General features: G+C 45.0%; 58 protein-coding genes and 1 rRNA gene (1 of these 59 running past the window's edge). 28 read left to right on the forward strand and 31 right to left on the reverse strand.

All coding sequences use genetic code 11. The annotated features are described in order from the left end of the window. Positions 1-103, forward strand: a 5S ribosomal RNA gene (rrf, locus tag FTV29_RS00005); the annotation flags it as partial. 248 nt (positions 104-351) lie between these two features. After that, complete coding sequence (locus tag FTV29_RS00010) at positions 352-1,551, forward strand: PQQ-dependent sugar dehydrogenase (protein WP_180072350.1); 1,200 nt, start codon at positions 352-354, stop codon at positions 1,549-1,551. Positions 1,552-2,215: 664 nt separating this feature from the next. Here the strand turns inward: FTV29_RS00010 and FTV29_RS00015 are convergent. The 5 genes from FTV29_RS00015 to ribF form a co-directional block, all read right to left on the reverse strand. After that, positions 2,216-2,758, reverse strand: a complete 543-nt coding sequence (locus FTV29_RS00015) for an NADPH-dependent FMN reductase (RefSeq protein ID WP_074383805.1) — start codon at positions 2,756-2,758, stop codon at positions 2,216-2,218. Positions 2,759-2,894: 136 nt separating this feature from the next. After that, positions 2,895-3,377: a peptidylprolyl isomerase gene (locus FTV29_RS00020; RefSeq protein ID WP_074383806.1), complete on the reverse strand. Its 483-nt coding sequence runs from the start codon at positions 3,375-3,377 to the stop codon at positions 2,895-2,897. Continuing rightward, complete coding sequence (lspA, locus tag FTV29_RS00025) at positions 3,370-3,909, reverse strand: signal peptidase II (protein ID WP_005173413.1); 540 nt, start codon at positions 3,907-3,909, stop codon at positions 3,370-3,372. The genes FTV29_RS00020 and lspA overlap by 8 nt, the downstream gene beginning before the upstream one ends. Further along, complete coding sequence (gene ileS, locus FTV29_RS00030; RefSeq protein WP_180072352.1) at positions 3,902-6,748, reverse strand: isoleucine--tRNA ligase; 2,847 nt, start codon at positions 6,746-6,748, stop codon at positions 3,902-3,904. The genes lspA and ileS overlap by 8 nt, the downstream gene beginning before the upstream one ends. A gap of 64 nt (positions 6,749-6,812) precedes the next feature. Beyond that, positions 6,813-7,814 (reverse strand): bifunctional riboflavin kinase/FAD synthetase, encoded by a 1,002-nt coding sequence (ribF, locus tag FTV29_RS00035; protein WP_180072354.1) that lies wholly within the window; start codon positions 7,812-7,814, stop codon positions 6,813-6,815. 243 nt (positions 7,815-8,057) lie between these two features. On the opposite strand from ribF, the gene FTV29_RS00040 reads away from it, so the two are divergent. After that, positions 8,058-8,621 (forward strand): 5'-methylthioadenosine/S-adenosylhomocysteine nucleosidase, encoded by a 564-nt coding sequence (locus FTV29_RS00040; protein ID WP_074383810.1) that lies wholly within the window; start codon positions 8,058-8,060, stop codon positions 8,619-8,621. Between the two features lie 66 nt (positions 8,622-8,687). Here FTV29_RS00040 and FTV29_RS00045 read toward each other — a convergent pair whose 3' ends face one another. The 9 genes from FTV29_RS00045 to FTV29_RS00085 all read right to left on the reverse strand — a co-directional run bounded on the left by FTV29_RS00045 (position 8,688) and on the right by FTV29_RS00085 (position 17,297). Then, positions 8,688-9,308 (reverse strand): TetR family transcriptional regulator C-terminal domain-containing protein, encoded by a 621-nt coding sequence (locus FTV29_RS00045; protein WP_005173402.1) that lies wholly within the window; start codon positions 9,306-9,308, stop codon positions 8,688-8,690. A 325-nt stretch (positions 9,309-9,633) separates the two neighbouring features. Further along, a complete protein-coding gene (locus FTV29_RS00050) occupies positions 9,634-10,440 on the reverse strand; it encodes an ABC transporter ATP-binding protein (protein ID WP_100329557.1) in 807 nt (268 codons plus the stop codon). Between the two features lie 21 nt (positions 10,441-10,461). Continuing rightward, positions 10,462-11,277, reverse strand: a complete 816-nt coding sequence (gene ssuC, locus FTV29_RS00055) for an aliphatic sulfonate ABC transporter permease SsuC (protein WP_180074918.1) — start codon at positions 11,275-11,277, stop codon at positions 10,462-10,464. Beyond that, the gene (ssuD, locus tag FTV29_RS00060; RefSeq protein ID WP_180074919.1) at positions 11,277-12,452 is read right to left on the reverse strand and encodes an FMNH2-dependent alkanesulfonate monooxygenase; all 1,176 of its coding nucleotides are present in this window, start codon (positions 12,450-12,452) and stop codon (positions 11,277-11,279) included. The genes ssuC and ssuD overlap by 1 nt, the downstream gene beginning before the upstream one ends. 36 nt (positions 12,453-12,488) lie before the next feature. Next, the gene (locus tag FTV29_RS00065) at positions 12,489-13,484 is read right to left on the reverse strand and encodes an aliphatic sulfonate ABC transporter substrate-binding protein (protein ID WP_004647162.1); all 996 of its coding nucleotides are present in this window, start codon (positions 13,482-13,484) and stop codon (positions 12,489-12,491) included. 24 nt (positions 13,485-13,508) lie between these two features. Continuing rightward, positions 13,509-14,465, reverse strand: a complete 957-nt coding sequence (locus FTV29_RS00070) for a sulfonate ABC transporter substrate-binding protein (RefSeq protein ID WP_180074920.1) — start codon at positions 14,463-14,465, stop codon at positions 13,509-13,511. Between the two features lie 333 nt (positions 14,466-14,798). After that, positions 14,799-16,142 (reverse strand): amino-acid N-acetyltransferase, encoded by a 1,344-nt coding sequence (gene argA / locus FTV29_RS00075; protein WP_180001720.1) that lies wholly within the window; start codon positions 16,140-16,142, stop codon positions 14,799-14,801. A 133-nt stretch (positions 16,143-16,275) separates the two neighbouring features. Continuing rightward, the gene (locus FTV29_RS00080) at positions 16,276-16,662 is read right to left on the reverse strand and encodes an RcnB family protein (protein WP_005173379.1); all 387 of its coding nucleotides are present in this window, start codon (positions 16,660-16,662) and stop codon (positions 16,276-16,278) included. A gap of 245 nt (positions 16,663-16,907) precedes the next feature. Then, entirely contained in the window at positions 16,908-17,297 is a 390-nt protein-coding gene (locus tag FTV29_RS00085) for an RcnB family protein (RefSeq protein WP_005173376.1), read from the reverse strand. Positions 17,298-17,416: 119 nt separating this feature from the next. On the opposite strand from FTV29_RS00085, the gene FTV29_RS00090 reads away from it, so the two are divergent. Beyond that, entirely contained in the window at positions 17,417-17,596 is a 180-nt protein-coding gene (locus FTV29_RS00090) for a hypothetical protein (RefSeq protein ID WP_225553372.1), read from the forward strand. Positions 17,597-17,610: 14 nt separating this feature from the next. Here FTV29_RS00090 and FTV29_RS00095 read toward each other — a convergent pair whose 3' ends face one another. The 5 genes from FTV29_RS00095 to ubiG all read right to left on the reverse strand — a co-directional run bounded on the left by FTV29_RS00095 (position 17,611) and on the right by ubiG (position 20,929). Further along, the gene (locus tag FTV29_RS00095) at positions 17,611-17,766 is read right to left on the reverse strand and encodes a hypothetical protein (RefSeq protein ID WP_005173373.1); all 156 of its coding nucleotides are present in this window, start codon (positions 17,764-17,766) and stop codon (positions 17,611-17,613) included. Between the two features lie 181 nt (positions 17,767-17,947). Beyond that, entirely contained in the window at positions 17,948-18,367 is a 420-nt protein-coding gene (locus FTV29_RS00100; RefSeq protein WP_180074921.1) for a hypothetical protein, read from the reverse strand. Positions 18,368-18,728: 361 nt separating this feature from the next. Further along, positions 18,729-19,475, reverse strand: a complete 747-nt coding sequence (locus tag FTV29_RS00105) for a YciK family oxidoreductase (RefSeq protein WP_180001721.1) — start codon at positions 19,473-19,475, stop codon at positions 18,729-18,731. A 39-nt stretch (positions 19,476-19,514) separates the two neighbouring features. After that, a complete protein-coding gene (locus tag FTV29_RS00110) occupies positions 19,515-20,204 on the reverse strand; it encodes an HAD family hydrolase (RefSeq protein WP_159516510.1) in 690 nt (229 codons plus the stop codon). Beyond that, a complete protein-coding gene (gene ubiG / locus FTV29_RS00115) occupies positions 20,201-20,929 on the reverse strand; it encodes a bifunctional 2-polyprenyl-6-hydroxyphenol methylase/3-demethylubiquinol 3-O-methyltransferase UbiG (RefSeq protein ID WP_180001722.1) in 729 nt (242 codons plus the stop codon). The genes FTV29_RS00110 and ubiG overlap by 4 nt, the downstream gene beginning before the upstream one ends. A gap of 227 nt (positions 20,930-21,156) precedes the next feature. On the opposite strand from ubiG, the gene FTV29_RS00120 reads away from it, so the two are divergent. The 4 genes from FTV29_RS00120 to FTV29_RS00135 all read left to right on the forward strand — a co-directional run bounded on the left by FTV29_RS00120 (position 21,157) and on the right by FTV29_RS00135 (position 24,544). Next, the gene (locus FTV29_RS00120; protein WP_005173368.1) at positions 21,157-21,771 is read left to right on the forward strand and encodes a thiol:disulfide interchange protein DsbA/DsbL; all 615 of its coding nucleotides are present in this window, start codon (positions 21,157-21,159) and stop codon (positions 21,769-21,771) included. A gap of 145 nt (positions 21,772-21,916) precedes the next feature. Then, the gene (locus FTV29_RS00125; RefSeq protein ID WP_180074922.1) at positions 21,917-22,558 is read left to right on the forward strand and encodes a hypothetical protein; all 642 of its coding nucleotides are present in this window, start codon (positions 21,917-21,919) and stop codon (positions 22,556-22,558) included. Continuing rightward, positions 22,558-23,157 carry an IS607 family transposase gene (locus FTV29_RS00130; protein ID WP_004280831.1) on the forward strand — a complete coding sequence of 200 codons (600 nt, stop codon included), beginning with the start codon at positions 22,558-22,560 and terminating at the stop codon, positions 23,155-23,157. The genes FTV29_RS00125 and FTV29_RS00130 overlap by 1 nt, the downstream gene beginning before the upstream one ends. Before the next feature lie 4 nt (positions 23,158-23,161). Continuing rightward, entirely contained in the window at positions 23,162-24,544 is a 1,383-nt protein-coding gene (locus FTV29_RS00135) for an IS200/IS605 family element transposase accessory protein TnpB (RefSeq protein WP_039902357.1), read from the forward strand. Between the two features lie 7 nt (positions 24,545-24,551). Here the strand turns inward: FTV29_RS00135 and FTV29_RS00140 are convergent, their stop codons facing one another. Continuing rightward, entirely contained in the window at positions 24,552-25,244 is a 693-nt protein-coding gene (locus tag FTV29_RS00140; RefSeq protein ID WP_180001048.1) for a TetR family transcriptional regulator, read from the reverse strand. 195 nt (positions 25,245-25,439) lie between these two features. Here FTV29_RS00140 and rph point away from each other — a divergent pair, with 195 nt between their 5' ends. Together rph and FTV29_RS00150 are read left to right on the forward strand one after the other, a co-directional pair. Beyond that, positions 25,440-26,156, forward strand: coding sequence for a ribonuclease PH (rph, locus tag FTV29_RS00145; RefSeq protein ID WP_005173362.1), 717 nt, complete (start codon positions 25,440-25,442; stop codon positions 26,154-26,156). Positions 26,157-26,334: 178 nt separating this feature from the next. Further along, on the forward strand, positions 26,335-26,532 hold the full coding sequence (locus FTV29_RS00150) for a hypothetical protein (RefSeq protein WP_074383821.1): 198 nt from the start codon (positions 26,335-26,337) through the stop codon (positions 26,530-26,532). A gap of 93 nt (positions 26,533-26,625) precedes the next feature. Here the strand turns inward: FTV29_RS00150 and nadC are convergent, their stop codons facing one another. After that, entirely contained in the window at positions 26,626-27,477 is an 852-nt protein-coding gene (gene nadC / locus FTV29_RS00155; protein WP_180001046.1) for a carboxylating nicotinate-nucleotide diphosphorylase, read from the reverse strand. 180 nt (positions 27,478-27,657) lie between these two features. On the opposite strand from nadC, the gene ampD reads away from it, so the two are divergent. Both ampD and murJ read left to right on the forward strand, forming a co-directional pair. Further along, positions 27,658-28,254 carry a 1,6-anhydro-N-acetylmuramyl-L-alanine amidase AmpD gene (gene ampD / locus FTV29_RS00160; RefSeq protein WP_005173355.1) on the forward strand — a complete coding sequence of 199 codons (597 nt, stop codon included), beginning with the start codon at positions 27,658-27,660 and terminating at the stop codon, positions 28,252-28,254. A gap of 54 nt (positions 28,255-28,308) precedes the next feature. Then, positions 28,309-29,859, forward strand: coding sequence for a murein biosynthesis integral membrane protein MurJ (gene murJ, locus FTV29_RS00165; protein ID WP_180074923.1), 1,551 nt, complete (start codon positions 28,309-28,311; stop codon positions 29,857-29,859). 110 nt (positions 29,860-29,969) lie between these two features. On the opposite strand, the gene FTV29_RS00170 is transcribed toward murJ, so the two are convergent. After that, positions 29,970-30,128, reverse strand: a complete 159-nt coding sequence (locus FTV29_RS00170) for a DUF1328 domain-containing protein (RefSeq protein ID WP_004647174.1) — start codon at positions 30,126-30,128, stop codon at positions 29,970-29,972. 188 nt (positions 30,129-30,316) lie between these two features. On the opposite strand from FTV29_RS00170, the gene FTV29_RS00175 reads away from it, so the two are divergent. Then, on the forward strand, positions 30,317-30,772 hold the full coding sequence (locus FTV29_RS00175) for a YcgN family cysteine cluster protein (RefSeq protein ID WP_171063370.1): 456 nt from the start codon (positions 30,317-30,319) through the stop codon (positions 30,770-30,772). Positions 30,773-30,789: 17 nt separating this feature from the next. On the opposite strand, the gene FTV29_RS00180 is transcribed toward FTV29_RS00175, so the two are convergent. Continuing rightward, positions 30,790-32,928, reverse strand: a complete 2,139-nt coding sequence (locus FTV29_RS00180) for a bifunctional diguanylate cyclase/phosphodiesterase (RefSeq protein ID WP_180001044.1) — start codon at positions 32,926-32,928, stop codon at positions 30,790-30,792. A gap of 265 nt (positions 32,929-33,193) precedes the next feature. Between FTV29_RS00180 and FTV29_RS00185 the strand changes: the two genes are divergently transcribed. Then, a complete protein-coding gene (locus FTV29_RS00185) occupies positions 33,194-34,468 on the forward strand; it encodes a replication-associated recombination protein A (protein WP_005173345.1) in 1,275 nt (424 codons plus the stop codon). Positions 34,469-34,805: 337 nt separating this feature from the next. Here FTV29_RS00185 and purC read toward each other — a convergent pair whose 3' ends face one another. From purC to dapA, 3 genes are read right to left on the reverse strand one after another with little or no spacing between them, the layout of a single operon-like run. Next, positions 34,806-35,525 (reverse strand): phosphoribosylaminoimidazolesuccinocarboxamide synthase, encoded by a 720-nt coding sequence (purC, locus tag FTV29_RS00190; RefSeq protein ID WP_005173343.1) that lies wholly within the window; start codon positions 35,523-35,525, stop codon positions 34,806-34,808. A 37-nt stretch (positions 35,526-35,562) separates the two neighbouring features. Further along, positions 35,563-36,171, reverse strand: coding sequence for a lipoprotein-34 precursor (NlpB) (locus FTV29_RS00195; protein ID WP_180074924.1), 609 nt, complete (start codon positions 36,169-36,171; stop codon positions 35,563-35,565). Between the two features lie 14 nt (positions 36,172-36,185). Continuing rightward, a complete protein-coding gene (gene dapA, locus FTV29_RS00200) occupies positions 36,186-37,085 on the reverse strand; it encodes a 4-hydroxy-tetrahydrodipicolinate synthase (RefSeq protein WP_180074925.1) in 900 nt (299 codons plus the stop codon). Between the two features lie 597 nt (positions 37,086-37,682). Between dapA and FTV29_RS15050 the strand changes: the two genes are divergently transcribed. The 5 genes from FTV29_RS15050 to ppk1 all read left to right on the forward strand — a co-directional run bounded on the left by FTV29_RS15050 (position 37,683) and on the right by ppk1 (position 43,155). Then, a complete protein-coding gene (locus FTV29_RS15050; RefSeq protein WP_257224392.1) occupies positions 37,683-37,805 on the forward strand; it encodes a hypothetical protein in 123 nt (40 codons plus the stop codon). A 4-nt stretch (positions 37,806-37,809) separates the two neighbouring features. Then, positions 37,810-39,015, forward strand: a complete 1,206-nt coding sequence (gene mhpT / locus FTV29_RS00205) for a 3-(3-hydroxy-phenyl)propionate transporter MhpT (RefSeq protein WP_005173339.1) — start codon at positions 37,810-37,812, stop codon at positions 39,013-39,015. 195 nt (positions 39,016-39,210) lie between these two features. After that, positions 39,211-39,840, forward strand: a complete 630-nt coding sequence (gene pncA, locus FTV29_RS00210) for a bifunctional nicotinamidase/pyrazinamidase (RefSeq protein WP_180074926.1) — start codon at positions 39,211-39,213, stop codon at positions 39,838-39,840. A 125-nt stretch (positions 39,841-39,965) separates the two neighbouring features. Beyond that, on the forward strand, positions 39,966-40,913 hold the full coding sequence (locus FTV29_RS00215) for a bile acid:sodium symporter family protein (RefSeq protein WP_180040729.1): 948 nt from the start codon (positions 39,966-39,968) through the stop codon (positions 40,911-40,913). A 178-nt stretch (positions 40,914-41,091) separates the two neighbouring features. Continuing rightward, entirely contained in the window at positions 41,092-43,155 is a 2,064-nt protein-coding gene (ppk1, locus tag FTV29_RS00220) for a polyphosphate kinase 1 (RefSeq protein WP_180074927.1), read from the forward strand. Positions 43,156-43,249: 94 nt separating this feature from the next. Here the strand turns inward: ppk1 and FTV29_RS00225 are convergent, their stop codons facing one another. Next, positions 43,250-44,503, reverse strand: a complete 1,254-nt coding sequence (locus FTV29_RS00225; RefSeq protein ID WP_180040741.1) for a hypothetical protein — start codon at positions 44,501-44,503, stop codon at positions 43,250-43,252. 77 nt (positions 44,504-44,580) lie between these two features. Between FTV29_RS00225 and serB the strand changes: the two genes are divergently transcribed. The 3 genes from serB to FTV29_RS00240 all read left to right on the forward strand — a co-directional run bounded on the left by serB (position 44,581) and on the right by FTV29_RS00240 (position 47,172). Then, positions 44,581-45,801, forward strand: a complete 1,221-nt coding sequence (gene serB, locus FTV29_RS00230) for a phosphoserine phosphatase SerB (RefSeq protein ID WP_074383828.1) — start codon at positions 44,581-44,583, stop codon at positions 45,799-45,801. A gap of 415 nt (positions 45,802-46,216) precedes the next feature. After that, entirely contained in the window at positions 46,217-46,552 is a 336-nt protein-coding gene (gene aciT, locus FTV29_RS00235) for a ciprofloxacin tolerance protein AciT (protein WP_074383829.1), read from the forward strand. A gap of 140 nt (positions 46,553-46,692) precedes the next feature. Next, the gene (locus FTV29_RS00240; protein ID WP_005173328.1) at positions 46,693-47,172 is read left to right on the forward strand and encodes an SCP2 sterol-binding domain-containing protein; all 480 of its coding nucleotides are present in this window, start codon (positions 46,693-46,695) and stop codon (positions 47,170-47,172) included. 304 nt (positions 47,173-47,476) lie between these two features. Here the strand turns inward: FTV29_RS00240 and dtd are convergent, their stop codons facing one another. After that, positions 47,477-47,917, reverse strand: coding sequence for a D-aminoacyl-tRNA deacylase (gene dtd / locus FTV29_RS00245; protein WP_180074928.1), 441 nt, complete (start codon positions 47,915-47,917; stop codon positions 47,477-47,479). A gap of 228 nt (positions 47,918-48,145) precedes the next feature. Here dtd and FTV29_RS00250 point away from each other — a divergent pair, with 228 nt between their 5' ends. From FTV29_RS00250 to asd, 5 genes are all read left to right on the forward strand, one after another. After that, positions 48,146-49,660, forward strand: coding sequence for a catalase (locus FTV29_RS00250; protein ID WP_179999544.1), 1,515 nt, complete (start codon positions 48,146-48,148; stop codon positions 49,658-49,660). 187 nt (positions 49,661-49,847) lie between these two features. Then, positions 49,848-50,378 (forward strand): ankyrin repeat domain-containing protein, encoded by a 531-nt coding sequence (locus FTV29_RS00255; RefSeq protein WP_180074929.1) that lies wholly within the window; start codon positions 49,848-49,850, stop codon positions 50,376-50,378. Between the two features lie 118 nt (positions 50,379-50,496). Then, positions 50,497-51,702, forward strand: coding sequence for a nicotinate phosphoribosyltransferase (gene pncB / locus FTV29_RS00260; protein WP_074383833.1), 1,206 nt, complete (start codon positions 50,497-50,499; stop codon positions 51,700-51,702). Between the two features lie 184 nt (positions 51,703-51,886). Then, the gene (locus tag FTV29_RS00265) at positions 51,887-52,735 is read left to right on the forward strand and encodes a sulfurtransferase (RefSeq protein ID WP_180074930.1); all 849 of its coding nucleotides are present in this window, start codon (positions 51,887-51,889) and stop codon (positions 52,733-52,735) included. Further along, positions 52,732-53,583, forward strand: a complete 852-nt coding sequence (gene asd, locus FTV29_RS00270) for an archaetidylserine decarboxylase (protein WP_005173321.1) — start codon at positions 52,732-52,734, stop codon at positions 53,581-53,583. Before FTV29_RS00265 ends, asd begins: the two co-directional genes overlap by 4 nt. 163 nt (positions 53,584-53,746) lie before the next feature. On the opposite strand, the gene FTV29_RS00275 is transcribed toward asd, so the two are convergent. Both FTV29_RS00275 and argS read right to left on the reverse strand, forming a co-directional pair. Further along, positions 53,747-54,361 (reverse strand): SPOR domain-containing protein, encoded by a 615-nt coding sequence (locus FTV29_RS00275; RefSeq protein WP_074383835.1) that lies wholly within the window; start codon positions 54,359-54,361, stop codon positions 53,747-53,749. 307 nt (positions 54,362-54,668) lie between these two features. Continuing rightward, positions 54,669-56,459: an arginine--tRNA ligase gene (gene argS, locus FTV29_RS00280; protein ID WP_005173319.1), complete on the reverse strand. Its 1,791-nt coding sequence runs from the start codon at positions 56,457-56,459 to the stop codon at positions 54,669-54,671. 259 nt (positions 56,460-56,718) lie between these two features. Here argS and FTV29_RS00285 point away from each other — a divergent pair, with 259 nt between their 5' ends. Next, entirely contained in the window at positions 56,719-57,006 is a 288-nt protein-coding gene (locus tag FTV29_RS00285) for a DUF2798 domain-containing protein (protein ID WP_044108798.1), read from the forward strand. Positions 57,007-57,087: 81 nt separating this feature from the next. Here the strand turns inward: FTV29_RS00285 and FTV29_RS00290 are convergent, their stop codons facing one another. Continuing rightward, positions 57,088-57,671 carry the final stretch of a DUF445 domain-containing protein gene (locus tag FTV29_RS00290; RefSeq protein ID WP_180074931.1) on the reverse strand. The gene runs 718 nt beyond the window's last position, so 584 of the gene's 1,302 nt are visible here — the last part of the coding sequence; the start codon falls outside the window, past its right edge; its stop codon occupies positions 57,088-57,090.

Below are 57,671 nucleotides of genomic sequence, written 5' to 3' on the forward strand. Positions count from 1 at the left end.
AGCAAGAGTGAACCACCTGATCCCTTCCCGAACTCAGAAGTGAAACCTCTTTGCGCTGATGGTAGTGTGGGGTTACCCATGTGAGAGTAAGTCATCGCCAGCTCATTATTCGAAACACCCCCTGCATGAGCAGGGGGTGTTTTTTTGTGTGTGGGATAATATTATAAGTAGATGAAATTGGGGCAGGTATTTAAATTCTAGATCCAAAAGTAAAATCAAAGTCATTTAAATACTATAAAACGAGTCTCTGCTGTTGCTCAAATATATCTGTTTACTTTTCTATGCTGAATTTCTGTGAAGACTTCTATATTGTAATATTAATTTAGAGAAGAAAGAAGCGTGGAGAAAATGATGGTAGCGCAATTTAAAATAAAAATTTTACTCAGTTTTTGTGCTTTGGCATTGACTGCTTGTCATGCCGATAACTCACCTTCTGGCAGTATTCAAGAGGCTTCCGCCTCTGGCAGTATTCAAGAGGCTTCCGCCTCATCTTCTAAATCTGAAGCTATAGCCTCAAATTTACAAAAATATAAGATCGCACAGGTGGCACAATTTAATGAGCCGTGGGCAATTGTATCACTCAAAGATGGCCGTTTACTGATTACCGAACGTAAAGGAAAATTACAACTTTTTGATCCACGTACCAAGCAGAAAGTCGAAGTTAAAGGTATTCCTCAAGTTGCCTATGGTGGCCAAGGAGGCTTGGGTGAAGTCGCTTTACATCCGGATTTTGCAAACAATCAGTGGGTCTATCTCAGCTATGCTGAACAAGGTCAGGGTGGCTATGGCGCAGTGGTGATCCGTGGCAAACTGGATTTAAACCAGACTGCCCCTCAATTGACTCAAATTGAACGGATCTGGACTCAAGTCCCTAAATTTTCAGGGCAGGGACATTATGCACACCGGATTGTATTTGGACCGTATGGTAAGCTCTGGATCGGTTCAGGGGAACGGCAGCAATTTACTCCAGCACAGGATATGCAGTCCAATGCCGGTAAAATTATTCGTTTAAATGATGACGGTTCAATTCCTGCTGATAATCCTTTTATGAATCAGGGTAAAATTGCCCAGCAGATCTGGAGTCTTGGACACCGCAATCCTTTAGGCATGGCTTTTGATCCACAGGGGCAGTTCTGGGTGATTGAAATGGGCCCGAAGGGTGGGGATGAGCTGAATAAGATCATCAAAGCTAAAAATTATGGCTATCCAGTGGTGTCAAATGGTGATCATTATGATGGCAAGCCCATTCCCGACCATGCTACCCGCCCGGAATTTGAAGCGCCAGCACTGGATTGGACGCCGGTCATTTCTCCTTCAGATCTGTTGTTTTATACAGGAAATGTATTTCCACAATGGAAAAATAAAGCGATCACGACTGGTTTGTCTTCCAAGGCGCTTGTGATTGTGGATACGACACAGAATCCGGTCAAAGAAGTCCAGCGTGTGGATATGAAGGAGCGGATTCGTGGCGCGATTCAGGCCAGTGATGGTACGCTTTGGATAATTCAGGATGGCCCACAAGCCAAGTTATTAAAAATGACCGCACCTTAATCCTTTGTTTGAAAAGCTGCATTTGAACATGAAATATCGAGCGAGGCAGAATGCTCATGATCTGCTGACGATCTGAATAAATTTTTTTTAAGATGATCCTGATATGAAAGAACAAGGCCTCGACATCCTGTGAAGGCCTTTTCATATTCTGGCAAAGGTATAATGTCTGTTATACCGATCAGCATCCTGCTTGGTGAATATTTTTATTTTTCTGATAAGACTGCCTGTCTTGGTATGACTCGAATATAGCCCGAAGTAGTGTAGCCCAATAGGGCATTTAACTGCATCGATTGTAGGTCAAAGCTGACAGGTGAATTTCAAAAATAGCAGTGAAAGAATGACTATTTAACCAAAGCAGCAGTCCATCGTTTTTATTAAATCAATCATTAAACCCAACCTGAATATTTTAGTTTGAGCAGGATCTAAGCTTTAAAACAAAAAAGCCTCAACATCCTGTTGAGGCTTTTCTGGATTTGCTTCTCAGATCTGACTCCTGTCTAATCTGTCAACGTCCTGTTGATTTGCGCTTGTTATTGTTGTCGTATCGCTTTGCAGACGTCCTGTCTGTCTATGTAGTGACTATAGTCCTAACTAAGCGTAGTACATAGCCGCTAAATGCAGCGGTCGCTGTAGGCGAAAACCTACGATGCTGTCGGCTAAAGTCTCAAGCACTGACATATTGAATCAGTCTATCCACCACAGTTTTTAAATTTTTATTATCAAATTCATTACCCTGGAAAGAATAATCTTGGTTACGTGCAAAAATGTCCCGAATTTCAATCACGGCATTGGTATCTACTAATCCAAGTTGAGTCCCCACTTGACGAATCTGGTCAATCGAACGTGAACCGTTGGTTGCACCATAGCCAATATAAGCTGCCGGTTTGCCTTGCCATTCTTTGCCCAAATAATCCAGGGCATTTTTCAGGGCAGGGCTGTAGCCATGATTATATTCAGGGGTAATAAAAATAAAGGCATCGCCCAGCGCAATCTTGTCTGCCCAGTCTTGCTGTTTGGGCTGATCATAAATCCCGGTTAATGGCGGATGAGCACCGCTAAAAAGTGGCAGATCCCACTCTTTTAAATCAACAATTTCAATTTCGAGTGTACTAAAAGCATAGCTTTTAATTTCCTGCAGAACCCAGTGGGCCACTTTAAGCGCGGTACGCCCCTCACGTATACTGCCCACCACAATATAAATTTTCATGTTTTATCCTTTGTTCAGGTCTTATCATCAAATTAAATTAATCAGATTTCAGAGAGGTGACTAGACATGATTTGTATCCGGAATATAAAAAAGCTCCCGAAGGAGCTTTTTTAAAATCAGGCAATTAGCGGATGCTTTACATCAGTTTAATGCCTTGCTGACCGGCAGGGGTGACTTTAAAGATTTCTACTTCAAAAGTAATATTCTTGCCTGCCAATGGATGGTTAAAGTCCACTTCGGTAATGTCATCATTGACTGAACGAACCACACCATACAAGGTCGCTTTGGCTTTATCTTCAAACTCGATCATGTGGCCTTCGATCGGACGTTCTCCGAACTTTACCGTGTCAAATTTCTGGATATTTTCCGGATTCCACGGACCAAAAGCATCTTCAGGAGGCAGGCTCACGGTACGGCGGTCACCGGCACGCAGGCCAAACAGGGCTTTTTCAAAGCCCGGTAATAAATTACCATCGCCAATCGTGAGGCTGACCGGGGCTTCACGGCTACGGGTATTGTCAATTTCTACGCCATTTTCGATCGCGACAGAAAAATGCAGCTCGACCTTAGAGCCGTCTGCAACCCGGGTTTCTTCATTAGGATGAATAAAATCAGTCATGTTGTGCTTGCGCCCGTTGAATTCGATATTTTTCTAAGAAAAAGGTATCAATTAGCATCAGAATAGTGCCAAGCGTGATGGCACTGTCTGCGATATTGAAAGCAGGGAAGTGGCTGTTCTGGTAATACACATGAATAAAATCGACCACATAGCCGAGACTGACCCGGTCGATTAAATTACCGATTGCACCACCCAAAATCAGGGCAATTGCTAGCGGTAAAACCTTCATGTTTTTTGGCATACGCATTAGCCAAAAAACAAAGATCACAGACACAATCCCTGCCAGTGAAGTAAAGAAATAACGTTGCCAACCACCCGCATCGGACAGAAAACTAAAGGCAGCGCCATAGTTATGCAATAGTGTCCAATTTAAAAAGGGCAGCACAGGGATAGGATCTGCATAGTTCAGATTCGTCACTGCAATCCATTTGGTCCATTGATCCAGAATGATCGCCACAATGGCCAGCCCAATCCACCATAAATTATGTGGATAGAACTGGAATAAGCCCTTTTTAGTCTGGGTATTAGGCATATTTTCTCTCTTCGCCTTGGCCTGTAGGAAGGTTAATAATACAACGGCCACAGAGTCCTGGATGTGAGCTATGTGTATTTACATCCGGAAGCACGTGCCAGCAGCGTACACATTTTTCGCCATCAGCCGCTGAAACTTTCACATTTAAGCCTTCAAGATCAGATGCTTCACCTTGTGCTGCATCAAACTCATTGACGATCACTTGTGATGTGATCAGTACGAAACGAAGCTCATCACTTAACTTATCTAGCACTGCTTTTAATTCAGCATTTGCCCAAAGTTCAACTTTGGCAGACAAGTTAGAACCGACAGTTTTTGCTGTACGTGCAGTTTCAATGAATTTGTTTACTGCAGATTTCACGGCAATGAGCGTTTGCCATTCAGCTTCAGATACTACATTTGCAGTTGAAGCCACAGGAATATCATACCATTCAGCCGTGAATACGTATTTCTCTGATTGCTCAGGAATTAACGGCCAAGCTTCTTGTGCAGTGAAGCTCAGGATTGGTGACATCCAACGCACGAATGCTTGTACCAAGTGATACAACGCAGTTTGTGCAGAATGACGTGCTTGCGAATCCGCTTTCGTGGTGTATTGACGGTCTTTGATGATGTCTAAGTAGAAACCACCCAAGTCATTGATACAGAAATTAGTCAGAGCAGTCGTTACGATATGGAAGTTCATATCTTCGTATGCTTTCTTAATGGTTTCTTGCACTTCAGATGCACGTTGCAGAATGTATTGATCCAGCGCGATCAATTGATCTACAGGAAGCGCATCTGTTGATGGTTTGAAGCCATTCAGGTTAGCAAGCAAGAAACGAAGCGTGTTACGGATACGACGATAACCATCGGATGCACGGCTGAAGATTTCTTTACCCGCGGTCATTTCATAACGGTAATCCGCAGAGGCGATCCAGAAACGCAAGCCGTCTGCCCCCATATCTTTAATGATGTCTTGCGGTGTGATTACATTACCAATCGACTTCGACATCTTACGGCCTTTCTCATCCACCACGAAACCGTGTGTGAGCAAGCCTTTATATGGCGCACGTTCATTGATTGCAATCGAGGTCAATAATGAAGATTGGAACCAGCCACGGTGTTGGTCTGAACCTTCCAGATATAAATCAGCAGGATCAGTCAATTCTTCACGTTCACGCAGTACCGCATAGTGTGTTGTACCTGAGTCGAACCACACGTCTAAGGTGTCACGAACTGCATTATATTGCTCAGCATCGGCACCGATAAACTCAGATGCATCACGGTTGTACCAGCCATCAATGCCTTCCTGCTCAATCAGTTTAGCAACTTCTTCAATCAGTTCAGGGGTACGTGGATGCAGTTCATTGGTGTCTTTGTGCACGAAGAATGGGATTGGCACACCCCAGGTACGTTGACGCGAGATACACCAGTCCGGACGGCCTTCAATCATCGCCTGAATACGGTTTTTACCCCAATCCGGCACGAAGCTAATGTCATTTTCAATCGCGTTCAAAGCGCCTTGACGTAAGCCTTTGGCATCCATGCTGATGAACCATTGTGGTGTGGCACGGAAGATAATCGGGGTTTTATGACGCCAGCAATGTGGGTAGCTATGCTTGATTGGCTTATGTGCCCACAGCTTATTGGCTTCACCCAGCGCCGCAATAATTTGTGGATTGGCTTTATAAATGTGCTCACCCGCAAACAGTGGCGAAGTCGGTAAATATACCCCATTTCCGCCGACTGGATTGTCAACCTTCAAGTTGTACAATAAGCCCACTTTATAGTCGTCCACACCATGACCCGGAGCCGTATGTACTGCACCGGTACCACTGGTGGCAATCACGTGCTCGCCCAAAATGACCGGTACCTGACGATCGCTAATTAAAGGATGTTGCAGAACAAGGTGTTCAAGTTTGCTACCGCTAAAGCCTGCAATTACTTCGAATGAAGTAAAACCATAACGCTCAGTTGCAGATTCCACCAGATCTTTGGCCAGGATAAAGTTTTGTGCTGCTTTTTCGTCACCACGTGCTTTAACCAGTTGATACTCAATTTCGGCATGTACGGCAACGGCCTGGTTGGCAGGTAGTGTCCAAGGCGTGGTGGTCCAGATGACGATGTCTGTTGAATCACTAACAGTTACACCCAAACGTGCAGATAAATCCGCTAAATCAACCACCGTAAAACCGACATCAATGGCATCTGATTTTTTATCTTCATATTCAACTTCAGCTTCAGCCAAAGATGAACCACAGTCCAGACACCAGTTCACCGGTTTCAGACCCGGCTCGATATGACCGGCTTTGGCAATCGCACCCAATGAACGTACGATGTCCGCTTCCTGTTTGAAGTTCATGGTCAGGTAAGGGTTGTTCCAATCACCGAATACACCCATACGCACGAAGTCTTTCTTTTGCAGTTCAACTTGGGTGTAGGCATATTCACGGCAGGCTTTACGGAAGGTAGAGGCATCTACCTTGACGCCGACTTTACCGACTTTTTCTTCAACTTTGAGTTCGATTGGCAGACCATGACAGTCCCAGCCCGGTACATAAGGTGCATCAAAACCATCCATCACGCGGCTTTTGATGATGATGTCTTTTAATACTTTATTGACTGCATGACCCAAATGGATTTGACCATTTGCATAGGGAGGGCCGTCATGAAGTACATATTTTTTCTTGCCAATACGCGACGCACGAATCTGCTGATAAATGTTGTCGGCATACCACTCTTCTAACCATTTCGCTTCACGTACTGCCAAATTTGCTTTCATCGCAAATTCAGTACCTGGGAGGTTTAGCGTGGCTTTATAGTCCACTGCATTTTCAGGAGTTTGCTTATCGCTCATGCAAGTCGTCTTCCAATCTAATCAGTTATGTTACTGACACGTTTTACAATAAAAATATGGGATATTAAAAGGGAAATGTAGGATGATTTCGACGAAACTCCAGCAGTTTCTCGACATCATCATCAATTCCGGCTTTTAGCGCTTCAAGCGAAGGATAGTCCTTTTCGCCATGTAAATAGTTTAAGAACGTCACCCGCATTAACAGGCCATACAGATTAGCAGAAACATCTGGAAAATGTACTTCTAATCGCCATTCTGGATGGGCTTGTTTGATGGCTGGGCGTGTTCCCACATGACCCGCACCAAACAGGGCAGTGGGGTCATAACCCGCAATGCCTGTTTTAGTAGCATGATCATGTTTTACTTTATCCCTGAGGGATTCAGTTTCACAGATGACTTCAACCCCATAAATGCCATTCAGACAGGGCTTATGCCGGTTTAGTCGTACATTAATGGTTGGGAAATCAATGGTTCGGCCAATCTGATCGCCGTATTGCACCCGTCCGGTAATACTATAAGGCCGGCCGAGTAATTTGGCAGCAAGGGCTAAATCGCCTGCTTGTAAAGTTTGACGAATCCGGGTTGAACTGACCCGTTCACCCTCTAAAGCAATGGTGCTTAAATTGGTGACTTGGAAACCATAATTGCGCAGGAATTCGCTATTGCCCTGACGGTTTTTACCGAAGTGAAAGTCATCACCGAGTACCAGATGCTGTGCATTGAGTTTGTCTTTTAAAATATCGGCAAAGGCTTCTGCAGTCAGGCTGCGAAATGTATGATCGAATTTCGCCACCGCAATATAGTCCACACCGAGTTCAGTCAGATATTCGACTTTTTCACGTAAGGATGAAATCCGCGGTGGGGCTTCATAACCCTTAAAATATTCAAGCGGTTGCGGCTCAAACATCATTACAACAGATTTTAAGCCCTGTGCTTCAGCCACCTGTTGCAGCTGACGGATCATCGCCTGATGACCTAAATGCACGCCGTCAAAATTGCCGATCGTCACGGCCGTTTTGGGTAGTTCAGAATGAGATGCTAAAGCATTTAGACGGAGCAGCTGCATGGGCAAATCAAGTGCTTGGAAATATCGAGAGGCTATATATTGCCATAATCTCGCCGTTTCGTCTTGTTGTTGTGTTTTTATGCAATATTTTTCTTGAAAATTCATTTTCCTGAATATCAAATCAGATTGTTTTTCGACGCTTTAAATGGATCCGATCAGCGCATTCCTGCTTTTCATTCAGCGAATTTTGCTTTCTAATGTCAGCGCTTTTCTTTGTATTTTTCTTTGTATCAGGTATTTCAAATGTCCAATCTGGCACTCATCATGGCGCTACCCAATGAATCAAAAGGCTTGTTTGAAGCTCAAGGCATAAATGTGCATTACAGCGGGATTGGTAAAGTGAACGCAGCCTTTAAAGCCTTCGAGGTGATTCAAAAAACGGGCTGCACAACCTTGCTGAATTTGGGTACAGCTGGCAGCTCGCATTTTAATGCTCATGACCTGATTGAAGTCAGTCAGTTTGTACAGCGTGATATGGATGTTTCACCACTCGGTTTTGAAGTCGGCGTAACACCCATGGATCAGGATTATCCTGCCGCGATTGAACTGGAGGCTTTCTTTGAACATTTACCCAAAGGAATTTGCGGGACAGGCGACAGTTTTGAAACCGGTAGTGCGAAAGTGCCATGTCATCTGGTCGATATGGAAGGTTATGCCCTGGCAAAAGTGTGTAAGAAGCTCGGTGTTCGCCTGATTTCAGTCAAGTATATTACGGATGGGGCCAATGAGACTGCGCATCTGGACTGGGAGGAAAACCTGTTACTGGGTGCGAAAAAGTTATTAGATTTATATCGAATGGTAAAATAAGAGAGAAGGGTAAGTTTGCTCGGCGACCATAGCAGCTATGGTCGTATGCCAATCAGAAGCGCTTGCTTATTTATCCGTACGTGGAATCACGCCGTATAACATCATATTGACCGTATGCTGGATAATGCGTTGCTGCATACTGCGGTTACGCAAGGTTTTCCCTGTCACCATTTCCATCTGGGTCGAAAAATCTGCATAGTTCTGGGTAAGGGCCCAAATATTCAGAATCAGCAATTCAGGATCGATATCTGCTGAAATCTTGCCCTGTTCCTGCCAGTTAGAAATGACTTTGGCTTTACGCTTCACCAGTTTCTTTAGCGGGCCTTTTAAAATTTCCAGTATATGCGGTGCGCCTTGGATCACCTCTAAAGCAAACAAACGAGATGCTTTAGGCTGGGTACGCGATACTTCAATTTTTTGCATTAAATAGTTGGTAATCGCTTCTTCAGGCTCAAGTTCGGCCTCAAGGGTTTGTAAAGGTGCCAGCCATTTTTGTAGAACGGTGGTCAATACCTCTACATAGAGGGCTTCTTTATTTTCATAATAATAGAAAATATTCGACTTATGCATTTCTGCAATCTGTGCAATTTCATCTAGACTTGCCCCATTAAAACCGTACAGGGAAAATACATCTAGTGCAGCATTCAGCAGCTGGTTGCGTTTTTGAGTACTCTTTTTTTGTTCCATTAGCAAATATAAAAAACAATGAAAAAATGGGAATCCTCAATTGTACGGCAAATCATCAGATTTGTGCACACAGTCCATGGCTAATTTTTTGAATAATGATGATTTATTCTCTAGATCAATATTTAAAATGGCTTAAATGCATCAAGCCAGAGCAAAAAATGCAAGTTTATGAAAATACTTAAATTATTGAAATATTTTTATTTTGAAATAGAGTCAAAAAATGAATGCTTTTATGACCCAGATTAGCCTGCAGTTTTAAATTCAGCTCAGGACTTGGCTTGAAGATGAAACCCAAAACTCCCCTATTCTGGGCTTCATCGGATATTTAGGTGGCCAAAACTGCCTGTAAGACTTGCTGTTCCAGTTCTGCAAATTTCAGACTTTTTTGCCGTGGACGTGGCAAGCCAACCCGAAACTCTTTGGCAATATGACCCTTATCCAGCAGGATAATCCGGTCTGCCAGTTGCACTGCCTCACTGACATCATGAGTCACCAGAATCGCGGTAAAGCCTTGCTCGGTCCATAAGCGTTCGATCAGGTTTTGCATCTCCAGACGTGTCAGGGCATCCAGGGCGCCGAGTGGTTCATCCAGCAGCAGAATACGGGGCTGATGCGATAATGCACGTGCTAGGGCCGTCCGTTGACGTTGACCGCCAGACAACTGTGATGGCCACAGCCCGGCTTTTTCTTTTAAGCCCACTTTTTCCAGCATGTGTGAAGCTTTGGCATGTTGCTCTTTGCCGAGGCCTAATTGTACATTCTGTTCGATGCTACGCCATGGCAGCAGGCGCGGGTCTTGAAACATCACCCGAATATCATCTGCAGTAATTCCTTCACGGATATGCCGTGCGGATTTAAACTTGATTTCGCCATAACTCTGTTTTTCCAGATCAGCAATCAGGCGCAAAAGGGTACTTTTACCACAACCACTACGACCGACAATCGCTAGAAATTCGCCCGGTTGAATATGCAGATCCAGATCTTCCAGAACTTTGACTGAACCATAAAATTTGTGCAATTGTTCAATAATGATTTCGGCACCAAGGGCTGCATTCGGATTGATATCTTTCGCAGGTTGCTCGGGTGGTGCAATCGGGTCATTGACATGACGCCCTAAACTCAGATCAGTCATCACATGCTCCTCATTTATTCTTTATTTTTGATAGCCGGCATGCCAGCGCAACAGGAATCGCTCTAAGGCCACGGCCAGAACATCGGCCAGTTTGCCAAGCAGGGCATACAGTAAAATACCCACCAAGACCACGTCAGTTTGCAAAAATTCACGTGCATTCATGGTCATATAACCAATACCAGACTGAGCAGAAATAGTTTCGGCAACGATTAACAGTACCCAGACCAGACCTAGAGAAAAACGCAGTCCGACCATAATTGACGGCATCGCACCCGGCAGAATAATTTCTTTATACAGTTGCCAGCGAGTTAAGCCGTAGCTTTTGCCCATCTCGATCAATTGCGGATCGACGGAACGAATCCCATGATAGGTATTGATATAAATCGGGAAAAATACCCCAATCGCTACCAGAAACAATTTGGCAGATTCATCAATCCCGAACCATAAAATCACGAGGGGAATAAGTGCCAGTGCAGGAATATTGCGGATCATCTGCAAGGTGGTATCGAGCAGGGTAGAGGCAGTTCTGGATGAGCCATTTAACAGGCCCAGTAATAGGCCCAAACCACCACCCACCAGTAAGCCACTGATGGCACGCCCCGCACTGACTTGCACATTCGTCCATAGCTCACCGCTGAGCAATAAATTCCAGAAGGCTAAAACCACTGCACTCGGTGCAGGCAGAATCCGGCTTTCCAGCAGGCCTGTACTAGAGGCAATCTGCCAAATCGCAATCAAAAAAATTGGAACCAGCCAGGGCAGCAGATGCTGCCCCAGAATTGTTCCACGTGAAACCTGCTTTTGGGCCAGGGTTTCAACGGAAACGACTTTTGACATTAAGCAGACTCCTTAATTTTCTCAGCCTGCTTGTTCTCGTCCGGTGTATAGTTGTTCGCCACGATTTCACCAAATGGACCGGTCAAGTTTGGTTGAGTGAGTTTTTGCTGGGTTTCCAGTGGAAGTAAAGGGAATACCAGTTCGGCAAAACGGATTGATTCTTCCAGATGTGGATAGCCTGAGAAAATAAAGGTGCTAATTCCCAGAGCTGCATATTCCTGGATACGTGCAGCGACAGTTTCCGGATCGCCGACCAGTGCCGTACCTGCACCACCACGAACCAGACCTACGCCTGCCCATAGGTTCGGAGAAACTTCGAGTTTACTGCGATCGCCATTGTGCAGTTCTGCCATACGGCGCTGACCGACCGAGTCCATGGATTTGAATTTGGCTTGGGCTGCAGCGATAGTGGCATCATCCACATACTGAATCAGTTCTTCAGCCGCCGCCCAGGCCTGCTCATTGGTTTCGCGTACGATCACGTGTAAACGGATCCCGTAATTCAATTCACGACCTTTAGCTGCGGCCTTGGCTTTTACCACTGCAATTTTTTCTTTGACTGCGGCCGGTGGCTCGCCCCAGGTCAGGTAAGTGTCGACCTGATCCGTAGCCAGTTCAATGGCATCATCTGATGAACCGCCAAACCATAAAGGCGGATGTGGTTGCTGGATTGGTGGATACAGCAATTTTGCCTCGTCGACACTTAAGCGTTCGCCATGGAAGCTAAAGCTTTCACCGGTATGTGAGCGTTTTAAAATTTCACGCCAGATGGTGGTGTATTCGGTCGCCGTTTTATAACGGGTTGTGTGATCTTCATAGACGCCATCACCTTTTAGCTCCTGCTCGTCACCGCCAGTCACCAGATTCAGCAGTACTCGGCCATTAGACAAGCGGTCAAAGGTCGCGGCCATACGTGCAGCCAGTGCCGGCGTGGTCACGCCTGGACGCAATGCCACCAGGAATTTTAATTTTTTGGTCGCATCAATCAGGCTGGCTGCAGTTAACCATGGATCTTCACAAGAACGGCCAGTCGGAATCAGGACACCTTCATAACCTAAGTTATCTACCGCAACGGCAATCTGCTTCATGTAGGCATGATCTACAACACGTGCGCCCTTGCTGGTGCCTAAGTAACGACTGTCGCCATGAGTGGGGATAAACCAGAAAATTTTCATGTAATATTCCTTAAATTAAATGATCTTGTTTGCTCATCAATGTGTGGCCGCTGGCGACCAGATCTGTTGCTGGACGCTGATGGTTTTGGGAATCAGTTGAACCTGCTGGAAGAGATCGGCAATATTCTGTTGAGCTTTGATCACTTCCGTCGTTAATGGTTGTACCGGCGAAGGTTTAAGACGACGCTCAAATGCAATCTTCGCTACATCCGGTTTCAGACCGGTACTTTTCTGATAAATATCTAGAGCTACAGCCTGGTTTTTAAGAATCCACTGGTCAGATGCATTTAAAGCCTGGATAAACTTCCCGGGGCTATCCGGATGCTTCTGAATAAATTCGGGATTGCCGATATAAAAGGAGTAGGTTTGTGGAAAGTCACTAGATTCAATCAGCACCTTAACCTTGCTGTCGAACTCGGCTGCACCCAGGAAGGGATCCCAGATTGCCCAGGCATCAATGGCTTTTTTGTCAAAAGCAGCACGTGCATCCGCAGGGGGAAGCCAGACGGCTTGAATCTCTGACCAGCTTAATCCGGCTTTTTCCAGGGTTTTGGCCAGAAGTTCATGGGCACTTGAACCTTTCTGCACCGCGATCCGTTTTCCTTTCAATTGTTGAATATTTTGAATGGCACTGTCTTTCGGCACGACCACGGCCAAAGAATTTCCCGCCACTTTTTCAAAGGCCACGTAGCTCAGGGCTTTGTCTGCCGCCTGTGCAAAAATAGGCGGAGTATTTCCCACATAGCCATAATCCACTGCACCGACTGCTAAGGCTTCCAGCATTTGTGGGCCTGCCGGAAACTCTTTCCATTCAATTTTGGCATTGGGAAATTGTTGTTCTAACAGCTTTTCATCACGTGCCACCAGCAGATTTAAGGCTGATTTCTGAAAGCCAATCGCAATGGTTTTAACTTGTTGCGCTGACGTGGTTTCTGCGGCAGCCGTTTGCTGTGGTTCCTGTTTCTGGCAGCCAGTCAGACTAAAGCTCAATAGCGCTAAGCTGATATAAGAAACTGTTTTTATATGACTCATCTTTATTCTCGAATTATTCTGCTGTTATTTAATAATTGCTGCATCAATATTCAGCTTTTGTGGAATCAGCTGCTGCGCATAAAACGTATCGGCGACCTGTTGCTGTTTTTGAATCACGTCAGTCGTGAGGGGTTTAACACCGAAGCCCATGCGTGAAATAGAGGTTTTTAAGACATCGACGGCTAGACCTGTCGGTTTTTGCAGGAGCTGAGCGGCAGCGTCCTGATTTTTTGCGACCCAGTCCGTGGTCAGGTTTAGTTCATTGACAACCGCCTGTACCACCTGAGGATGGCTTTCTGCGAACTTGCGATCTGCCAGATAGAATTGGTGGTTGCTCACCACATTTTCACCGCTGGCAATGACACGTGCACCAATCTGATGTTCAGCAGCTGCAAAGAAAGGATCCCAGATCACCCAGGCATCGACTGCACCACGTTCAAACGCAGCACGTGCATCGGAAGGTGGTAAATAAATTACTTCAATATCACCGAGTGTCAGCTTGTTGGCTTCCAGAACTTTTAATAGCAGGTAATGCACGTTTGAACCTTTGTTCAGGGCCACCCGTTTACCTTTCAGATCCTGAATGGACTGGATTGTTGAATCTTTCGGTACAATTAAGGCTTCGGCCTTAGGTGCTTGCGGCTGATTGGCCACATAGACCAGATTTGAGTTGGCCGCCTGAGCAAAAATTGGCGGTGCTTCACCGGCTTCACCAAAAGAGACGCTGCCGACATTCAGGCCTTCAAGCAATTGCGGGCCAGCCGGAAATTCTACCCATTTCACATTGACCCCTTGCTGTTTTAAGCTGGTTTCCAGCGTACCGCGTTCTTTTAAAATCGGTAATACGCCGTATTTTTGGAAACCGATATTCAGGGTAATGGTCTCTTCTTTTTTCGAGCAGCCTGAAAGCATCATGACACCCGCCATCGCAGTACCGAGTACCACAGTCTTTGTTAAAAACTGAACATGAGATTGGCGCATGAATCAAAACTCCCGAAAATGACAAACTATTGAATGAAAACTTAGGGACACGCTAATCGTTTTTGTTTTTCTAAAAAAATAACTATTCAGGAATTTCTAATGAAGAAAAAAGATAAATAAAAAAGCGCAAAACTTATGCGAAAAAGTGATTTATATAAAAATGAATATTTACTATTTAAGTTAATTAAGATTTTGAAATATATAATTATATTTTTAAGTTAAATATGTTGATATGTTTATCTGAAAAGCAGCAATACAATCTTAACAACTAAATCAAAATTACAAGATATCTTTATCTGAAATTAAGCTAAGGCACCAAAAGAAAAAGTCACTTTAAAGTGACTTTTTGCAAACAATGGAATTGCGTTGATAATTATAAAAAGCCTGACGGGCATCCGGCAGATCATCGACTGAAGCCGGTTCAAAGCCCTGTTCCAGAAACCAGTGCGCGGTACGCGTGGTTAAAATAAACAGCTGCTGAATCTGCATGCTTTTGGCTTTTTCTTCAAGATAATGCAAGATCTGGCTACCGCGATTGGACTGGCGATAACTTGGATGCACTGCGACACAGGCAATTTCTGCAGAACGTAATTCATCGCCCGTGGTCGGAATCGGGTAAAGGGCTGCACAGGCCAGAATCATGCCATCCCGTTCAATCACGGCAAACTGGTTAATTTCATTTTCCAGACGCTCACGGGAACGATAGACCAGAATCCCTTCTTCTTCTAATGGACGCAGCAAGCCGATCAGGCCACCGACATCCTGAATATCTGCCATTCGCACTTCTTCATAATGCGCGTCAGTGACCAAGGTGCCAGAACCATCACGGGTAAACAGCTCTTCAAGTAGCGCACCATCATAGGCATAGGAAATCAGGTGCACCCGATGTACGCCGTTCATGGAGGCCTCTTGTGCTGCCTTAAGTTGCAAGCCTCTTTCAAGCCCATCTTGTTCTGCCGGAATATAGTCATCCAGCTGTTGCGGGGTGACTTCGCGTTTGAGCTGGCCGTTACTGTCCATTAAACCATGCTGCTTGCCCAGAAAAATCAGCTTATCTGCCTTCAGTCGAATCGCAGTTTTGGTCGCAACTTCTTCAGCCAATAGATTAAAAACTTCGCCGGTGGTGGAATAACCAGTCGGGCCAAGCACCACAATATTATGGCTGTCCAGATGTCGCTGAATCGCATCGGTATCGACCGCGCGGACTTCACCAGTGAGCTGAAAGTCTATGCCATCACGAATGCCATAAGGTTTGGCCGTCACAAAATTTCCTGAAACCGTATCAATACGGGCACCATACATCGGTGAGTTGGCCAGTCCCATAGACAGCAGGGCTTCAATTTGCAGACGAATCGAACCGACCGCATTCATCACACAGCTTAAGGATTCACGTGTGGTTACCCGGCGCTGCTGATGAAAGGGCGTACTGATCTGGCTCTGCGCCAGATTCTGGTTAATTTGCGGACGCGCACCATGTACCAGAATCAGCCGAATGCCCAAAGAGTGCAATAAGGCGATATCGTGAATGATATGTTGAAAATTGTCATTTAAGACCGCTTCACCATCAAACATGATTACAAAGGTTTTGTTGCGGTGCGCATTGATATAAGGCGCAGAATGGCGAAACCAGTGCACATATTGCAATGTTGTGCTGTGTGAGGTTTCTGCTGAAGTCATGCCTGTGCCTATTTCAATGATTGAAGATCCAGCTTTGATTCTAATGAAAAAAAACGCAAGTGGAAGTGCAGAAATAAAAAAACACCTGAAGGGTACTTCAGGTGTCTGCAAGACGAGCAGCAATGGAGAAAAATTAATTGATGATTCGTACAATTCTATTGCTACGTTCATTGACCAGAACGTAGTCATTGTTGACTTTGTACCATTGCTGGAAACGGCCGGTATTCGGTAAACGGCGAGCTTCGCGATCACTGACTTCAAAACGCTTGTTATCGTATTGACGCGGTAAGCTTTGTCCTACGCGCCAGTCACGGCTTGGATTAACCATACGGTTGTTATGGCGGCGGTCATCATTCCAGCGACGGTCGTCATTCCATTTTTTACTGTCTTTGGCATTCCAGTGCGGTGCCGGTTTATGCGGATTATGGTTATAACGCGGATCATGCTGTGGTGCTGCCATTGCAGAAGTAGCCAACAAAGCACTTAGGGATAACGCAATTGTAGTTAGGACTTTTTTCATGGCTCTCACCTAAAATGTAGATCTGATTTCGATGAGATTAAATTAGCGAATAAGTACATAGAAAGCGTGAGGGCTATTTAGTTAAATTGTTAAATTCATGAAGAAATTTAGAAGATAAATCACTTGAACCAAAAGTGTGAAAATCAGCAGGAGTTTTAATTCAAAAAATTTCAATTGCTGAAAATAAAAAAGACCCAAACATGGTTGAGTCGATAAGAGGATCGGAGCTTGAACAGGATGGTGAATTAATCCCCCACAATCCGGATAATGCTGTTATTTTCAGAATTGACCAGAATATAGTCATTGTTAATTTTATACCACTGCTGTTTGCGATCTGGTCGAGGCAGGTTATGCTCTTTATATTCGACTTTATAGCCATTGCCACGATAATGTTGCGGCATGACATAGCCAGGCTGCCATCTGAGCTGTTGCAGGCGTTTGACTCCGCGTTCTTCACGCATACGGCGTTTATCATGTTGCCCTTGATCATTTTCACGGAATTCACGGCCTTTCTTGCCATGCCCATGACGGCTATCCATTTGTGATTCAGCATTGAAATGAGGGGAGGCTATTGCAACATGACTCAGCATGAATGTACTGCAGGAGATCGCTAATGCCACCAAAACCTTTTTCATGTTGAACCCTCATTAAATCGTTCATGTTCTACTGTGTCTAATATACGGAAAGATTACAGAGAAACTGTGAAGAACAGGCACCAGTTTTATAACAAATGCAGAGATATTATGATTATGTCATGATTTTACATGAGCTTAGGCTGCGCATTTGTCCGATGACCCGACAGGCTGAGCCTAGTTCTTATCTCATCAAAGTGGGGGCAAACATGCAAGCTAAAATCGATGATTTAGCTCAAAAAAACAGCATTGAAGTCACACCGAAACGATTTATGATCGGCTTAAAACACAGAAAATTCTAAAAACTTTCTGGATATTAATTCCATTGCTCGGTCAAACCTTGCAAGGACTGAATCGCTGCAGCCACCGATTCAGCTTGAACTGCATCATCGAGTGCCACAATGAGAGCCTCGGATAACTGCAAATGTTCGATGCGGCGAATGGTGTCAATTTTACGTTTTTGGTCAGCCATGCTGTGTTCCTGATTTAAGCTATATGGGATCAGAAAAGCATAGCTCAGAACAATTTATTTGAAAAACCGAATAATTTTATAAATTTGATATAAAAAATCGATTGATTGTCAGGCTGATAAAACACAGGCTAAAAAAAGGCACTTTTAGGAAGTGCCCTCATAGATATAAATTGCGTGGCTTTTAATATGCGTAATTCAGATCGGTATAATCGTTAAGTGATTTCTGTACATGTGCCTGAATAAAGCTACGGACATCTTCGGCAGTCATGGCTTTCCTCTGATTGCTGATCACATGCTCGATTTCGGGTTGGCCTTCAATTTTAATGCGATAAACAAAATGCTTGGCCAGACGATAGCGATCGTCTAATTTTTCAATTCCGGTCACATAATAATACGCATGTTCAAAATTCAGATCACTATGTGAAAAAACAAACTGATCGAATAATTTCAGTTTCTGACCATTTTCGAGTGCCTTGATGTCATCCACAATACTGGCTTCAAACTTGGTGTCATATTTTTCTGAAATCGGCTGTTGATCGATCAACAGTGAAACCATGCCATCTTCCAGGTTGCTTACGGTCATGTTGTTTAATTCAGTCATGGTGCACTCGAGTGAAATTTGTTGGAGCTTAGTATGCTGTAATTTGAGGGGAACTCAAGGCTGGCTGTATCAGGCTGCGGAAGATTTATTCACTGTGCGAAGCTCAAACGGAAATGAAAAGGCAGCGATTACTGCACTGCTGTCTCATCATCTTTTCTTCAGATATTTAAATGGCTTATGTCGACGAAATCCTACTTTTGACAGACCCAAAGTAGGCAAAAGTCTTTTGTGCGCCATACCCAACATCCTTGTCAGGATGGCTAAGGTGTGACATTCCTGTCACACTCGCGTATCCAAAATCCACTCAATACAATTGTGGGACAGCAACAGCAGGCGCTTGCTGATATTAAATCAAGATGTTTTAATCTTGTGCATCGATACTCTGACCATTCATATGCAGACTGTCATCACCCATCAGATACAGATAGGCCGGCATAATGGAATCGGGTGTAGGCAGGGTCTTTGGATCTTCATTGGGATAGGCCTTGGCGCGCATGGCAGTACGTGTTGCCCCGGGATTGATGCAGTTATAGCGGATATTCGGATGCACCTGCTCTTTGGCAAATAACTGGTTCACCGCTTCAATGGCAATTTTAGACACCGAATAAGCGCCCCAGCGTTCGCGGGCTTCGCGGCCTACACCTGAACTGGCAAACACCACCGAAGCATGCTCGGATTTTTCTAATAAGGGCAACAGCGCCTGGGTCATGATAAAAGGTGCCCGCAGATTGACCGCCATGACATCATCCCAGACATTCACCGGATAATCCGCCAGCGGAACCCGTTCACCTAAAATCCCGGCATTATGCAGAATTCCGTCCAGACGGCCAAACTGACGATCCAGGGTATCCAGCAAAAGTTCATAATCACGTTCCGAGGCGCTCGAAAGCTGTAGCGGCAAGATGGCAGGTTGCGGCGCACCTAAACTTTCAATTTCATCATAGATGACTTCGAGTTTGTTTAAGGTACGTCCATGCAGCACCACAGTTGCACCATGCAGGGCATAACTGATTGCTGCTGCACGTCCAATGCCATCGCCCGCACCTGTGATCAGGATAATACGATCTTTGAGCAGATCGGGGCGAGGTTGATATGCTGAATATTTCATTATCTACCTCCTCATTTCTTATTGTTCAGTTTTAAGCTTTTAAGATACCGCAGTCGGCTGTTTGAGTAGCAAGGTCTGAATCAGCTGATGTAATTCTGCAACAGTATCCACTATATAGTCGGCTTGCCAGGCTGTTAAGTCATCTTTGTATTGCAGTGGTAAATAACCATAAGCTGCCAGAACGGTTGGCATCTTGGCATGACGCCCCGCATCAATATCGCGCGGATGATCGCCGATATAAATACAGTCTTCAGCCGCAAGATTCAGTTGCTTGGCAGCCAGATACATCGGTTCAGGATCAGGCTTGGTTCGGGTGACATCTTCCGGACAGACCAGCACGGCACAGCGTTCACTCAAATTCAGTGCTTTCAGTAAAGCCTCACTGAGCCAGCGTGGTTTATTGGTGACGATACCCCAGGGAATATCCTGTGCTTCCAGTTGTTCCAGTAAAGGATACATGCCGTCAAACAGATCGGTATCGACTGCAATATCTGCGCCGTACCTGTCCAGAAAGCGCTGACGATGTTGCAGAAATACCGGATCTTCCAGCTGCATTTCCGGATAGACCAGTTTCACCATGGCGCGTGCGCCTTCGGAGACCTGAGTCCGGATCAGTTCGGGTTCGACCAGCGCGCGGCCTTCTTCACGGCACATCTGCTGGATAATCCGGATAAAATCGGCCGCGGTATCAATCAGGGTGCCATCGAGGTCAAATAAAACGGCTTTCATGTGCTGGTCTCGTTCTGGCTTTCTTTGACTGTATAGACCATATAGTTGACATCGGCATTTGGTGCCAGCCAGTAGCGTTTGGTGAGCGGATTGTAGTGCAGACCGGTCATGTCTTTGAGTTTTAAGCCGGCATTGCGAATATCGTGCGCCAGCTCGGACGGCTTGATAAATTTGCTGTAATCATGGGTGCCTTTGGCCAGCATCCGCAGCACATATTCTGCACCAATAATGGCAAATAAATACGATTTCGGATTACGGTTAATGGTCGAGAAGAACACATGGCCACCTGGCTTGACCAGCTTGTGACAGGCCTGAATAATCGAGGCCGGATCTGGCACATGTTCCAGCATTTCCATGCAGGTCACAATGTCGTATTGGCCAGCCTGCTCCTCTGCCAGTTGCTCGACCGGCACCTGACGGTATTCGATATTGCTGACACCTTCCTGTTCGGCATGAATCTGCGCCACATTCAGCGGGGCAGCACCCATATCGATGCCGAGTACATCGGCACCGCGGCGCGCCATACTTTCGGCCAGAATGCCGCCACCACAGCCGACATCCAGGATTTTCTTGCCGCTCAGGCCACCGGCATGTTCATCAATCCAGTTTAAACGTAGTGGATTAATCATGTGCAAGGGGCGGAACTCAGAATGCTGATCCCACCATATAGCTGCAAATGCTTCAAACTTGGCAATTTCTTGTGGATCAACATTCAATTGCGACATCGGTGTCACCTCAATCAGTCGTGATTATCTAAAAATACATAGGGGCCGAATGGCCAGAGTGACTGACTTAAAACCTTGAAAATCAGTCCTCTGCTTTAGTGTAGCGTTTCTGGCAGAAAAAGCGATAAAAGCAGCAAAAAAGTTCACAGAATGAAAACGAAATCGGCATAATTGATTTATAGTGAACCCATACACTAAGCATAATGATTTAGAGGACGATAATCCCAATGAAAAAATTCCTTTTAGGCGCTGTTGCCGCATCTGTTTTGGCCTTTTCCGGCAGTGCTATGGCCAATTTTGTGGCAGGTCAGGACTATCAGGTGGTCGCACAACCAGTCAAAGTCGAAAAACCGGGCAAAATTGAAGTACGTGAATTCTTCTGGTATGGCTGTGGTCACTGTTTCATGCTGGAACCACATATGCAGGGCTGGTTGAAAAAATTACCTAAAGATGTTCGTTTTGTACGTACACCTGCTGCGATGAATCCACTCTGGGAACAGGCGGCACGTGCTTATTATGTGTCTGAAGCCTTGGGTGTACGCCAAAAAGCCCATTTGCAGTTATTCCATGATATTCATGACAAGCAGCGCCCAATTTTAGAACAGGCACAACTGGCCAAGTTCTATACCCGTTATGGTATTTCTGAAGCAAAATTTAACACGACTTATAAATCATTCCCGATTTCGTCAAAAATTGCCCAGGCCAAAAATCTGGCTGCTCAATATCAGTTAAGCGGCGTACCGGCGGTGACTGTCAATGGTAAATATATTGTGCAGGGCAATGATGCCAAAGTAATTCAGGTGGTGAATTACCTGATTGAAAAAGAGCGTAAAGCCAAATAAGAAATAACCGAGTATCCGTAAAAAACCTGCATCAATAATGCAGGTTTTTTTATTCAGATGGGGGAGTGATTGATAGTAAATAATTATATTGACAAATATAGTCAAACATATACAATTTAGGTATTAAATTTTAAAAAAACTTGCAATGAAATACTTGACTGAAAGCTTAAAGAAAGTAGAGCAAGACCTTGCTTATTTTGTATCCCCTGAAAATAAAGATGGGTTTATTAAGGAATTTGCATCATGGGTCTATGGTGAGTGGTCAAAGAATGATTTCTATGAAACCGATATTGTAGATTTAGGCTATGATTGTTCTTCGTACCCTGAAAAAACGAATCAATCATTCTCCGATAAATGCCCCACCTATGCTGATTTTATTAATGCAAATACAGGCTTTTCTGAATGTACTCACGTTTCAGGACAAGGTATGCGCTGTCAAGAATATGAGGAAAAATTATTAGAGATTTTTGGTGATGCTTGCGCTAAAAAACTAGATGATTTAGTAGAGCTATATCAACTAGAAGTGCCTGAAAAATACAAAAAATTTGCAGAAAATATTAGTGAACTAATTTTCCTTGAAGTTGTTGATCATCATGAGGATTCAGAACTTTATGAGGTTTGTGACGATATTTTATTAAAATATAATCAGCTAGGAGTCGCATCATCCCCTTATACATGCCCTATCTGTGGATGGGATGAAGACAATGATCTAGCCATATATTGTGATGAATCCATATTTAAAGACTATACACTTGAGGATTTCAAGAAGTTAGCGGAGATTGATTAATGTATTCTCCTGCTAAATTCGGTGAAATGATTGGGAAGTCGGTTAAAACTCTACAAAGATGGGATGCCGAAGGTATTTTGGTTGCATGTCGAAATCCTAAAAATCGCAGATACTACACGCACGATCAATACCTTGAATATATCGGTATAAAAGCAACGGAAGCTAAATCGTCAGTAATTGTTTATTCAAGGGTATCTAGTGTTGCTCAAAAGCCCGATTTAGCTAATCAGGTGTCAGCTTTAGAAACTTTTTGTACTGTAAATGGCTATGCTGTTGATGATTGGGTGTCAGAGATTGGAAGTGGTTTGAATTATAAAAGAAAGAAATTCAATCAGCTTTTTCTTGATATTGAAATGGGTAAAGTTTCAATGCTTGTCATCGCTCACAAAGACCGTTTGGTGCGTTTTGGTTTTGAGTGGTTTGAATCTTTTGCTGAAAGACATGGTTGTAAAATTATTATTATGAATCAAGAATCTCTTTCCCCAACGGAAGAAGTAACTCAAGACCTGTTAGCGATTATTCATTGTTTTTCTTCTCGACTTTATGGATTAAGAAAATACAAAGAAAAAGTTAAAGAATTAGTGAATAGTAAGGAATAACTTTTTGAAACTAACACGCATCCATCACTGTAAAAACTTGAATGTGCAAAAGTACAAGCAACTTGAAAAACAAGCTGTTTTACTTGGTCGTGTTCGTAGCGAAGTGTGGGCTAAATATGGTGCTGTTGCAGGTTTAAATATCAGCGACAGAACCATTCGTGATGCGTGGATGAAAGAAAGTCGTGACTTTGGTGTTTCTGCAAATGCGTGGAAAGAAACGCTACGTGATTGCGTAGGTGATATTAAAGCCTATCGAGAAGCATCAAAAGACAAAGTAAAGCAGGCGATCCGAAAACGCACCTCCTGTAATAATGAACAAAAAAGACTATACACCTTGCTTAAAAAAGATGAATGGATGACTGATAATTTCCTCCATCGTCAAATGCGTAATCACTTTAAGCATGGTGTTAATCACACACATAATCAAATTATTGTTCGTGCGGATATGTGTAAAACCTTTGAGCTAAACGGTCAATGTTGGCTTAAAGTGCCAAGTCTAGTCCCTCGACAAACCATTAAAATTCCACTAAACACCACTGTTGATTTTGCGCCACAAGGCACACTTAGAATCATTCTAAAAAACGGTAATGTTGAAGTTCACTCAACTTATGATGCAGTTGAAACACAAGATTGTGGTCAGGAAACCGTAGGTGTTGATAAAGGTTATTCAGAAGCCTTTGTGGATTCTGATGGTGAAGTATATGGCAATGGTTTAGGTAAATTGATCTCAAGTGAATCAGACTACCTAAATCAAAAGTACAAACGTAGAAATAAGCTCAGAGCGATTTCTAAAGCCAAACCGCACAAGAAACAGAAAATTGAGTTAAATAATCTAGGTCGCAAGAAGCTAGATAAAAGGCAAGATGCTCAGAAAGCAAAGCTCAAGACATTGATATTTACAGCAACTCACAAGTTGGTTGATAAAGCCAAAGTGATTGTTGCGGAGGATTTAACCGCACCAATCCAAAGTAAGCGTAGCTATGGTAAAAATACCAATAGACGTTTAAACACATGGGTTAAAGGCTTATTAGCCGATGCCCTAACAGGTATATCTCACCGTAGAGGTTCTACGGTGCATCTAGTCAATTCTGCATACACTTCGCAAAGTGATTCTTTCTTACGTGGGCTTTTAATAGGCACACGCAAGGGAGATCGCTTTCATCGTTTTAATGGGGAAGTTGTGCAAGCTGATTGGAATGCTGCGAGAAACGTGCTTGCAAGATTAAACGACAATGAGATAAGTCGTTATACGCCTTACAAAACTGTAAAGCGTATATTGCAAGAACGGACTGATCGCTATAAGTCGGAACTGACCGACTCAGGCTCTAGTTACACGTTTGGCAACAAGACATTAACAGAGTGCGAATTAGTCCTTGACTATGTTTGACTACATTTTAAGGAACAGTACTTGTTTCTGTACTGATTGAGGGATCTGCTGTTTTTGTCGGAATTCGATGCCAGTGCAAAATCCCTCGCAATAAAAGCTGCATCTGTAGCACGCTTTGGGTTTTAAAGACATTGGATTGGGTGCGGCGTAGCTCTGGATCAGCCTGATGTTGCAGATGAATCCAGCCCATGGCCCAGTTCAGCGACAGATCAATCAGCATCTGTGCCAGTGCCTGCAAATCTTGCGAAGACTGGATATGTTGGGCGGCTTGCATTTTTTCCAGTTCATGCATGACATCTTCAGTCAAAAAACGAATTTCCCGTTCTATTCCTGCACGTAACATTGCCGAGCCCCCCCAGCGTTCTGCAACAAAAAAAATCCAGGGTTCAGGGTGATATTCGACTGCCTGAAAAAATAGCTCAATTCCGGTTTTAGTCCGGGTGTTGGGCTGATACAGATAGGCCTGTCCCAGTTGATTCAGCACTCCCTTGAGATGAATCGCGACCTGATCCAGCAGCTCTAGTCCCAACTGCTCCATATCCTGAAAATGCCGATAAAATGCCGTGGGCACCAGTCCAACGGCATGCGCGACTTCACGCAGACTGATGGTGCTAAAAGCGCGACCCTGACTGCTCAAGGCCAGTGTGGCATCCAGTAGCGCCTGATGGCTTTGCTGCTTGCGATCTTCACGTAAGGACATAAATGGGTTTCCTCAAGGGGAGATTTAGTCTAGCAAAAATTAAGGCAAATCGTAGCGCCACAGGTCGGCAGAATTTCGATATTTAACCGCACTCTGATGCATCGATTTTGTAAATCAATCATCCGGCTGACCAATCTTGGCAAAGGCTTCTGTTATACTGAGCCGCAATTATTTTTAGCCTATACAGGACTTATCATGCGTATCGACCAACGAGCATTAGATCAATTACGTGAAGTGAAAATTACCCGTAACTATACACGTTATGCGGAAGGCTCGGTATTGGTTGAGTTTGGTCATACCAAAGTACTGTGCACTGCCAGTGTAGAGAGTTCTGTTCCACGTTTCCTGAAAGGCCAGGGCCAGGGCTGGGTGACGGCTGAATATGGCATGTTGCCACGTTCAACCCATACCCGTAGCGACCGCGAAGCGGCACGTGGCAAACAGAGTGGCCGTACCCAGGAAATCCAGCGTCTGATCGGTCGTAGCTTGCGCTCAATGGTTGACCTGAAAAAGCTGGGTGAAAATACCATTACCATTGACTGTGATGTGATTCAGGCTGATGGCGGTACCCGTACTGCAGCGATTACCGGTGCTGCGGTGGCGCTGGTCGATGCCATGAATGTTTTGCTGGAAAGAAAGAAAATCAAACATGATCCATTAAAAGGTCTGGTAGCTGCGGTTTCTGTTGGTATTTTCAAAGATGAAGTATTACTGGATCTTTGCTATGAAGAAGATTCGAACTGTCAAACCGATTTGAACGTGGTGATGACACAGGCCGGTGAATTTATTGAAATTCAGGGCACTGCGGAAGACAAACCATTTACCCGTGCCCAATCGGATGCCATGCTGGAAATGGCCGAGAAAGGCATTCAGGAGCTGGTGAAAAAGCAGCAACAAGCTTTGGGCTGGTAATTCATTACTGCCAAATATAAAACGCATCTCCGGATGCGTTTTTTTATGCCGGAAATTTCAGAATATAGCCCATTGAAAATGCAGCACAAAACTTCCTGACAAAATTCCGACATGAATCGGCTAGATCCAGATCTATTTTGCCCCGATATTCAAACGATATCACAATGAGGAATGCGAGATGAAACAGTGGATTTGTGCAATGTCTTTGCTGGGCATGTTTGGACTAAGCGCCTGTGACTGGGGCAATCAGCGGAAGGATGACGAGCGTTCAGTGTTAAATCAGGATCGTGAGGAGGATAACGGAAGATATAACGACCGTGATGGTGACGATGATGACCGCGATCGTCGAGGTAATCGGGACGACGATGATGATTAAGGTCTAAAATAGAAAATTGAGCAAAATATATGCAAAAAAATTTCTAAAAATCAAAAAAGGGTGCTTCGCACCCTCAATGGTCATCTATCGAATTTAGGCTTCAGCATTAAATCGCATCGATAAATCCACAGCTTTGACATCTTTGGTCAAGACACCCATCGAAATATAATCGACACCGCTACTGGCAACTTCACGTAAATTTTCGATCGTGATATTGCCAGATGCTTCCAGTTTGCAGCGGCCGGCCACATGCTGTACTGCCTCAATCATTTGCTGCTGGCTGAAATTATCCAGCATCACGATATCCGCATTGGCCTCTAAGGCCTGATTCAGTTCATCCCAGGTTTCCACTTCTACTTCGACCGGTTTGCCCGGCGCAATCTGGTGTGCCTTGGCAATCGCCTGAACAATTCCGCCAGCGGCCATAATATGATTTTCTTTAATCAAAAAGGCATCGAATAAACCCAGACGATGATTCTGACCACCACCAATGGCAACGGCATATTTTTGTGCAATACGCAGGCCAGGAAGGGTTTTACGGGTATCCAGCAGCTTGGTATTTAAGCCATCCAATTGTTTGACATAATGCGCTGTTTTCGTCGCAACGGCAGACAGTGTCTGGACAAAATTCAGCGCAGGACGTTCCACAGTCAATAAACTGCGTGCAGAACCGGCCAGTTTCAGGAAAGTTTCATTGGCTTGAACCTGATCACCCTCATTTTTTAGCCAGATGACTTCAACACTTGGATCATAAGCCTGAATCAAGGCATTCACCCAAGGTTGCCCGGCCAGTACCATATCTTCACGGCTGATGATCGTGGCAGTGGCCTGTTCATCTTCAGGGGTCAGCAGGGCAGTAATATCACCGTCACCAATATCTTCTGAAAGTGCCTGTTGGATATTGATCTGAATCGACTGGTCTAGCAACGCTTGAGATATGCGCATGAGTATTTCCGTATCTTTTAAGCCGTGAAAATTGCGCATTATCTTAGCACTGTTACATAAAAAATGAGCGATTTTTCCTACAGTCTGCCGGGATGAATTGAGATTTGTGCCTGAAAGTTTTAGCATGAAGCCGGCTGCAACCCTGATCGTGCAGATTTTATTTTTGGAGAGAATGGTTTTATGCAACAGGCAGCCGAGTTTCAGGTTAAGAATGGACAACTGATGGGCGCACGTCACATTCCCTCTCCCAATTTTAACCAGCGTCCGGACAATACCGAGATTCAGCTCATTGTGGTGCATAACATCAGTCTGCCACCCTCACAGTTTGGCGGCGGTTATATTGAACAGTTTTTTCAAAATCAACTGGATTGGTCAGTCCATCCCTATTTTCAAAGCATTGAAGGGATGCAGGTTTCGACCCATCTGCTGATTTTGCGTTCTGGTGAGGTACTGCAATTCGTCAATTTTAATGACCGTGCCTGGCATGCCGGACGTTCGACCTATTTGGGTAAAAAAGAATGTAATGATTATTCGATTGGCATCGAGCTGGAAGGCAGTGACGACTTGCCTTTTGAACCGGTACAGTATGCAGCCTTGATCAAAGTCACTGCCTGTTTGCAAGATTATTATCCTAAAATTCAGCAGCATATTGCCGGACATTCGGATATTGCCCCGGGCCGTAAGACCGATCCGGGACCGTATTTTAACTGGGCTGATTTTCGTTGCCAGTTACAGCATTATAAAAATACCTCAACCTCGCTTGAGGGATGCAATTAAGCAATGAACTTCTGACAGAGGTTTCATTACAATAGCCACAAATTTATACATTAGGTGAATAGGATGGCGCTTTGGCGTTCGACCGTCATTGTCAGTGCGATGACCATGTTGTCACGTGTACTGGGATTGGTTCGAGATATTGTTTTACTGAATGTCTTTGGTGCGGGTAAGGACTTCGATACCTTCGTGGTCGCATTTCGTATTCCAAACTTTTTCAGGCGATTATTTGCCGAAGGGGCATTCTCACAGGCCTTTATTCCGGTTTTGACCGAATACAAAACCAGTCGTACCCATGCTGAAGTGCAGATTCTGATTAGCCGGGTCTTTGGCTGTCTGGCAACGGTAATGAGTCTGCTGACCATGTTCGCAGTGATTGCTGCACCGTTGATCATGTATATCTATGCGCCCGGTTTCCATAGCGATCCTGAGAAATTCGCCTTGGCGACTGACATGTTCCGCCTGACCATTCCTTATTTACTGTTCATGTCACTGACGGCTTTTGCCAGCAGTATTCTGAACAGTTATGGCTCTTTTAGTACACCGGCCTTTGCACCGGTCTTGCTCAATGTCGCCATGATTGCTGGTGCGCTCTGGCTGACTCCGCATATGGCCGAGCCGATTATGGCACTGGGCTGGGCAGTCATCATTGCCGGTATTTTACAGCTGGCGATTCAGATTCCTGAACTGTGGCGTAAAAACCTGCTGATCCCACCTAAAATTGACTTCAAGCATGAAGGCGTGGATCGCATCATGAAGTTGATGCTGCCGGCTTTATTTGGTGTATCCGTCACGCAAATTAACCTGCTGCTGAATACCATCTGGGCTTCATTTATGCAGGATGGTTCGGTGTCCTGGCTGTATAGTGCTGAGCGCATGACCGAGTTGCCGCTTGGCCTGATTGGTGTAGCGATTGGTACTGTCATTTTGCCATCTTTATCGGCACGACATACCGAGCAGAATCCGGAAAAATTCCGCGGCATGATGGACTGGGCCGCTAAAGTGATTGTAATGGCAGGTTTACCGGCCAGTATTGCCTTGTTTATGCTGTCGACCCCGATCATTCAGGCCCTGTTTGAACGTGGTCAGTTCAGCTTTGAAGATACCCAAATGACGGCTCTGGCGCTGCAATGTATGAGCGGTGGTGTGATTGCCTTTATGTTGATTAAAGTCTTTGCCCCGGGTTTCTATGCACAGCAGGATACCAAAACACCGGTGCGTGTCGGTCTGATGGCTGTGGCTGCCAATGCAATCCTGAACGTGATTTTTATCGGTATCTTCAAGTTGATTGACTGGGAAGCAGAACATATGGCACTGGCACTGGCATCGACCGGTTCAGCCATGGTGAATGCCGGCCTGCTTTATTACTATCTGCATAAGCGTCATATTTTCCGCTTTGGCCCGCACTGGAAAAAAATCTTCCTGCAATTCATGTTTGCCAATGTGGTGATGATCGCAGCTTTGGCTTATGCCTTAAGTTGGTATAATGCCGATGTGTCGCAATGGATGCGTGTCGCAGAAGTACTCATCTTGTGTGTCATTGGTGTGGTGGCCTATCTGGCGGCCTTGCTGGTGGCAGGTTTTAGATCGCATCATTTAAAACCTTAAGTGAATATTGAACTTGATATTCGCTTAATAAAGCCATAAAAAAACAAGAGCCAGAAGGCTCTTGTTTTTTTCGAAGGATCATACTTGCTTCGACTCAATCTAAACTGAATCTAGACCTTACCGCGGGAAAGAAATCCAACGATCGCAAGAATCACCGCAATTACTAACAAGATAATTGCAAAATCCTTAGATAAGCCTGCTACTCCACCGAAACCAAGTAGACTCGCAATTAATGCAATAACAGCAAAAATAATAGCCCAGCGAAACATATATATTCTCCATGTGTTTTTATTTTCAAATTTAGTATAGAAATAAACGATTCCAGCGACTGTTAGTGTTTTGTTGACGAACTGTCTATGATTTAACAATAGTTTACGTGATGGTAATAAGAATTTGAGCGGTAGGTCTGCGCGGTTTGGGCTGCTATAATCAGCTGATTTTTGAGTGCGCCGACCTGATCATGACCGATACTTTACGTCCCGAATTTTGGAAAAACTATGGCCTTGCCGAACTCACGCAAGCCGAGTGGGAAGCCTTGTGTGATGGTTGCGGACTCTGTTGCCTGATTAAACTGGAAGATGAAGATACCCAGGAAGTCGCTTATACCAAAGTGGCCTGCAAACTGCTGGATTGTACGACTGCGCGTTGCTCCAATTATCCAGAGCGTTTGCACTATGTGCCAGACTGTATTCAGCTCACGCCAGAAAAATTGGAAACGATTCACTGGTTGCCTTCAAGCTGTGCTTATCGCCGGGTCGAGCAGGGCAAAAGCCTGCCATCCTGGCATTATCTGATCAGCGGTTCACGGGAAAGTGTGATTCAGGCACGCAAGTCGGCAGCAGGGCGCTGCCTGAGTGAAGCCGACATTCCTGAAGACGACATCGAAGACTATATCGTGCGTTGGGTGCGTTAATTTGCCGCGATAAGTAGCTATTGATTTGCCGGCTGCAGTAGGGCCTGAGCCGAAGCACCGGCCATCGGACGATAGAAATAAAAGCCTTGTCCAATCTGACAGTCACAATGGATCAGGGTATCGAGTTGTTCGGTATTTTCGATGCCTTCGACCAGAACATCCAAAGCAATACTGGAACCAATCTGGGTAATGGCTTTGACAATCGCCAAGGCGGACGGGTCACTGTTCATACGCTCGACGAAGTTGCGGTCAATTTTGATGCAATCCACCGGATAGTCTTGTAAACGGGTTAGTGAAGAATGCCCGGTGCCGAAATCATCCAGTGAGATCTGGATTCCGGCCTGTTTCAGCAGGTTCAGGGCCCGGATTACATAATTGGCACCATGCTCGGACAGACTCTGTTCGGTAATTTCCAGTTCCACCTTATTCACAGGAATATCAAAATTGGACAGGCGGGCCAACATTTTTTCAGCATAGTCATCGCGCAAAAATTCAACCGGTGCAGCATTGATTGAAATCGGCAACAGATCCAGTCCTTGGGCCTGCCAGCGACTCATATCGGCAAAGACTTTCAGCTGCATGGTTTCACTGATACGTGAGGCCAGCTCATAGTCCTGAAAGGCACCAAAAATCTCGGAAGGCAGTTGCACCTGCTGATCCTGATCTTGCCAGCGTAACAGCGCTTCAAAACCAATCACCACACCATCAGACAGACGAACTTTGGGTTGATAGTAGGGAATGATCTGATCGGCCAGAATAATCTTGCGGGCCAAAGTCAGCTGCTTGGTCATATTTTCCAGCGAACCACACATGTCCTGATTAAACATGCGGATGCCGCCACGACCACTATTTTTCAGATCATTTAAGGCAATGTCGGCACACTTCAACAGATTCGAGGTGTTCAGGGCATCACGTGGATAGATGGCACAGCCAATACTCATAGCACTGCTGATACTGTCGCCAATATAATTGATCGGTTGATCCAGCTGGCTATAGGCCAGTTGCGCCGTGGCCAGCAGCTGTTCTTCACTTTCCAGATTTTTCACCAGAACTGCAAATTCATCTCCACCCAAACGGGCCACAATGGTATTCGGGCCGAAACAGGCCTGGAAACGCTGACCCAGAACATGGAGTAGATGATCGCCAGCAATATGGCCCAAGGTGTCATTGATGTGCCGGAAATAATCCAGATCAATCAGCAGTAGACCCGCCTTGGTCTGCTGTTGTTGCGCTTTTAATAGCACCTGTTTAAAGGTTTTATAGAAGGTACTGCGATTATACAGACCAGTCAGTTCATCTCGTTTAATGGCTTCTTTTAAGCGGGTTTCTGCAATTTTTTGCTGACTGATATTGCGTGAGACACAGAGGATGCTTTGGGTAATATTGTGCTGATCCAGAATCGGGGTCAGCAGATGATCCCAATATTGGATTGGCTGGTCTTTGCTCTGAGTTTTGCTAGAAAAACGGCTATTTAAGCCTAGGACTGCCTGTTTCAGTGCACGTTGCGCAGATTTTCGGGCTTCAGGTGCTAAACGGTTCAGCCAGGACAAAGAACTGTCCTGATCTTGCGCTGTTGTTTCGCTTTCTGGTGTCAGACCGTCAGACTGGTTACTATGCCGAATCTGACCTTCAGGACTGATAATATGGATGCAGTCTGCGCTGGCATCCAGCATATTTTCCTGGGTTGAAACGATTTGAGATAGTTGTTGCTGGATTTCAAAATAATCATGCACATCCGTCAGTGAAACCGCCCACTGCAACACATCTTCCGGATCATGATGAAATTTTACCGCCAGCGTACACATACGATAATGGGTATCGCTGCGTTTAATCCGGCACTGGGTTTCAAAATTCTGATGCTGATCCAGTGCCGCATGCCACAGCTTCGAAAACAGCTGTAAGTCCTCGGTATGAATGAAACTCTGCCACGATATATTGCCCGGTTCATTCAGGTTCACACCAAGATAATCGGTCATGGCGGCGTTAAAATAGTGCAGATGTGTTTTGCTACTGACCCAGAGAGGTTGGGGTAAGGCATCAATCAGTTTTTGAAGCTGAATTAATTCAGACAGATGAACAGGGGTTGAACTCAGTGATGTTGCCAGCAGAGGTTGCGACTGGCTCACAGCTCCCTGTTCAAATTTATCATGCTTCATGCATTCACCAATACAACCCAAAAAATACCCAGGGGGGCGACATAAGTTTCTTTTAATTAGAATAAACAATATGAAAATTACACTGTAATTAATTCACAATTAATCATGTTCAAATTACTTGCTTTTATGAAGATTAATTCATTCAGAATTAAAAAAATAGAGGATTTCTACATAAATTAATTTTTTATGCTTTATGTTTGCAATCTTGGAATCAAAACTGCTGGTGTTAGAATGAGATCAGAATTTAGTTTGAGCCAATAATAACATGTCAGATAGTCATATCCCGCTTCCAGAACGCTTAAGACCACGTGACCTTGCAGAGATTATCGGGCAGGAACATTTACTGGGGGAACAGGCGCCCTTACGCCAGATGATTGATCAGGGTCATCTACCGTCGATTATTTTCTGGGGACCACCCGGCGTTGGAAAAACCACCATTGCCTTACTGTTGGCACAAGCGGTAGATCGGCCTTTTATCAGTCTGTCTGCCCTGAATACCGGAGTGAAAGAGCTGCGTGAAGTGATTGCCGATGGTGGTGATCTGCTGACGCCAGTGGTGTTTATTGATGAAATTCACCGCTTTAATAAATCCCAGCAGGATGCACTGTTAAATGCGGTCGAAAAAGGGAAAATTACCTTAATTGGTGCCACTACCGAAAACCCGTCTTTTGAAGTGAATAGTGCCTTATTGTCACGTTGTCAGGTGTATAGCCTGAATGCGTTGAGTGCGGAATCGATTCAGACTCTGCTCACACAAGCCTTGCAAAATGACCGTTTTTTGCAGGAACGACATATCCTGATTGAAGAATTTGATGCCTTGGTGCAGTTCGCAGCAGGTGATGCCCGTAAAGCATTGAATTTACTTGATCTGATTGCCAGTACTTTTGAACCGGATATGGAAAATATCATCACCAATGCAGGGGTGGTGAAAGTGGCACAGCAAAATATTGCCCGTTATGACAAGTCCGGTGAACAGCATTATGATCTGGTCTCGGCTTTTATAAAATCAATTCGCGGCAGTGATCCCGATGCAGCGCTGTACTGGATGGCACGCATGCTCAAAGGCGGTGAAGATCCGGTATTTATTGCCCGCCGTATGCTGATTGCAGCTTCTGAAGATATCGGTAATTCCAATCCGAATGCCTTATTGCTGGCGGGTGAATGTTTCCGTTCGGTGCAGGCCGTCGGCATGCCGGAATGCCGGATTATTTTAGGACAATGTGCGGTGTATTTAGCCACCAGTGCCAAAAGTAACAGCACCTATCTGGCAATTAACAAGGCGATGGAGCTTGCAGATAAAACCTCGAATTTGCCGGTGCCTTTGCATTTGAGAAATGCACCGACCAAGCTGATGAAAGAACAGGGCTACGGGGTGGATTATCTGTATCCGCATCATTATCCTGAGCATTTTGTGCTGCAAGACTATATGCCGCCAGAACTGAAAGATACCAAACTGTATGAGTCGGCACGCAATAAACGTGAAGTTGAAGGAGAGCGCTTACAGCAACGCCGTTGGCAACAACAGCAACAGCAGCAATAATATCAGTACACAAACAGATTAAACTCAGGCAAAAAAAAGCCCAATTCAAGGCGAATTGGGCATAAATTAGGATGTTTTTTCAAGGGAGAGAACATCCTAGAGGGTAGGCGATCAATCTGGTCGGCAAACCTTGAGTTAAATCAATCAGCTCACTGATTTGCCTGGTATGTGATGATATTAAGCCATAGGCTTTCCAATGTAAAAACGATCATTTTCATCTGTAATATTTGTTTTTTCGATTAAAGCTTAAAAGGTCAATCTGGCCCAGCCACAAAAAATCAGGGATAAAAAAACCGAGCTGTTGAGCTCGGTTTTTTTGAAGCAATGGACTATGCCATTAGATATTGTCGAGGTTAATACCTAAACGGCCCGCAACTTCTTCATAGGCTTCAACCACACCGCCTAAACCTTGACGGAAACGATCTTTGTCCAGTTTTTTCTTGGTGTCTTTGTCCCATAGACGGCAACCGTCTGGAGAGAATTCATCACCCAAAACGATACGGTCATGGAATACACCGAATTCAAGTTTGAAGTCGACCAGAATCATGTTGCCGGCATCAAACAATGCTTTTAGCACATCATTGACTTGGTAAGTCAATTCTTTCATTTTTTCCAGTTGCTCAGCAGTCGCCCAACCTAAAGCAATCGCTTGCGATTCATTGACCATTGGATCGCCAAGCGCATCGTCTTTAAAGAACAATTCGAATGTAGATGGAGTCAGTTCTTTACCTTCTTCAACACCTAAACGGCGGCATAAAGAACCTGCTGCATAGTTACGAATCACACATTCAACCGGGATCATATCCAGTTTTTTCACCAGCACTTCATTTGGAGTCAGCAGCTTTTCAAAGTGAGTTTCAATACCCGCTTCTGCCAGCTTTTCCATGATGAAGGCGTTAAAACGGTTGTTCACCTTGCCTTTACGATCTAGTTGCTCGATTTTTTCGCCATTGAATGCAGAGGCATCATCTCGAAAGACTAAAATCAGATGGTCTGAACTGTCTGTGGTGTAGACAGATTTCGCTTTACCAGTATAGAGCAAGGTTTGTTTTAACATGAGGGAACCTTTTACAAAAAAAAATGCCTAGAAATGTCTAGGCTGGCCAATTTTGGTAAATCTGGTTAAGCAGTTCTGCGGCTTTTTCACGGTCGGCAAAACTGTTATCGGCATTGAACACAGCGAGGTTATTACTTGAACCGACAGAAGATAATCTTAATACATAGGTCTGCTGATCGACCTGAATCGTGACTTCGTAACGATTTTTGCTCTGGGCAACGACGTTATGATTCAGGCTGCTCAGGGTGGCAAGCGTGTATTGCCAAATTGTAGCAGAATTTCCGTCAATTTTAAGCAACGGATTAAGATTTCCGTCAGTAAGCAGCTGTGGTTGACCGACAGTATTGGTTTCAGTCAGATCGGCTTGAACGCTGTTCTCGGTCTGGGCCGCCTGTGGGCGCGGCAGGGCAAAACGGTTGCCACGCTGGTTTTCCAGCTTCGGAGCATTTTCAATTGCAAGCGGATCGACTGTCGGAGCAGGATACAATGGCGTTGCAGGACGAACCATGGCGCCTTCAGGATATTGTAAAGCTTCCAGGCTGGTAGTTTCTTTATAGTCTAAAGTGCCATTATTAAAGGCCATTGAACTACAACCTGCCAAACTGAATACTGAAAGTGTGAGGCTCAGTCCTAAACGTAATTGCATAATCTTGTGCTCTTTTATTGAATAACGCCCGCGGCAAGCAGTGCTTCATGTAGCGGAGCGCGATATTGTTCTGCAAGTGGTGTTAATGGAAGGCGAATACCTGTACCAATTAAGCCCATGTCATGGAGAGCCCATTTCACAGGAATTGGGTTCGATTCGCAAAATAAAATATTGTGTAAATTTGCAACCTGAGCATTTGACTGTTCAGCGCCTGCTGCATCACCTGTAATGGCAGCGGCACATACTTGGCTCATGGCTTTAGGTGCCACATTTGCTGTGACCGAAATATTGCCTTTGGCACCGTGAGCCATCAGCTGATATGCAGTCGCATCATCACCTGAATAAACCACCATGTCTTTGCCTTGCAGGCCTTGCAATAATTCAGCACCACGCGCTACATCACCCGTCGCATCTTTAATCCCGACGATTTGTGGAATATCTGCCAGACGAATCACGGTTTCATTCAGCATGTCGACGCCGGTACGGCCAGGGACATTATAGAGAATTTGCGGCAGATCTACTGCTTCAGCCACAGCTTTATAATGCTGGTACAGGCCTTCTTGGGTCGGTTTATTATAATAAGGCGTCACCAGAAGAGCAGCATCGGCGCCGAGCTCTTTGGCTTCACGGGTAAGTTGGATGGCTTCACGGGTCGAGTTTGCGCCTGTGCCGGCAATAATAGGAATACGTTTGTTGGCCACACGAATGATTTCTTTGATCACCTGGGTGTGTTCACTCATGCTCAGGGTCGAGGCTTCGCCTGTCGTTCCAACGGCAACAATACTGTTGGTGCCCTCTGCAATATGCCATTCAACCAGCTTCTCGAGACCCTTCCAATCTACGCTGCCATCTTCAAACATAGGGGTGACGATTGCGACTATGGAACCTTGAATGGTCTGTGCTTGCTGAGTCATTTTAAAAAACTATCCTATTTGTCCATCCGAAAGGAATGAGAAAACATAAATTGGGATGGATTTGTATTTTGATTTATAGCAAATTCAATGGACTTGCGCTGAATTGAAGATTGCTTATGCAAATTATGACTGATCAAACGCATAAGAACAATATGCTTTAGTCAAAGCCACTCAATTCTTTATACAAAGCCTTTTGAAAACAATCAAGTAATAAATTAGATGATTTATCCGGCGAAATACTGTGGTCAAACTGCGACTTAAGTCCCGGCTCAGCAAGATATTATGGAATTTTGTCTGCAAAATTAGCTCGATTTGAGTAAAAATCTCGGCCAAGTCGTGAATTTCGTTGTTTTTAGCTGCTGAATTAATATTTTTATTGGATGAATCTATATGTAAAACATCTTTGTCTGGAGGCTAAGCTGATGTAAACAGGTTGAAAAATTGAATCTATTAATCTTTTTTTAATATCAATGAATTGCATAATATTTTTCTAATCGGTTGGTTTTTTAACTTGATGTATAAGTCTTAAAGCATAAATTGTGAATTTTAAAACTTTTTGATTAATTGCTTTTGCGACTTTATCTCAAGGTCTATTACATGGAGCAGCTTCAGCTGCTGTGGGGATATCCAAGTAAAACGTTCAACTTATTGATAGTTATTTCTGCGCTCAGGCTCATAGATGATGGTCTTTCTTTTGTAACGCTGATTGAACAAGGATAATCCAATGGAAAAATCAGACAATAAGCATGCTATCGTCACGGTCGCCATCTGTTTTCTGATAGCGGTGATTGAAGGCTTGGATATTCAGGCTGCTGGTATTGCTGCAGCCGGTGTGCGTGAACACTTCGGTCTCGATAGTTCCCAGTTGGGTGTGTTTTTTAGTGCAGGGATTCTGGGTTTATTACCCGGTGCACTGATCGGCGGTCGATTTGCAGACCGTATCGGCCGTAAGAAAGTGTTGATCTGGTCGACAGCAACATTTGCCATATTCACTTTATGTACAGTTTGGGTCAATAGCTTTAACAGTCTGCTGGCAGTACGTTTTCTGGCCGGAGCAGGTCTGGGCGGTGCGATGCCGATTCTCATCACACTCGCTTCTGAAGCGGTATCGCCGCAAAATCGTGGTCGTGCAGTCGGCTTGATGTATTGCGGTATGCCTGTGGGTGCTGCGATTTTATCTTTAATTGCTGCGACTGAATTTGGTGCCAACTGGAAAAATGTTTTCTATCTGGGCGGCTTGTTACCGATTTTTGCAATTCCATTGATGATGCTATTTTTGCCTGAATCGAAGGAATACCTGAAAACACAGAACAAAACTGCAGCAGAACTTGCCGTTGCACCACAAGGTTCATTTAAGGACCTGTTTAATTCGGACAACCTGTTACGTACCATGTGCATCTGGATCAGCTACTTCTTTACGCTGATGGTGGTTTACATCATGTTGAGCTGGTTACCCTCATTGTTTATGGAACTTGGCTTTAGCCGTAAGGATGGTTCAACCGCACAGTTCTACTTCATGGTCACGGCGACGATTGGTACAATTATCCTGGGTATGCTGACCGATCGCTGGAAAAAAGCGTATGTGATCCTGTTGATGTACGGCGGTATTCTTGCAGGTCTATTGGCACTAAATGGTGCAAGCTCACTGAACCAGATGTATATGGCAGCAGCATTGGCAGGTGCCTTCGTAATTGGCTGTCAGGGTGTACTTTATGCCTTCGGTAGTATCGTGTATCCAACAGAAGTGCGCGGTACCGGTGTCGGTGTTGCTTCTGCAGTCGGTCGTATTGGTGCCATGCTAGGCCCAGTCATCGCAGGTCAGCTCCTGGTGGCAGGTTTTGGTGCCGCAGGGGTAATTACAGCCGCAATCCCATGTATCATCATTTCTGCACTGTGTATGCTGTTCCTGGTGAACCGTACCAAAGTGTAATAGGCCAAGATTTGAAAAAGCCTGCTTTTGCAGGCTTTTTTGTGTTTAAAATTCAAGGAATCAGATCCGCAGTGCGGTTAAAAACAGGCAGAATCAGAATATGCAGTCACAGGGTTTTTAGCAGCCGCTCTAAAAATCCGATAACAATTTGCGCTATGCTTGGACATAAATCGAGATTTCAATGGATGAAAATACATGCAAAATAATATCGCTTTGCTGGTCGTAGATGTACAAAGAGGATTTACCCCAGGGGGTAATCTGGCAGTGGCCAATGCTGACCAGATTATCCCCAATATCAATTTATTGGGGCAGTATTTTCAAAATATTATCCTGACGCAGGACTGGCATCCAGAAAACCATATTTCTTTTGCAGACAATCACCCCGCTAAAGCGGCTTATGACAGCATTCAGCTGGATTATGGCACTCAGGTTTTATGGCCAAAGCATTGTGTGCAGGGGACAGTAGATGCCGAGTTGCATCCGGATTTAAATTTACCGCAAGCGCAACTGATTATCCGCAAGGGTTTTGATTCCCGGATTGACAGTTATTCCGCCTTTATGGAAGCAGATCAGAAAACCACAACCGGTTTGGCCGGCTATCTGCGTGAACGTGGTATTGATACGGTATTTGTGGTTGGGATTGCTACCGATTTCTGTGTGGCTTGGACCGCCATCGATGCCTGCAAACTGGGCTTTAAGACCTATGTCATTGCCGATGCCAGCAAGGGCATTGATCTGAATGGTTCCTTGCAACATGCCTGGCAGGATATGCTGTCGCATGGCGTAAAACGTATCTATGTAAAAGATATTATTCAGACCGCTTAAATCCGGACAGGGATAGATATTGAATATCCCTTTGATCTTTTTTGTTTTAAATCTGCCATGCCAGATAGCGACAGATACATGTTTTATTTCACTTTTTCTCCCTTAATGTCACCTAGATGAAACCCATGTCAGCCTTGCTCCAGTTTAGCCAATTTGTCCAAAAAACCTTTGCTTTATGGGTCGTACTTTTTTCCGGCATTGCCTTGATGATCCCTGAAGCTTTTGTCTGGTTACGGGCTTATATTCCTTGGATGTTGGGCATCATTATGTTCGGCATGGGCATGACCATGACGTTAGGCGATTTTAAAAGTGTCCTGCAAAGTCCGAAAGCGGTAGCAATTGGTGTCGTCGCCCAGTTCATGGTAATGCCAGGTTTGGCTTTTCTACTGTGCAAGCTGTTTCAGCTGCCACCGGAGATTGCGATCGGGGTGATCTTGGTGGGTTGCTGCCCGGGTGGAACGGCATCCAATGTGATTACCTATATGGCCAAGGGCAATACTGCCTTGTCTGTTGCCTGTACCTCGGTTTCTACGTTACTGGCCCCCATTCTAACTCCGGCCATTTTCTATGTGTTGGCCAGTCAGTGGATTGAGATCAATGCTTGGTCGATGCTGGTGTCGATCTTACAGGTGGTGTTATTCCCGATTATTCTGGGCTTAATCGTACGGGCGCTACTCAAGCAAAAAGTCACGGCCTATATTCAGGTGATGCCGTTGATTTCTGTGATTGCAATTGTGGCAATTGTCGCGGCGATTATTGCCGGCAGCAAAACCCAGATTCTGGAATCCGGGTTAATGATTTTAGGGATCGTGGCTTTACACAATGGTATGGGCTATTTACTGGGTTATTGGGCCAGCCGTATATTTCACTTGGCAGAAATAGACTGTCGTGCAGTATCCATTGAAGTGGGGATGCAGAATTCTGGTCTGGGGGTGGCTTTGGCTGCGACCCATTTTGCTGCATCTCCAATGACCGCTTTACCAAGTGCCATTTTCAGTCTGTGGCATAATATTTCAGGACCAGCACTAGCCACTTATTGGGCTGCCAGACAAACTGAAAAAACAGACACCTAATTGCAATTTGATGACAGCACACAACCAACCAGAGCATGATTTTTTATAATGTGAAAAAGTTAGAATATTAATTTATATGGATTTATCAAGCTTTGTAACATAAGTGTCATGAAGTCTGCCTAAGATCGCCCCTCAATGATGTGAAACAACAGACTGTGATCAACAGCATTGAGAGGGCATGGAACAATTTCAGCATTCGTCAGCGACCTATTTTAATCGGGAACTTTCCTTATTTGAATTTCAGCGTCGTGTCTTGGCACAAGCACTCGATTCGAATTTACCGATTTTAGAGCGCTTAAACTTCCTGATTATTTTTTCCCGTAACCTGGATGAGTTCTTTGAAATCAGGATTGCCGGGCTGATGAAACAGCAAGACCTGAATGCGACTACCCGGACGCCTGATGCTGTACCTACCGAGCTGATTCTACAAGAACTGTCCCAGTCCATTCATGCCACAGTTAACAAACAGTATGAGGTACTGAATCATGCAATTTTGCCTGAACTTCAGGCGCAGGGGATTCAGTTTCTTCAATATCAGGATCTTCTGGAAAAACACAAGGCCTGGATTGCAGCCTTTTTTGCCAAAGAAGTGCAACCGGTACTGACCCCGATCAGTCTGGATCCTTCACATCCTTTTCCACGTTTGGTGAATAAAAGTCTGAACTTTATTATCAGCTTGGAAGGTAAAGATGCCTTTGGCCGTGAAATCGAGATGGCAATTGTGCCAGCACCCCGTTCTTTACCGTGCCTGATTAAAATTCCGGAAGACGTTGCCGGAAACAATGCTACCCAGATTTTTCTGACTGCGATCATCCAGCAGCATATCAGTGATTTGTTCCCGGGCATGAAAGCGACCGGATGTTATGCCTTTCGGGTCACCCGCAATGCCGATCTGGTACTGTCGGAAGATGTTGATGATCTGGCAGTGGCTTTAAAAGACGAACTGTGTTCGCGCCGCTTTGGTCGTGCGGTACGTCTGGAAATTGAAAATGACTCTCCTCAGAACATCATCAATTATTTGCTGGATGAATTTGATCTGACGGAACAGGAACTGTACCGGATTGATGGGCCGATCAATTTGTCCCGCCTGAGTACCAGCTTTGAGCGTCCGGAATTAAAGTATCCGCATTTTAGTCCGGTCATTCCGAAAATTTTCCGTAAACAGAAAAGCATTTTTGAAATTTTGAAGGCGCAGGATGTGCTACTGCATCATCCTTTTGATTCATTCCAGCCGGTGATTACTTTACTGCGCGAAGCGGCTAAGGATCCGGCGGTGCTAGCGATCAAGCAGACCCTGTACCGTAGTGGTCCGGACTCGGAAATTGTTCAGGTGCTGGCAGAAGCCGCACGAAATGGCAAGGAAGTCACGGCCGTGATTGAACTGCGGGCGCGTTTCGATGAAGAATCCAATATTATGGTGGCAAATATCCTGCAAGAAGCGGGGGCGGTGGTGGTGTATGGCATCGTCGGTTATAAAACCCATGCCAAAATGATTCTGATTGTCCGCCGTGAAAACCAGGAATTACTGCGTTATGCACATTTGGGCACTGGAAACTATCATGCCGGGAATGCCCGCATGTACACCGATTATGGCCTGATGACCACACAGCTGGATATCTGTGAAGATGTGCACCGCATGTTCCAGGAACTGACCGGTATGGGAAAAATGGCCAAACTGAAAGCCTTGCTGCATGCGCCGTTTACCCTGCATAGTGAATTGCTGAAACTGATTGACCAGGAAAAGGCATTTGCCCTGGCTGGAAAAGCCGCGCATATCATCATCAAAGTGAATGCGCTTACCGAACCGCAATTGATTGCTGTCCTATATCAGGCTTCGCAGGCCGGGGTGAAAATTGACCTCATTGTGCGTTCAATCTGCTGCCTGATTCCACAAGTCACCAACATGTCAGAAAATATTCAGGTACGTTCAATCGTAGGACGTTTTCTGGAACATACCCGGGTCTATTATTTTGAGCATGGCGGCGCCAAGAAACTGTATTGTGCCAGTGCAGACTGGATGGGGCGCAACCTGTTTTCCAGAGTTGAAACCTGTTTCCCGGTGCTGGATCCAGCGCTGAAAAAACGGATTTATAAAGATGGCCTGATCAGCTATTTAAAAGATTGTCAAAATGCATGGGAGCTAGATGCCGATGGTCAGTGGCATAAGGTCCCCTGTCAGGATCCGGCCCAGCCTTATAATGCCCAGCAATATCTGCTGGAACAAAAACAATTAAAAATTTAAGGGGTAGGCCAAGATACGCTGGCGTATTTTTTTTATATCCATAAAAAAGCCGGATGTTGGATCCGGCTTTTTTAATTGAAACATTCAGGGATATTTATGAGGCTTTGGACTGTTTGGATTTTAGAATTTCGGTTCTAAAAGTCTGTGCCAGCTCGGCGCTTTCAGCATCCATTCCATTCACCACAAAAGCATGACGGGTCAGGACATTGGTTGGATTTGGCATGCTGACCAGCTGGAAGTGGTCGCTTACATCTTTCAGCAAGGTGTTCGGTACATGTAAGGCACTTTCTTTCGCGACCAGATGCTGAGTCAGGCGCTCAGCGGCCTGTACCGAGCTGAGCTGCATCTCCTCGACTTTAGAGGCAATCGCGCTGCGGGTTTGCAGCACAAAACGTTTTTCTTCACGATAGCGTTTATACAGGACTTCCGAAAGCAGCTGGAACACGGCACTGATCATGGTCAGGCAAGCCAAGGCATTCGGTTTGTCTGCCGCAATGCTGATAGTGGCACCTTTTTCATCAAATTTATGCACAGTACTAATATCACTGCCATTCAGTTTGTAGCGCTGCACACAGAGTTCAGTGGCTTTATTCAGGAAAATCTGACACAGGTTGAAATAAGGCACCGATACGGTTTTATTCACGCTATCGAGTAACTGTTTTGGATCATAGAACTGGATATTCAAGCTCAGGCTATCGCTTTCCAGTACAGCTGGCTTATGTTCTTTTTCTTTGGCTTTATTTTTTACTGCCTGCTGGGCTTGGGCAATGGCCAGCGCAGCATTGTGCTTTTCCTGTTCCAGAGCTTGGGTCAGGGTCTGAATCTCGAATTTTAAACGGGATTCATTGTTAATGCGTGCCAGATATTCGGTTCGGCTAGGACGCGCGATCGCGCGGTACGCCACCCAAATCAAAGCATGAATAATGAAAGAGAACAGAATCGCCAGCCATTGCGTCCGCAGAATTTCACCCATACTTGGCTCAATCAGGGTGATTTCAATCAGACCGACTTTTTTCTCGTTTTGCAGTGCATCACGGACAAAAACTTCACCATCACGAGTTTTGGTCAGTCCACCGGTGGCTAAAACCTGACCTTTCGCATCCAGAATTCGAATCGAAGCCACACTCGGGTTGGTCGCATAACGATTTGCCAGCAAAGCCAGAGAAACACGATTGGCGGGTTCCAGCTCGGACAGGCTGTCTGTCACCAGTTGACTGGTGATCAGCTGCCCCTGACTGGTGCGGTTTTCATTCAGTTGGTGAGTGGTTGCCAATACCAGTAAAAAGGTATGCAGAGCAAAACTTACAATCAATAGGCTAGCAAATAGCCCTTGTCTAGGCGCATTCAACGTAAACTTCCAAGGCAATTCTGTTCAATTTCGATTATGATTCTAACAATAGTTGTAGCTCAGACCCGAGTCAATTCATGCGAGAAATCATTCTTATATCATTTTTAGGACCTGACCAGCCTAATCAATTTACACGATTAATGCAGGTTTTGTCCGCCCATTCCCTACAGATTTTAGATGTGGGGCAAGCGGTTATTCATAATCAGTTAACCTTAGGTATTGTTGTAGCGTCTGATGACCAAACGGCGACAGCATTAGCCATGAAGGAAATCCTGATTCTAGCACATGATATCGGGTTAACTGTGCGCTTTAAACCGATCTCTGCGACTGAATATGATCAGTGGGTCAAAGAGGGTGGGCGCACACGTTATATCGTAACGGCATTGGCCCCTGAATTAAATGCCTCTCATTTGCAGGCCGTGACCCAGATTGTCTCGGCTCAGGGTTTTAATATTGAAACCGTAACCCGTCTGTCTGGCCGTCCGGCCCTGGATGGCAGCAGTACCGGTCCGAAACGTGCCTGTATCGAATTTGGTTTAAAAGGACAAATGCTGGATGCCGCAGCCATGCGTGCTGCCTGTTTGCGTTTGTCCAGTGAACTGAATGTCGATGTTGCGGTTCAGGAAGACAATGCCTATCGCCGTAACCGCCGTCTGGTCTGCTTTGATATGGACTCGACCCTGATCGAACAGGAAGTGATTGATGAACTGGCGATTGAAGCAGGGGTCGGTGCGCAGGTTGCTGAAATCACCGAACGCGCCATGCAGGGTGAACTTGATTTTCAGGCCAGTTTCCGTGCCCGTGTGGCTTTATTGAAAGGCATGGATGCATCGGTACTGCCGAAAATTGCCGAGCGCCTGACCATTACCGAGGGTGCTGAACGCCTGATTTCAACTTTGAAAGCATTGGGTTACCGTACTGCAATTCTGTCGGGTGGTTTTCAGTACTTTGCCGAATATTTGCAAGGCAAACTGGATATTGATGAAGTGCATGCCAATGCGCTTGATGTTCAGGATGGTGTAGTCACGGGTGAAGTCAAAGGTCATATTGTCGATGGCGCGCGTAAAGCTTTATTGCTTGGCGAAATTGCCAAAGAGATGGGAATTTCCCTGGAACAGACCATTGCAGTCGGTGATGGTGCCAATGACTTGCCAATGTTATCGATTGCAGGACTCGGTGTGGCTTTCCGTGCCAAGCCACTGGTGCGTCAAAATGCCACGCAGGCGATTTCCAGTGTCGGTCTGGATGGGGTGCTGTATCTGCTCGGGGTACACGATAAAGACCTGAATCAGGCATAAACACTATTTTTGATAGAATAAACGCGACCTCAGGGTCGCGTTTTTTGATTGCCTTTGTACTAAGGTGACCAAGCCAGCAGAGAAGATTGACTATAAAAACATCGATCATCTTAAACGGAAAAATAATTTTTTCAGTCAATAACAGCCCTGATAATTTTGTAATGACACGCCAACATTGACGCAGTCATTGATCCACAAAAATGCCAAAAGCAAAAAATGTAATGACAATATAATATCGCGACAAAGTATGTCGTGAGACCAGATCACAGGACTTTTTTTATGCAAAAAACTCAGCATAATGCAGGCATAGAGATACAAATCAACAGATTCCATTTTATTGATTGAACGAAATTCAATAGATAGAACCGTTGCAATATCAAACAGGCAAACTATCTATTTGGATGGAGGGGTTTATATGGTAACAGCGAATTTAGCAACGATCGTGGGCTTCAGTTTAGTCGCTGCAGCTGTAGTTGCTGTGTTCTTCTCGCCTTATCGTCGCTGGTTGAGTTTTATGGCAGCCGGGATGTTGGTCTGGGGCTTGATTGAGATGATTCGTGTAGGCACACAAGCCTGGTTTGATCTGCCAATGACCTATAGTTATCTGAGTGCATTGACAGCAGTCATGATGGTGGTCACTTTCTTATTATTGCGTGAAGACCGTCGTGCAGAGCGTGCCTTGGCAAAACGCCGTTGTATCGAACATACGCCAGTCTATGAAGATGATCAGCAGCAGCTTTCGAGCCGTTAAGTCTACAAATCGCAAAGAAAAAATGCACCCACGGGTGCATTTTTTAGCTTAGAAATATGATACAAACTGCTTAATCAACCTAGCCAAGAATTATGCTAGGATATTTGTCAATTTTCGTACAATTAGAATAGGCATCCTCCATGAAACTGTCGTCCATTCCTGTGTTAAAACTTCCTCTTATTGATATGAGTACAGATCCACTGGACTTGTTGGTCGCGGGTCTGGCTTTACGTATGAAGCAATTGGCACGTACCAGCCCAAAATTTATTGAACTGGTACATGAGCGTCAATTCCGGATCCAGATTGGCACAGATGAAGGTATGGCACGTCAGATCATTGTCAATAATGGCCAGATTGAGACGGTTTCAGGTGATGCAGAGAAAGCAGATTTTGTATTGCAGTTTGCTGATAGTGAACAGGGTGTAAAGACCTTGGTCAAAGGTGACCCGACAGCATTCATGACGGGTATGCAAAGTGGCACCATCAAAATGGAAGGTGACTTTGGCCTGCTGGTCTGGTTTAACCAGGTGGCGAAGATGATTCCACCCAAATTGCCCAAACCGGTCAAAGAAAAAATTAAATTTGCCCGGGCGTTTATTAAAGAAAAAACGGGTAAATAAAACTCTGCTCCTGACTTCCTCTCCTTTTTCAAGGAGGGCTGAGGGCAGGATTCAGCCAGTTTCAATCTGGGTAATGCCAGTCAGTTAGGGAGTTTAGATCTAAGCTCCTTAATTTTTTAAATCTTTTGCAGAAACAATTATTTTCTAATCTTGCGGTACAATACACCTGATGCCCCAGACCGTTGGGGATGAGGTTTCCAGCTACCCCATATCATTATGAATAACAATAATAAAAAACCAGACAGTTTCCTGCCTGATCTCGATTACTGAATCTGAGGGCTTTTTAATGTGGAAAATAATGTCGCTATTCAACTTCTAAATTAAAGGTCACCGGCCCATCATTGACCAAATGTACTTTCATATCCGCTGCAAAAATACCAGTTTGTACATGTTCAAATTGTGACTTTGCATAGTCAACCAGTTGCTCATACAGCTCTTTTGCAGCAGCAGGTGGCATGGCAGGGCCAAAATCTGGACGTAAACCTTTTTGGGTTTGCGCCATCAGGGTAAATTGCGAAACCAGTAACAAACCGCCATTGGCCTGACTGACATTCCAGCCCATCTTACCTTGTTCATCATCAAAGAATCGGTATTTCAATATCTTATCAATCAGCTTTTTACCTTTTTCCAGATTGTCGTCCTTGCTCAGACCCAGAAAAACCAGAATTCCTTTATTTATTTCGCCCGTGGTTTCACCCTCGACCACGACTTTAGCTTCTAAAACTCTTTGTAATAAGGCACGCATTTTACATATTGACTGATAACGATAGATGGGCGTGATTGTAACAAGAATAAAACCTGAAGCAGTATCAGATGCTAATTTTTATGAGTTTTAAATATTTGAAAATCAATTGATTAATTTTTATAAATTCATTAAAACGATTGAAGTGATAAAAATAATCTGTTTTAACAATTTTTAGTTTTTATATATCTTAGCACCTGCAGGAAAGGTAATAAATTGAGAGATTTAGAAATGTTTAAGCGTTCATTACTGGTTGCAATGCTTGCAACTGTCACAGCCACACAAGCTGCTCCTCTAACTAAAGACAATGGCGCGCCAGTCGGTGATAACCAGAACTCAATCACAGCAGGCCCAAATGGTTCAGTCTTGCTTCAAGACGTTCAATTGGTACAAAAACTACAACGTTTTGGTCGTGAGCGTATTCCGGAGCGTGTGGTACATGCGCGTGGTACAGGGGCTTATGGTGAATTCGTTGCAACTAAAGACCTGTCTGACTTAACAATTGCTTCTCTATTCAAGACCGGTACTAAGACTCCAGTTTTTGTCCGTATGTCTACGGTAATTCATGGTAAAGGTTCACCGGAAACCCTACGTGACCCACACGGTTTCGCGATCAAGTTCTATACTCAAGAAGGGAATTGGGATCTGGTCGGTAACCAGACACCGGTATTCTTCATCCGTGATGCGATCAAATTCCCGGACTTCATTCATGCAATGAAGCCAAGCCCGGTGACAAACGTACAAGATGCCAACCGTGTATTTGACTTCCTTTCGAGCCAGCCATGGGCTACCAACATGCTGACTTATGTGTACGGCAAACAAGGTGTGCCTACCAGCTACCGCGAACAGGATGGTTTCGGTGTACATGCTTACAAGCTATATAACGACAAGGGCGAATACAAATATGTGAAATTCAACTTCCGCTCGCAACAAGGCGTGAAGGGTTTGAATGTGAAAGAAGCTGCCGTGCAACAGGGCAAAGACTTCAATCACTTGACCAATGATCTTTATAACAACATTTATGCCGGCAACTTCCCGAAATGGGATCTGTATATCCAGGTACTGGATCCAAAAGATCTCGGCAAGTTTGATTTTGATCCACTTGATCCCACCAAGATCTGGCCAACTGACTTAGTTCCAGAAGTGAAAGTGGGGACATTGACCCTGAACCGCATGCCAAAGAATTTCTTCAATGAGACTGAACAGTCGGCATTTGCACCAGGTAATCTGGTTCCGGGTATTGAGCCATCGGAAGACCGTCTGCTACAAGGCCGTATCTTCTCTTACTCAGATACGCAAATGTATCGTCTGGGTGTGAATCACCAGCAACTTCCGGTGAACCGTCCAGTGGTTGCTGTAAATAACAACAACCAGGAAGGTTATATGAACGTATCTGAGCGTGACTCGGATGTGAACTATGAGCCAAGCCGCAAAGAGCCAAAAGCTGCAACTGCAAAAGCACGTGCGGTACAAACACCATTATCGGGTCATGTACAGCAAATCGGTGTGAAAGAGCAGAACTTCAAGCAGGCAGGTGAGCTGTACCGCTCGTATACTGCCAAAGAGAAAGATGACCTGATTATGAACCTGGCTGCGGACTTAGGTGCAGTAAAAGATTCAGAAACCAAGCACATCATGTTGTCTTATTTCTACAAGGCAGATGCCGACTACGGTACACGTATGACCAAAGCGGTGAAGGGCAACATCGCAACGGTCAAAGCCAAAGCAGCACAACTCAAAGACTGATTTCGATTGGTCGATCAGGATTGGTGACTAGGGTTTAAGAATTCACCTCCGCAAAGTCCTGTAGAACTCCAAACCTTTCCTGCACCCTAGGGGGAGTTCTACAGGCACTCCGTTTTACTCATCTTATCTAATCTGAATAGAATCATTTTCGATTCATGTTTCTATTTGATTTCTGTTGGAGTTCATCATGAAAGCTATGCAGCATGCAGTTTTAGCCAGTATTCTTGCGATAGGTTCCATATTCGCAAACGTGGCCACCGCCAAGGAGATCTCCCCTGCTAAAACTGTGGACAATATTCAGATGAGCTCACAACAGGAATTAGTTGCATTGTTTTTTGCCGCAGCCAAAACCGGCAATGACGAAGTGATTCATGAATTTCTCAAGTATGGTTTTCCGGTTGATGTACGCAATAGTGCCGGTTTTACCCCACTGATGATGGCGACCTATTATGGTCATCAAACTATTGTGACGACCTTGCTCAATCATGGTGCTGATCGCTGCGCCCGCGACAATAAAGGCAATACCGCATTGATGGGGGCACTGTTTAAAATGGAACTTGCGATTGCCAAACAGCTGCGTCAGGTCGACTGTGATGCCCAAGCCAAGCAGACCGGGCAAAAGACCACAGCCGAATTTGCCAAGGTGATTGGTCAGGAAAAACAGCTGCAGAAAATCATTCAGGAACAGGGGAAAATCCCAGGCCAGTTGCCGAAATAAAACCCCTTATACTCTGATACTTTTGTCGCGAATTCAGCTAGCTGTACGTAAATCCTGCAATATTGCATAAAATTTTATGCTTTAATGTTGAGATAAGCACAGCGATATTTCCTTAGTTATGGCTCCAATTATCCGTTCCCTGTTAGATACTGACTTGTACAAATTCACCATGTTACAAGTGGTATTACACAAGTTTCCGCAAACGCATAGTGTCTACCATTTTCGTTGTCGTAATCTGGAAGATACAGTCTATCCACTGACGGATATTCTGGATGATCTCAATCATCAACTTGATCTGTTGTGTCAGCTCAACTTTAAAGAAGACGAGTTGCAATATTTAAGAAGTCTGCGTTTTATCAAGAGCGATTTCGTCGATTATCTGGAACTGTTTCAACTGAAACGCCGTTTTATTCAGGCCAGTATCGATAGCGAAGGTCGTTTAGACATTAAAGTTGAAGGCCCGATGGTTCAGGCGATGATGTTTGAAATCTTCGTACTGGCAATTGTCAATGAACTGTATTTTAGCCGGATCCGTAGTCCTGAAGTGCTGGCTGAAGGTGAGCGCCGTTTACAGGCAAAAATACAATTATTAAAAGAATACGATGCATCGCAACATCCACATGATCCGCCATTTTTAGTGTCGGATTTTGGGACACGTCGCCGTTATAGTTTCGAATGGCAAAAGCATGTGGTAGAAGAATTCAACAAGGCTGCACCACATGTCTTCCGTGGTACCAGTAATGTGTTATTGGCCAAAGAGCTGGGAATTACCCCGATTGGTACCATGGCGCATGAATTCCTGCAAGCATTTCAGGCGCTTGACGTGCGTCTGCGTAATTTCCAGAAATCTGCACTGGAAACCTGGGTACAGGAATATCGTGGTGATTTAGGCATTGCCCTGACCGATGTGGTCGGTATGGATGCTTTCCTGCGTGATTTTGACCTGTATTTTGCCAAACTGTTTGATGGCCTGCGTCATGACAGTGGCGATCCCTATGTTTGGGGCGACAAGGCCTATGCACATTATAAAAAACTGAAAATTGACAGCAAAACCAAAATGCTGACCTTCAGTGATGGTCTGAATCTGGAAAAAGCCTGGAAACTGCATCAATACTTTAAAGACCGTTTTCAGGTCAGTTTCGGGATTGGCACCAACCTGACCAACGACATGGGCCAAACCCCCTTAAATATCGTATTGAAACTGGTGGAATGTAACCGTCAGTCGGTGGCAAAAATTTCAGACAGCCCGGGCAAAACCATGACCGATAATGATACTTTCCTGGCTTATTTGCGTCAGGTTTTCGAGATCACTGAACCTGCTTAAGCACATTTTAGACATGAGTAATTTTAAAAACCGCTTCGTTACAGGGGCGGTTTTTTTTATACAAGATGGCTTTTTAGCATGACTTATCTAAAATCCTGCTAATCATCTTAAAAGAAACCGCATAAGTGTAAAAATGAGCTGTGCTAAGATCAAAACAATTTGACCCATCATAGCCATGATAACGATGACAGCTTCAGCTTTTAATTTTGGTCTGCTGATCGAGGCAGAAGATTTAGTTCCCTATTTGGGCCATGAAAAACTTCGTATTGTCGACCTCAGCCGGGCTTCTGTGTATGAGCAGTTGCATATTCCACATGCTCTGCATTTACAACCCAAGCTGCTGGTTCGTCAGGAAGAGCATACGATGGGGCTATTGCCGGATGTAGAAGGCTTGCAGGCCCTCATTGCTTATCTGAATATTTCGCCTGAGCATCATGTGGTGGCCTATGATGATGAGGGTGGGGCGTGGGCTGGGCGTCTACTCTGGAATCTGCATTGTCTGGGTTTTAAAAATACCAGCCTATTGAATGGCGGGATTCATGCCTGGCTAGGTGCAGGTTTGCCAACCTCGTCCGATCAGGAAATATTTAGCCCGGTGAGTCATTTAGTTCCTGTCAATCTCGAGCAAAAATCAGAGTTTCAGATTGGCTATGATGAATTACACCAGCTCATTGAAAATGAAAAAGTTCAACTGTGGGATTGCCGCACTGAAGATGAATATACTGGCCTGCGTCTGGCAGCGCGCCGCGGCGGTCATATTCCGGGAGCACGTCATTTTGAATGGAGTACTGCCCTTAACCGGCAAAATCATTTAAAATTGCAGCCTTTACCACGTACTCAGCAGCGTCTGGAACAACTGGGCTTTGATTTGACTCAGCCGGTTGTGGTGTATTGCCAGTCCCATCATCGCTCAGGTTTGGCCTATATTCTGGGCCGTTTACTGGGCTGGAAAATTCGAGCCTATGATGGTGCGTGGAGTGAATGGGGCAATCGCCTCAATAGTCCAATCGCTACAGGGGAGGTGCCATCTTGAGCATCACATCACGTTTAAAACAACAGTTTTTTATTAAAGCTCAACGATTAGTACCGCAACATCGCCTGTCTCGTGTGGTCGGCAAAATTGCTGCCAGCGAAAACCCGATTATCAAAACGGCTGTAATTACTGCCTTTAAGGCACAGTACGGCATTGATATGTCGATTGCTGAACAGGCCAATGCCTTGAAATTCAAATCATTTAATGAATTCTTTACCCGTGCCCTGAAACAAGGGATTCGTGCAGTTGATCCAGATGCCAGCAGCATTGTTTCACCTGCGGATGGGGCGATCTCCCAGCTGGGTAAAATTGAAAATGGCGATGTGTTTCAGGCCAAAGGTCAAAAATTTACTGTAGAAGCGCTGATTGCTGACCCGCAACTGGCTGAACCCTTCAAGAATGGTGAATTTGCGACAGTATATTTGTCACCACGTGATTATCACCGTGTGCATATGCCATTTGCAGGGACTTTGACTGAAACTTTATATGTACCGGGGGAACTGTTCTCGGTCAATCAGGTCACGGCAGAAAACATTCCGGGTCTGTTTGCCCGCAATGAACGCATGGTCTGCCTGTTTGATACTGAAATTGGCCGTATGGCCGTGGTCTTGGTGGGTGCAATGATTGTGGCTGGTATTGAAACGGTGGCTACTGGCAAGGTTAAACCTTCTGGTCGGATCGAGTTAAACCAGCATGATCTGTTCCTGGAAAAAGGTGCGGAACTGGGCCGGTTCTACCTTGGTTCAACTGCAGTGATTTTATTTGAAGAACATAAAATGCAGTGGGATGCCGCGTTCAAGGCCAATTCTTTGGTGAATATGGGTGAAGCATTGGGGCATACGGTTTAAAGATTTTAGCCTCTTGTATCCTCCCCCTTTTTCAAAGGGGGATCGAGGGGGATTAATCCTGAATGATATAAATCCTCCCTTGCGGAGCAATGCTCCTCACCCTTTTCCAAAGGGGGAAGGATACAAAAAAAGCGCCATCAGGCGCTTTTTCTCATTTAAATCTTTAGCGTTTCACCACAATCGAATCAATGCCACTGTGTTGCAAGGTCTGCTGGGCAATCAGTGCCGCATCAGCCGAGTCATAAGGGCCTGAGACCACGCGATACCAGACTTTGCCATTTTCTACGCTTCTGACCACATCAGCAGACAGGCCATTCAGAATAATTTCCGCACGGCGGGCATCGGCCTGATCCGGATCATCAAAGCTGCGTACTTGCAGAATATAGCTGACCGGAGCTGTAACCGGTGCTTCGCTGACTTCTAAGCCAGGTTCAGTGCTTGCTGCAGCTTCAGGAACTTCAGGTCGAGGTGCTTCTACAATCACCACAGTATCCTGTCTTTTAGCTTCAGGTACCGCCTGTTCAGGAATCGGAGTTACTTGTTGTTGTGGCAACAAATCGTAAAAACGGTAATCCTTATTGGTGTCTTCTTCCTGGACAGATGCTGCAGTCGTTTGAGTTTTAGGCTTAACCGGTTCCCATGGCTTCCACAACATCAGTGCCATTAAAAAACTCAACACGATTAAAATGATCACGAGTGTGCCGAGCCAGGTCGGAATCAGTGGCTTTTTAGGCTTATTCGGTCTTTCAGATACACCGCGTTGCGTTTTTCCAAACACTTGGGATTTCCTCTATATGGGGTTGCCTCATAGAAAAGGCATAACAGTGGTTATGCCTGACTATTATTTCATCCTATGTGATTAAGATCCAAATGTCATTATTTAGATCAAACTGCACACCAGATTTATACTTGAGCTATTTTTCAAATAGCTGGCAGAATCTAGCCAGGTATTTTTTGAACAGCTAAAACAACAGTTTTCGTTGTGGCCTCGAGTAGAGCTTTTGTCTTGCGAGCATGCAAAACAATCTATACATGCTTACTCAAGCGAAGCTTTCGCCTTGCGAGCATGCAAAGCGGTGCTTTGCTTACATGCTCTCAGGCGCAGACACACCTAAAAGTTCTAAGCCATTACGCAATACCTGACGTACGTTCACTGATAACAGTAAGCGCGCCTGAGTCAGTTCAGCATCATCACCGAGTACTTTATTGTCGTTGTACCAGCCGTGGAACAAGGCTGCCAGCTCTTTCAGGTAGTTGCCGATTTGATGTGGCTCATGGCTGTTTGCAGCACGCACCAGAATTTCTGGATAGGCAGCCAGTTTAGCCAGAACTTCAGTTTCAGCATCCAGCTCGAGTCGGGCCGCCAGAGTACGCGCTGCCGCAGCGTCAAAATTCACGCCTGTAGAGGCCGCTTTTTCTAACATACGGCAGATTCGGGCATGCGCATACTGGATGTAATATACAGCGTTGTCTTTGCTTTGCGACACCGCTAAGTCTAGATCGAAATCGATGTGTTGTTCAGATTTACGCATCACATAGTAGAAACGTGCAGCATCGTTGCCGACTTCTTTGCGCAGATCACGCAAGGTCACGAACTGACCTGAACGAGATGACATTTGTACCATCTCGCCACCGCGCCACAGGCTGACAAACTGAACCAGAAGCACCGTTAATTTCTTCGAGTCATAGCCCATCGCATCAATCGCTGCTTTCACACGTGCGATATAACCGTGGTGATCGGAACCCCAGATATCAATAATATCGGTATAGCCACGTTGTAATTTATTCAGGTGATAGGCAATGTCAGAGGCAAAGTAGGTGGTCTGGCCATTACGGCGTTTCACCACACGGTCTTTTTCATCACCAAATTCAGTCGACTTGAACCAGATATTGCCATCTTTTTCGTACAGGAAACCACGTTGATCTAAGGTCTGTAAGGCTTCTTCAATTTTGTCGGTTAATGATTCTTCGCTGAACCATTGGTTGAAAGTGACACCAAATTCGCCCAGGTCATCTTTAATATCATCCAGAATCGCTTTGAGTGCTGCCTGTAGGAAGACACGATAGCCTGTACCAATCAATGCCTGAGAATTAAAGATCAAACCATCAATGTGCTTTTCTTTGTCGCCAGACACCACCACTTTGTTGCCATCTGCATCCAGTTCAGCAGCGAATTGCACATCTTCCGGTACATCTTTATACACATCCGCAACCGGGCGGACATAAGCATCGCCATCCTGGTCAATAATGCTTTGCGCGATTTCTTTGACATAGTCGCCTTGGTAAGCATTTTTCGGGAAGACCAGTTCCTGACCATTTAACTCTAAATAACGCAGGTAAGTTGAAGTGGCCAGAATGTCCATTTGACGGCCAGCATCATTGACATAGTATTCGCGATCTACTTTGGCACCAGTCGCCTCTAAAAGATTGGCAACGGTCATGCCATACGCGGCACCACGACCATGACCCACGTGCAGACTAGAGGTCGGATTGGCAGAGACAAATTCAACCTGAATGCGTTTGTCCGCATTGACCTGGGTGCGACCATAAGCATCTTGCTGTGCTTGAATTTGATCGAGTACCACAAAGCGCTGGTCTGCATTGAGGAAGAAGTTAATAAAACCAGGACCTGCGATTTCCGCTTTGCTGATATCTGCCACTTCAGGAAGAACAGCAAGCATTTTTTCTGCTAAATCACGCGGCTTCATACCCGCAGCTTTAGAGGCAATCATCGCGATATTTGAGGCGAAATCACCGTGTGTTCGGTCTTTGGTACGCGTCAAACTACTGCTGTTTTTCCAGTCAGATGGGAGGACACCTTCAGCTTGAAGGGATTGCACTGCATGTTCTAGAGCTGCTTGGATTGCCGTGTTCATAATCAGTCGAAAATAGAGATCGCAGAAAAACAGCAAATATAGCAAATTTCCGGCTGTTTAGGTAAAAGCATTTCTAGGGAATAAAAAGTAGAGGGTCACTTCGTCAGAAGTTTTTGACTAAAGAAAGGGAAAATAAACAGATTAATCCCATGAAAATAAAATCAGTTTTCAGCTCAACACTTCAGATGAAAAAAACAATGCTTCACCGTACAGAATTTGGCTTATATTAGTCATCTGAAAACAGTAAAAAGAGCATGTCGTGGCTGCATCACAACGTCCGACCATTATCGGTCATATTCCTAAACTTCCTGCAAAATGGGCATTGATTATTGTGCCTTTTATCCTGTCCTGCCTGATGAGTGGCATCATTTCCATGATCAATATGCTGCGCAATCTTGGCTGGATTGATGGATTTATGGCACTCTGGTTTCATAACTGGATGATTTCCTGGGCGATTGCTTTTCCGATTGTGGTGACCTTATTGCCGTTCGTGCGCAAATTCACTGGGCTATTGGTCGATATGTCCGGATCTCAGCCACCCAAATGATCATTTTTTAAATTTGATCTGGCTAGAGTCAATTCTTGGGCATTTTAAAAGTCGGGCTCTATGGGGCGAATAGTGTCATCTTTAAATTAAATGCTCTACCGCCGCCCGGATGATCCCGAGCACCAGACCGATACAGGCACCCACCACGACCCCATTGACCCGGATCATATGCAGGTCGCCGCCAACTTCATTTTCAATCTTGTCAATCATCTCGCTCGAATCCCATTCGTGAATGCGCTCGCTAATGAAACGAATCACTTTTTCACTGTACTGATCACTCAGATCCACCGCGATCCCGCTAAGACGTTTATTCAGCAGCTCACGTACCGAAGCATTCGAGATAATATTTTCTCCGACCTGCTGAATCGCAATTCTGAGATTCTCGGCAATACCGGAATCCGGTTTTTGCAAATCCTCTTTAATGGCATCACATAAAATCACCACGGCACCACTGATAAAATTCAGCACCTGCGGGCTATCGAGCAAGGCATCCTTGGTTTCATTCAGACGCTGGCTGGCTTCACTGTGGTTGTCGGCCAGTTGCAACATCCAGTGATGTCCAGTTTCCTCAATTTTAAGCCGCCAAGGATGATCCGGGTCGGCCAGCATCGCTTCAACCCTCTGAATGACAGAATCAATACTGCGTTGCTGTACATCAATTCCAA

Source organism: Acinetobacter sp. YH12254, from assembly GCF_013417415.1.
GTDB lineage: Bacteria > Pseudomonadota > Gammaproteobacteria > Pseudomonadales > Moraxellaceae > Acinetobacter > Acinetobacter pseudolwoffii.

Coding starts and splice junctions, on each gene's coding strand:
- FTV29_RS00010 (WP_180072350.1), top strand. CDS start 352: ATGGTAGCGCAATTTAAAATAAAAATTTTACTCAGTTTTTGTGCTTTG.
- FTV29_RS00015 (WP_074383805.1), bottom strand. CDS start 2,758: ATGAAAATTTATATTGTGGTGGGCAGTATACGTGAGGGGCGTACCGCG.
- FTV29_RS00020 (WP_074383806.1), bottom strand. CDS start 3,377: ATGACTGATTTTATTCATCCTAATGAAGAAACCCGGGTTGCAGACGGC.
- lspA (WP_005173413.1), bottom strand. CDS start 3,909: ATGCCTAATACCCAGACTAAAAAGGGCTTATTCCAGTTCTATCCACAT.
- ileS (WP_180072352.1), bottom strand. CDS start 6,748: ATGAGCGATAAGCAAACTCCTGAAAATGCAGTGGACTATAAAGCCACG.
- ribF (WP_180072354.1), bottom strand. CDS start 7,814: ATGCAGCTGCTCCGTCTAAATGCTTTAGCATCTCATTCTGAACTACCC.
- FTV29_RS00040 (WP_074383810.1), top strand. CDS start 8,058: ATGTCCAATCTGGCACTCATCATGGCGCTACCCAATGAATCAAAAGGC.
- FTV29_RS00045 (WP_005173402.1), bottom strand. CDS start 9,308: ATGGAACAAAAAAAGAGTACTCAAAAACGCAACCAGCTGCTGAATGCT.
- FTV29_RS00050 (WP_100329557.1), bottom strand. CDS start 10,440: ATGACTGATCTGAGTTTAGGGCGTCATGTCAATGACCCGATTGCACCA.
- ssuC (WP_180074918.1), bottom strand. CDS start 11,277: ATGTCAAAAGTCGTTTCCGTTGAAACCCTGGCCCAAAAGCAGGTTTCA.
- ssuD (WP_180074919.1), bottom strand. CDS start 12,452: ATGAAAATTTTCTGGTTTATCCCCACTCATGGCGACAGTCGTTACTTA.
- FTV29_RS00065 (WP_004647162.1), bottom strand. CDS start 13,484: ATGAGTCATATAAAAACAGTTTCTTATATCAGCTTAGCGCTATTGAGC.
- FTV29_RS00070 (WP_180074920.1), bottom strand. CDS start 14,465: ATGCGCCAATCTCATGTTCAGTTTTTAACAAAGACTGTGGTACTCGGT.
- argA (WP_180001720.1), bottom strand. CDS start 16,142: ATGACTTCAGCAGAAACCTCACACAGCACAACATTGCAATATGTGCAC.
- FTV29_RS00080 (WP_005173379.1), bottom strand. CDS start 16,662: ATGAAAAAAGTCCTAACTACAATTGCGTTATCCCTAAGTGCTTTGTTG.
- FTV29_RS00085 (WP_005173376.1), bottom strand. CDS start 17,297: ATGAAAAAGGTTTTGGTGGCATTAGCGATCTCCTGCAGTACATTCATG.
- FTV29_RS00090 (WP_225553372.1), top strand. CDS start 17,417: ATGATTTTACATGAGCTTAGGCTGCGCATTTGTCCGATGACCCGACAG.
- FTV29_RS00095 (WP_005173373.1), bottom strand. CDS start 17,766: ATGGCTGACCAAAAACGTAAAATTGACACCATTCGCCGCATCGAACAT.
- FTV29_RS00100 (WP_180074921.1), bottom strand. CDS start 18,367: ATGACTGAATTAAACAACATGACCGTAAGCAACCTGGAAGATGGCATG.
- FTV29_RS00105 (WP_180001721.1), bottom strand. CDS start 19,475: ATGAAATATTCAGCATATCAACCTCGCCCCGATCTGCTCAAAGATCGT.
- FTV29_RS00110 (WP_159516510.1), bottom strand. CDS start 20,204: ATGAAAGCCGTTTTATTTGACCTCGATGGCACCCTGATTGATACCGCG.
- ubiG (WP_180001722.1), bottom strand. CDS start 20,929: ATGTCGCAATTGAATGTTGATCCACAAGAAATTGCCAAGTTTGAAGCA.
- FTV29_RS00120 (WP_005173368.1), top strand. CDS start 21,157: ATGAAAAAATTCCTTTTAGGCGCTGTTGCCGCATCTGTTTTGGCCTTT.
- FTV29_RS00125 (WP_180074922.1), top strand. CDS start 21,917: ATGAAATACTTGACTGAAAGCTTAAAGAAAGTAGAGCAAGACCTTGCT.
- FTV29_RS00130 (WP_004280831.1), top strand. CDS start 22,558: ATGTATTCTCCTGCTAAATTCGGTGAAATGATTGGGAAGTCGGTTAAA.
- FTV29_RS00140 (WP_180001048.1), bottom strand. CDS start 25,244: ATGTCCTTACGTGAAGATCGCAAGCAGCAAAGCCATCAGGCGCTACTG.
- rph (WP_005173362.1), top strand. CDS start 25,440: ATGCGTATCGACCAACGAGCATTAGATCAATTACGTGAAGTGAAAATT.
- FTV29_RS00150 (WP_074383821.1), top strand. CDS start 26,335: ATGAAACAGTGGATTTGTGCAATGTCTTTGCTGGGCATGTTTGGACTA.
- nadC (WP_180001046.1), bottom strand. CDS start 27,477: ATGCGCATATCTCAAGCGTTGCTAGACCAGTCGATTCAGATCAATATC.
- ampD (WP_005173355.1), top strand. CDS start 27,658: ATGCAACAGGCAGCCGAGTTTCAGGTTAAGAATGGACAACTGATGGGC.
- FTV29_RS00170 (WP_004647174.1), bottom strand. CDS start 30,128: ATGTTTCGCTGGGCTATTATTTTTGCTGTTATTGCATTAATTGCGAGT.
- FTV29_RS00180 (WP_180001044.1), bottom strand. CDS start 32,928: ATGAAGCATGATAAATTTGAACAGGGAGCTGTGAGCCAGTCGCAACCT.
- FTV29_RS00185 (WP_005173345.1), top strand. CDS start 33,194: ATGTCAGATAGTCATATCCCGCTTCCAGAACGCTTAAGACCACGTGAC.
- purC (WP_005173343.1), bottom strand. CDS start 35,525: ATGTTAAAACAAACCTTGCTCTATACTGGTAAAGCGAAATCTGTCTAC.
- FTV29_RS00195 (WP_180074924.1), bottom strand. CDS start 36,171: ATGCAATTACGTTTAGGACTGAGCCTCACACTTTCAGTATTCAGTTTG.
- dapA (WP_180074925.1), bottom strand. CDS start 37,085: ATGACTCAGCAAGCACAGACCATTCAAGGTTCCATAGTCGCAATCGTC.
- FTV29_RS15050 (WP_257224392.1), top strand. CDS start 37,683: ATGGAGCAGCTTCAGCTGCTGTGGGGATATCCAAGTAAAACGTTCAAC.
- mhpT (WP_005173339.1), top strand. CDS start 37,810: ATGGAAAAATCAGACAATAAGCATGCTATCGTCACGGTCGCCATCTGT.
- pncA (WP_180074926.1), top strand. CDS start 39,211: ATGCAAAATAATATCGCTTTGCTGGTCGTAGATGTACAAAGAGGATTT.
- FTV29_RS00215 (WP_180040729.1), top strand. CDS start 39,966: ATGTCAGCCTTGCTCCAGTTTAGCCAATTTGTCCAAAAAACCTTTGCT.
- ppk1 (WP_180074927.1), top strand. CDS start 41,092: ATGGAACAATTTCAGCATTCGTCAGCGACCTATTTTAATCGGGAACTT.
- serB (WP_074383828.1), top strand. CDS start 44,581: ATGCGAGAAATCATTCTTATATCATTTTTAGGACCTGACCAGCCTAAT.
- aciT (WP_074383829.1), top strand. CDS start 46,217: ATGGTAACAGCGAATTTAGCAACGATCGTGGGCTTCAGTTTAGTCGCT.
- FTV29_RS00240 (WP_005173328.1), top strand. CDS start 46,693: ATGAAACTGTCGTCCATTCCTGTGTTAAAACTTCCTCTTATTGATATG.
- dtd (WP_180074928.1), bottom strand. CDS start 47,917: ATGCGTGCCTTATTACAAAGAGTTTTAGAAGCTAAAGTCGTGGTCGAG.
- FTV29_RS00250 (WP_179999544.1), top strand. CDS start 48,146: ATGTTTAAGCGTTCATTACTGGTTGCAATGCTTGCAACTGTCACAGCC.
- FTV29_RS00255 (WP_180074929.1), top strand. CDS start 49,848: ATGAAAGCTATGCAGCATGCAGTTTTAGCCAGTATTCTTGCGATAGGT.
- pncB (WP_074383833.1), top strand. CDS start 50,497: ATGGCTCCAATTATCCGTTCCCTGTTAGATACTGACTTGTACAAATTC.
- FTV29_RS00265 (WP_180074930.1), top strand. CDS start 51,887: ATGACAGCTTCAGCTTTTAATTTTGGTCTGCTGATCGAGGCAGAAGAT.
- argS (WP_005173319.1), bottom strand. CDS start 56,459: ATGAACACGGCAATCCAAGCAGCTCTAGAACATGCAGTGCAATCCCTT.